A 57,312-nucleotide genomic window follows, 5' to 3' on the forward strand; every position below is an offset into this window, starting at 1 on the left:
GCGCTCAATCCGGCCGCCCTGCGCTGCCGTGCGTACTCGGCGCGTATCAGCGCGAATGGATCGCGCCACAGGCGCCATGCGATCACCAGCACGCTCACGGCCACCACGAGGATGGCCGTGATTAGGAGGAGTTGCCAGCTCATCGCCAGGTATCCACGCCCTCATCCCCGCATGCAGGGATGAGGTGATGACGGAACCCGCAGTTCGTCGGCCGCTCAAGCGAATCGAGCGTGGAAATCCACCGATGTTCGACGCTCGAAAACAAATCGACGCTTTCCATCAACAGGCTCCGGCTTCCCCTGGCCCTCTCCCCCGCAAGCGGAGGAGAGGGAACATTCTGCTCGCGATGATGGTTACTGAGCCGGCGTAGCCGTCGCGGGCGCAGTTGCCGGCTTGGCCTCGTCGATCAGTTTTTGCACGGTCCCCGTGGTGATCGGGTGATAACCGGGCTTGGCCTTGGCGAACACCTGCTTGGCCAGTTCCAGGCCTGCTTCGGTCTTCACCAATTCCTCGTACGTGGGAATGATCAGCTTACGGCGACCGACCCGCTCCAGGAACGCCGCGATCGCGTCATTGGCTTGCGTGTAGCCGCTACGCACCGCCAGCGGATACCAGCGCTGCGCGATCTCGCCGTTCGGCGTGCCGGTGAAGTGATAGGCGCCATCGAGCTGCGTGAGCTGATCGATCCTGAGCGTCTTCGGCATGCCTTCGAGGAAATGCACCCATTCCTGCGTGCTCCAGGCGCCAGTGATCGCCGGCGGCGGCAGCTGGCCGCTGCCGAGCCAGCCCAAGCGCGCGGTCTTGACCACGCCGAAGCGCGCCGCCAACACCTGCGGCGCCGTCGGCGGAATGCCGGGCTCGTACAGCCAGGCGTCGAATTCGGCCTGCGTCACCTTGTTCGGGTACTTGTTGAGCAAGTTGGCCTTGGCGTAGTCGGCGAACTGCTGGCTGTTGATGCTCTGGAAAGCGAAATGATCGAAATAGCCGCGCAGGAACGCATCGAAATCGGCACGCCCGAAACGCTCCTCCAGGAACTGCAGGAACCAGGCCCCCTTGGTGTAGATCGTCGCGGAGGAATTGTCGTCCGGATTCTTTTCCGTGCCGGGTTTCTGCGCCAGCACCTGCGCTTCCGGCTTCACGCTCTTGAACTCTTCCTTGAGCTCGTCGCGCGCGATCACGCTCTCCATGTCGGCCTGTTCCTTGCCGTACAGTGCTTCGACGATGCGGTTCTCGACGTAGCTGGTGAAGCCTTCGTTGAGCCATCCGTCCTTGGCGCTAGCGAAGGTCACCAGATTGCCCGACCAGCTGTGCGCCAGTTCGTGCGCGACCAGTGAGACCAGCGACTTGTCGCCAACGATCACGGTCGGCGTGGCGAAGGTCAGGCGCGGATTCTCCATGCCGCCGTACGGGAACGAGGGCGGCAGCACCAGGATGTCGTAGCGCTCCCAGCGATAGGGGCCGTAGAGCTTCTCGGCCGTCTCGATCATCTTCTCGGTGTCTTCGAATTCCTTGGCGGCCTTTTTCGCCATGGCGGGTTCTGCCCAGACGCCGGCACGCGGCGAGAGCGGCTCGAACACCAGATCGCCGGCCGCGATCGCCATCAGGTACGACGGGATCTTCTGCGGCATCTTGAAGTTGTAGTCGCCGTTGCGCTCCGCCTTCGGATTGTTGTCCGCGCTCATCAGCACCATCACGTCCGGACGCGAGACCACGTGCGCGGTGTAGGTGTAGCGCACGCTCGGCGTGTCCTGCAGCGGCACCCAGCTGCGCGCGTGGATCTGCTGCGACTGGCTGAACATGAAGGGCAGCTTCTTGCCCTCGGTCATCGCCGCATCGAGCCACTGCAGGCCGGAAGCCTCTGGCGAGGTCGTGTAGGTCACGCGCACGTGCTGGTTCTGCGCCGGCGTCTCGATGGTGAACTTGCTGCCGAGGATGTCGTCACGCTTGGCCAGGCCATACTGCAATGGCTGCCATTGACCGGCCGCGTCCTCGCCCTCGACCTTGTCGATGCTCAGATCGCGTGTGTCCAGCACGAGCTGCTTGGCGGCCTTGTCCTTCCAGTCCAGCGTGTAGGTGGCGGTGCCGCTGAGGGTCTTGGTGTCGAAATCGATCTTGAGATCGAGCGCGAGATCGGTGATCGCGACCTTGTCGGCCTCCGCGTAAGAATGCTCGTCGCGTTCGACCGTCATCTTCGCCTCCGCGGGCTTGGCCGGTGTCGATGCCGGCGTTGGGGTGGATTCGCGCGAACAGCCCGCCGCCAGCATGGCCAGGCAGGACAACAACAGGGCGAAACGACGCATGGGCGGTTCCGAAAGCTTAATGAGAGGCGGGGATTCTAGTGCACCCCACGCCCGCAATCGTTAGGCGTTCGTAGTGTGGACGCCGTCCACTGATGTTCAGACGACGGGCTGGCAGACATCCACCCAGGTCGCCCCGGTCAGTTCGGCCAGCCGCTCGGGGGATAGCCGCACGGCGCTGTTGGTCGCGCCCGCGGCCGGCACCACTTCGTCGAACGCGCGCAGCGAGACATCGCAATGCACGGGCAACGGTGTCGCCAAGCCGAACGGGCAGACGCCGCCGACCGGATGGCTGGTCAGCGCCAGCACTTGCGCCGGATCGAGCATTTTGGTCCGGCCGTTGAAGGCGGCTTTCATCTTGGCGTTGTCGATGCGCGCATCGCCGCGCACCACCACGAGGAAAGCGCGCTCGTCGGGACCGCGGAAGGCCAGTGTCTTGGCGATGCGTCCCGGCTCCACGCCGTGCACCTGCGCGGCTTCGAGCACCGTCGCGGTGGAGCCTTCGGATTCGATGACATGCAGATCGGGCGCTTTTTCCGCCAGGAACGCACGCACCGATTCCAGACTCACCCGCGCGACCTCAGACCTTGTATCCGCTATGGATCGCCACGATGCCGGCGGAGAGATTCTTGTACTGGCAACGCGCGAAGCCCGCCTCCTCCATCATCGCCTTGAGTTCTTCCTGCGGCGGATGCTTGCGGATCGACTCGGCCAGATACTGATAGCTGTCGGCATCGTTCGCGAACAGCTTGCCCAGGCGCGGCAACACGTTGAAGGAGTGGAAGTCGTAGATCGGCTTGAACCAGTCCGCCTTCACTTCCGAGAATTCCAGCACCCGCGCCTGCCCGCCGACCTTCAGCACGCGCAGCATCTCGCGCAGCGCCGCCGGCTTATCGGTGACGTTGCGCAGACCGAACGCGATCGTGACCAGATCGAAACTCGCATCCGGGAACGGCAGACGCTCGGCATTGCATTGCACATATTCGAAACCGCGCACGTTGCCGCGATCGGTCATGCGGTCGCGGCCCACGCGCAGCATCTCACCGTTGATGTCGCCGAGCACCAGTTCACCCGTTTCGCCGACGCGATCCTTCAGCAGCGCGGCGATGTCGCCGGTGCCGCCGGCCAGGTCGAGCACGCGGTCGCCGCGCTTCACCTGCGCGGTGGCGACGAAATAGCGCTTCCAAACCCGATGGACGCCCATGCTCATCAGGTCGTTCATCAGGTCGTAGTTGCCCGCGACCGAGGAGAAGACCTGTCCCACCAGCTTCTGCTTCTCGGCGGTGGGCACTTCGCGGAACCCGAAATGGGTGGTATCGGGCTTCTTGTCTGCGGATTCGCTCATGGCGCGATTATCGCATCCCTGCCCGCGCCTGGGTCCGCCGTGCGCTCCCACCGTGCCTGGGGCGGCTCGACGCCATCGCGCGATGGCGGCAGACTGCCCGCAACCTCCCCGCGCACATTCCCCATGATCGCCACACCCGACTACCGCGCCCTGCTCGACACCGCCATTCGCGAGGCCCGTCAGGGGCTGGCCGAAGGCGGCATCCCGATCGGCGCGGCGCTCTACCACAACGACGGTCGCCTGCTCGGCTGCGGCCACAACCGCCGCGTGCAGGAAGGCGACCCGTCCGTGCACGGCGAGACCGACGCCTTCCGCAAGGCCGGCCGCCAACGCCGCTACAAGGACACCATCATGGTCACCACCCTCGCCCCCTGCTGGTACTGCAGCGGCCTGGTGCGCCAGTTCAACATCGGCACCGTGGTGGTGGGCGAATCGGTGAATTTCCCCGGCGGCATCGACTGGCTGCGCGAGAATGGCGTCAACGTGATCGACCTTGCCGACCAGGAGTGCATCGAAATGCTCGGCGGCTGGATCGCCGCCAATCCCGAGGTGTGGAACGAGGACATCGGCGAGGATTGAGCCTGCTGCCGCTTCGTTCGGGCAGACATGACTTTTCACAGTGCTATTCCCGCGGACGCACGAGTAGATTTGGCCCAGGCCATGCACGCGGAGCGGGAGAATGCGCGGACACTGGATCGGCGGAGCGATACTGCAGTTGGCGTTTTGCCTCAGCGCGCATGCACAAGGCGATCCGACCCAATCGCGCACGGTCCTGCGCCCGTCGGCGGCCGCAGTGGAAGTCCGCGCATCTTCGTACACGGCTGCGGACGGCACGACGCTGCCTTTCGACGTCTATTACGACGGCACGCACACGGGCAGGCGTGCAACCTTGATCCTGCTGAGCGGAAACGACGACCCGCGCAGCTGGGGAGGGTACGCCGACCTGGGCCGCCTTGCGGCACAACGCGGGTTTACCGCGATCGTGACGGCCAAACGCTATCCGCGCGGAAATGCCGGCACCGAATCGGCGTACGGCGATGTGTATTCGCTGCTCGAACAGCTCCAGGACCGCGTCGACGTCGCGGACCGGGAGCGGACCTGTCTATGGGGGTTTTCGGCGGGCGGGCGTCTGCTATCGCTGGCCTTCGCGCAACAAGCGCCCGCCTTGCGCTGCGCGATCGGCTTCTATCCGGTGCTCACCGCCGCTGCTGATGCGCCCTCCGACTGGAACCGCCGCTTCATTCCCGCCGATGCGGTGCTGGCGGGCGGCTCAGCGTCTTCGCCACCTATGCTGATCGTCCGTGCAGGCAAGGACACGCCGGAGATCAATCGAGGCATCGAATCCTTCGCATCGAATGCCCTGCGCCGCAACGTACCGGTCACCGTCGTCAACCTGCCCGAAGCGCGGCACACATTCGATTGGCACGACGATACGGCATGGTCGCGACGCGCGATCGAGGATGCGTTCGAGTTTGCCAAGCGCGCTACCGTGCAAGTCCGGGATTGACGGAGGCGTGCGGAAGGACGCCATCCGCACCAGCTAGGATGGCTTGAGCACCATCAGCCAGAAGATCACGATCACGCTGATGAATGCAGGCCAGCCCAGCCAGAACCACCAGCGCATGACGCGATGATAGGCGGCCGGCAACGGCGTTCCGGCCGCCGACGCGGCGGTGGCGAGATCACGCGCTCGCCACTGCAGCCAGAGCACCGGCAGCCAGCAGGCGCCGACCACGAAGAACAACAACAGCGCCGTCCTCAGCCAGAAGGCCGAATATGGATTTCCGAGCGCGTTCGCCAGCCATAGACCACTGATGAATTGCACCACCACTGCAGGCGCCGTGAAGCAGGCATCGGCGATCACCACCGTGCGTGCAGTCTCGGCGATGACCTTGGCATCGCCGCGCCTGTGCGCCAGCCACATGAAGAACGCGATGCCAAGGCCGGTACCGAGCAACAGCGTCGACGAGAGAATGTGAATCCACTTCACCCACAGATACATCGCCTATCTCCTGTCGGCCAACACCCACAACACTCCCAACGCCGGCAAAACCGCCAGATTCTTCGCCAGGCCGCCCAGCGGCTCCAGCCACAGCGCAGGCAGCGCGATGCCGAAAACGAGGGTGTATGCCGCCACCCCGATCGCCATCAAGACGAGCACCAGACGCGGCCGCCATCCAATCAACAAGAGAACGGCCAACACCAGATCGAAGACAGCGGCCATGCGTGCCAGCACCACCGGCTCGATTCCTTGAAGCGGCGATCCCGCCACCAATCGCTCGATGTCGGCAGAAGGCGTGAGCCAGCCTGTTATCGCCGACAACAACCACAAGACCACCATGCAAATCCGCAGCATCGGTGTGAGGAAATAAAGCTGGGCGTGCCAGCGATCCTGCACCTGGCTCGGCCGCGAGGCCAGCGTCTGCACCAATCCGCGCGGCGCGAAGTTGAACGCATCCCGCAGGCGTGCATGCGCGTCTGGAGTGGTCACGTTGCCTCGCCTCAACATGCGCCACATGGTTTCACCGACCGGACCGCTGCCCAAGCGCTCGAAGATGCCGACTTGCAGCGTCACCAGGACTTCTGGAACATGGATTTCACGTTTCCCCGAAATCCGTAGCCAGCGCCGCCATTCGCGCTGGTAATCACGCAATGGCATCGGTTCCGGGCCGCCGACTTCGTAGATGCCCGGCGGCGCCTCCAACGCAAGCGCTGCCAGATCTCCGAGATCTTCCGCCGCTACCGGCTGAATCGGCCAGCGACCATCGCCTGGCAGCACTTGCATGCCGGGAAATCCCGCCAACGCGCGCAACAATGACGTCCCACCATACGACCCGGCCGCGGCATAGACCACCGACGGGCGCAGCACCACGGTTTGCAACGGCAATTGTCGCAACGCCTCGTCGAAACGATGCTTGGAAGCAATGAATTCACCATCCTCCGGCAATCCCAGCGCCGAGATCTGCACGAAGCGATCGATGCCACGATCGATGCAGGCCTGAGCGAGCGCCAGCGGTGCCGCGACATGGATCGTCTCGAAGCGCTGGATGCCAGTCTCGCGCAAGATGCCGGAGGCGTTCACGACCGCATCGACACCGTCAAGCACCTCGCGCCAGTCGTCAGGCTTCGTCATTCGAGTCAGATCGCAGGCGCGCTCATCCTCTCCAATCGGTTTGCCGACCGGCCGGACGCCGCGCAATACTCGATGGCCGCGCCCGCGCAAGGCCGCCACGATGAAGCCACCCAGAAAACCATTGGCGCCCACGACCAGAACGGTCCGTGTCGCCGGGTCGGATGCTTCGTCTGCACGCATGCGCACAAACTAGCAGAATCCCAATCCCCCTTTCGCAGAGGTATCCGCCATGTCCCAGCATCTGGCTTCGATCCATTGGTCCCGCGACGGCAGGCCCTTCGACTACAACGGTTATTCCCGCGACCATGAGTGGCGTTTCGACGGCGGGCAGCGCGTCCGGGCTTCGGCCTCACTCGATTATCTCGGCAGTGCGGAAAGCATCGATCCGGAAGAGGCGCTGGTGGCGGCACTGTCCTCGTGCCACATGCTGACCTTGCTCGCCATCGCCGCGAAGAAGGGCTGGACGATCGACAGCTACGAGGACGATGCGGTCGGCACGATGGGCAAGAACGAGGCCGGGCGCCTTGCCGTGACGCAGGTAGTCCTGCGTCCACGCATCACGTTCGCGGAAGGCAAGGCGCCGGATGCGGCCGGCCTGACCCATCTGCACGAGCAGGCGCACATACATTGCTTCATCGCCAACTCGGTGAAGACGGCGGTGACGGTCGAACCCAGGGACGCCTGAACCTTTGCTTCGTCATCCCGGCAAAAGCCGGGATGACGAGACAAGGCGTTGACGGACGATCACGTCCCGACGTGGTAGTTGTTCTCGCACTCGGCGCAACCGATGTTCTCGAGCGCGATTGACAGCGCCGCGGTGTAGCTCTGTGCGCCATAGCCGTTGACGACAGCGAGCATCGGGCCGACTGGCGGCGCGATCACCGGTTCCTGCTGGCCGACGAAGTCGTCATGGACTTCGATGTAGGGCACTTTCAACCGCGCCAGCGCATCGCGCAACGAAGCCTTCGATTGCGAGTAGGCGCCGGGATCGAGCAGCACGATTTCCGCACGGTCGTCCGCGAGATGGGCGAGACGATCCAAAAGCTCACGCTCGTCGGCGCATTGATAACGACACAAGGTACGGCCAGCGCGCGCGGCACGCGCGTGCAAGGCCTCAAGGATGCCCGGCAGCAGCGACGCGTCGTATTGCGTGGCGGCCTGCGGTTCCGACATCCGGATCATCACGATCGACATGGTCAAACATCACTCCGATGCGCGCTTCGCATCGCCGCCTCGCGGCGATCAGCGTCGCGCATCGAGGACAAGATTAGGAGTGGCGACCATAAAACCACTATGCGCGCGCTGGTTGCGCGGCATAAAACACTCGTAAAACCAGCTGGTAGTCACCTGCCAGTTATCGTCATTCCCGCACCGAGGCGGGAATGACGGGTGAAACCATTCCTTACAGGATGTAGCGCGACAGATCCGGATCCCGCACCAGCTCGCCCAGGTGCGTATCTACATAGGCGCGATCGATCGACACGGTCCCACCCTTGTCCGGCGCGTCGAAACTGAGAGAGTCCAGCAACCGTTCGAGCACGGTATGCAGGCGGCGGGCGCCGATGTTCTCCTGGCGCTCGTTGACCTGCGCGGCGATCTCCGCAAGGCGATCCACGGCATCCGCTGTAAAGCCGAGTTGCACGCCTTCGGTCTTCAGCAACTCGACGTACTGCTTGGTCAAAGCCGCCTTCGGCTCGGTCAGGATGCGGACGAAATCGTCCTTGCTCAGCGCCGACAGTTCGACGCGGATCGGGAAACGGCCCTGCATCTCCGGGATCAGATCCGACGGCTTGGCGAGATGGAACGCGCCGCTGGCGATGAACAGGATGTGGTCGGTCTTCACCGAGCCGTACTTGGTGCTGACCGTGGAACCCTCCACCAGCGGCAGCAGATCGCGCTGCACGCCTTCGCGCGAAACATCCGCGCCCATGCCTTCACTGCGCTTGGCGACCTTGTCGATCTCGTCGATGAAGACGATGCCGTGCTGCTCGCAGGCCTCGATCGCGGCTTCGCGCACCTCGTCCTCGTTGACCAGCTTGGCGGCTTCCTCCTCGATCAGCTGCGGACGCGCGGCCTTGATGGTCAAGGTGCGCTTGTGTGTCTTGCCGCCGCCGAGATTGGAGAACATCTGCCGCAGCTGCTGGCCCATCTCTTCCATGCCCGGCGGCGTCATGATGTCGACGCCAACATTCGCGGAGAGTTCAAGCTCGATCTCGCGGTCGTCGAGCTCGCCGGCGCGCAGCTGCTTGCGGAATTTGGCGCGCGTGTCGTTGTCGGGCGCCTGGTAGTCCTCCGCCGGCTTCTCCGCGCCGAAGCCGAAGCCTCCCGGCATGCGTCGGGGCAGCAATGCGTCGAGGAGGCGATCCTCGGCGCGCTCCTCGGCCTGCGTGCGCACGCGTGTCTTGGCCTGCTCGCGATAGAGCTTGACAGCAGTGTCGGCGAGATCACGGATGATCTGCTCCACGTCCTTGCCGACGTAACCGACTTCGGTGAAGCGCGTGGCCTCCACCTTCACGAACGGCGCGTTGGCGAGCGTGGCCAGGCGCCGCGCGATCTCAGTCTTGCCGACGCCGGTGGGGCCGATCATCAGGATGTTCTTCGGCATCACCTCGTTGCGCAGCTCGTCGGGCAGCTGTGCGCGGCGCCAGCGGTTGCGCAATGCGATCGCCACCGCGCGCTTGGCCGACTGCTGGCCGACGATGTGGCGGTCGAGTTCCTGCACGATCTCGCGCGGGGTCATGGTGGCGGAGTTGGTGTCGAACTTGTTGGGCATGGGATTCTTGAAGATGAAGGAATGGCGGCTCTTCTCATCCGGACACGGGAGAAGATGATCGAACGCGTCGTGACGTTACAGTTCTTCGACCACCACGTTACGGTTGGTGTAGATGCAGATATCGCCCGCGATATTCAGGGCCTCGATCGCGATCTGCTTGGCATCGAGTTCGGTATGCGCGGACAACGCGCGCGCCGCGGACAACGCATAAGGGCCGCCCGAGCCGATCGCGACCAGTCCGTCCTCGGGCTCGATCACATCGCCCGTGCCGCTGATGATCAACGAGGTTTCCTTGTCGGCGACTGCGAGCAGCGCCTCGAGCTTGCCGAAGCGGCGCTCGGTGCGCCAATCCTTCGCCAATTCGACGGCGGCGCGCAGCAGTTGGCCGTGCTTTTCCAGCTTCGATTCGAACAACTCGAACAACGTGAACGCATCGGCCGCGGCACCGGCGAAACCAGCCAGTACCTGACCATCCTTGCCGAGGCGGCGCACCTTGCGCGCATTGGCCTTCATCACGGTATGGCCGAGCGTGACCTGGCCGTCACCGGCGATGGCGACGTGGCCGTTGCGGCGCACCGAAACGATGGTGGTGGCGTGGAAGACGTTGGGGTTCTGGCTGGGGTCCATGCGAATCTCCTGGTTAAGCCCCTTGGTGGGGGCTAATGGAAAGGAGCGCAAGGGGGTGAGCCAAGGCACGCTAGCGCGGCACTGCCGCGCTGCCTTGGCGAACGCCCGGCCACGGATCTAGAGCCGCGCCGTCAGCGCGGCGATAGGCTGGGCGATCCGAAGCCACACTAATGTCGCGCCAAGGATGGCAGCACGACATTACCCACAGAGGCAGCTCGCCTTACTTGACTTCCGCCTTCCGCCTCTTCGCACGCGGATGCGCCGCGTCATACACCTTCGCCAGATGCTGGAAATCCAGATGCGTATAAATCTGCGTGGTGGCGATGTCGGCATGCCCCAGCAATTCCTGCACACCGCGCAGATCACCGGAGGATTCCAGCACATGACTCGCGAAACTGTGCCGCAGCATGTGCGGATGCACATGCTTGAACAATCCTTGCCGCACACCGAGCTGCTTGATGCGAATCTGCACCGCGCGGGGCGAGATCGCCGCGCCGTGGCGTCCCGGGAATACGGGCGCATCATTGGCGGCGCCCGTTTCCGTGCGCCACGCGCGCAACGCCTCGCGCGCATGCGAGCCCACCGGCACGCTGCGCTGCTTGTTGCCTTTGCCGAGCACGGTGACGAGGCCTCCGTCGAGATCCAGATCGCGCCAACGCAGGTTGCACAGCTCGGACAAGCGCAGGCCCGAGGAATAGAACAGCTCCAGCAGCGCGCGATCGCGCAATCCCAGCATCGCATCGGTGGGCAGTTCGACCAGCTTCACGGCCTCGTCGGTATCGAGCACCTGCGGCAGCTTGCGCGGCGCCTTCGGTGCGCGCACCGAAGCGGCGGGATTGGCCTCGACGCGCCCGTGCTTGAGCAGCCATTGGTAGTAGCTGCGGCACGCCGACAGGCGACGCTGCAGGCTGGTCGCGGAAAGACCGCGACGCCGCTCGGCGGCGACGAAGGCGCGGATGTCCGCGTTCTGCAGCGCTTCCGGATTGTCCCTGCCCTGCGTCTGCGCCCACTGCGCGAGCGCGTCCAGATCGCGCTGGTAGGCATCCAGCGTGTGCGCCGAAAGCCGGCGCTCGACTTGCAGGTGCGAGATGAAATCGGCGATCGCCATGTTCTATTCTCGCGGTGTTCGGGCGTCGCGCTACGGCGCCCGGTCGAACCGTCGCAACGACGCCGCGAACGCATCTCCCATCATGCGCAGGAACAGCGTGCCCATGCCGGGGTAAAAGCGATTCGGATCACGGCTGCCGACCGCGACCAGCGCGGTGCCATCCAGCGGCAATAGCGCGCTCGACAGCACTTCCTCGGCACGCATGCCGTACAGCAATGCGTTCTTCTCCGGCTGCAGACGTCCGCACAGCGGCTCGCCGTCGGCCAGGCAATCGCGGAACGGCGACAAACGTGTGTCGCCCTGGGCGATCGTCTGTAACCAGTCGAGGTCATCGAGACCCGCGATCGGCTTGAACAGCACGATCCGCACCAGATCGCCGTTGAAATCCTCGGCCAGCGCCGCGGCCATCGCGCGCACGGTGTCGGCGGCATTGTCCTGCTTGAGCAGCGCCAGCGTGAGCTGATGCGTGCGCACGGCCAGACGCTCGTTCTCCTGCGCGTTGCCGAACAACTCGTGCAGACGGCGCGTGAGCTCGCGATTCTTGTCGCGCAACACTTCGAGTTGGTAGCTGGCCAGCGACGCGGCCGGCCCTTCCTCGCGCGGCACCACCATGCTCAGGGCGAGGTCCGGGAACTGCTGCAGGAATTTCGGATGCCGGCGCAGCCATGCGGCGATTTCGTGCGCGCCCAGCTTCTCAGTGTTGTCGATCATGCGGTCCACTCTCCCTCGAAAACGAATGCGGCCGGCCCGGCCATCGCGACTTGCGCGGCATCATCGGGCCAGCTGATGCGCAAGTCTCCTCCCGGCAGTGCGACGACGACGTCGCGATCGATGCGCCCGCGCCGCATCAGCACCGCCGCGGCGGCGCAGGCGCCGCTGCCGCAGGCCAGCGTCTCGCCGGCACCGCGCTCGTACACGCGCAGGCGGATGCGATCGCGCGCGACCACCTGCGCGAAGCCGACGTTCACCGATTCTGGAAACCAGGGCGAGGCCTGCAGGGCGGGCCCGAGCCGCGCCACCGGCGCATGATCGATATCGTCGACCTCGATCACGGCATGCGGATTGCCCATCGAGACGGCGCCGAAATGCACGCGCTCGCCGTCACTGAGTTCGGCCTCGTAGATATCGCGCGTCTCTCCGAAGCCGCGCATCGGCACGATCTCCGGCGCGAAGCGCGGGATGCCCATGGCGATGCGATAGCGGCCATCGCCGAGCACATCGACATCATGCGTGCCGGCCGGGCTATCGAGCGAGAAGCGTTCACCGCTCGCCGCGCCATCGCGCAGCAGCCAGGCAGCGATGCAGCGCGCGCCGTTGCCGCATTGCTGCGAGGTGGAGCCGTCCGAATTCCAGATGCGGTAGGCCGCTGCCGCCTGCGCGGTTCGCGGCGCTTCGATGGTTAGGATCTGATCGCAGCCGACGCCGGTGTGGCGATCGGCCAGGGCGCGACACAGTTCCGGTGACGGCGCCGTGCGCGCGCGCAGGTCGAGCACGACGAAATCGTTGCCCGCTCCGTGCATCTTGGTGAACCGCAGGGTTGTCGCGCTAGCCATGTCGCGTCGTGGAAGGCATGGGCCTGACGAGCGGGGCTCCCTTTGAAGTGAGCCCGTTTGAAGCGAGCCCGTTCAAGGCTGGGTGGAAGGCGGCGATTCCGCCGGCGTCGTCGACTCCGTCGTGGGAGCCGGAGTCGTGGAAGCCGGGGTCGTCGTGGTGTCGGCGGGCGTTTCCGCGCCGCTGCTGGTTTCGCTCTTCTCGCCTTCCGTCGGCGTCGTACTGTCGGTAGCCGGCGCGGCGGGCGTCACCGGCGTGGGCGCCGGCTTCTCCGGCAGGACCAGCGGCCCTTTGTTGCCGCAGGCGGTCAGGGAGAAGGTGACGGCGAGCAGGAGCGGAATGAGAGATGGCTTCATGGGGAGGAGTTTAGCCGCTCATGTCCACAGAAAGACAACCCGGTGCGGGCGATCCGTGGCAATGCGATTCAGGCCACGCGATAGGCCGCAGGCTTCGGACAATGCGCTGCGGAGAATGCGCTCCAGGCGGAGCGCTCAGCGCCGCGGTTCCGGCCGCAACCACAGCCAGGTCGCCACCGCCGCCATGCAGGCGATGGCGAACGCGGCGATCCAGGGGCGCGAGAACCACAGCAGGATCGCCGCGCAGAGGGTCATCGTGATGCTCGCCATCCATTTCGCGCGCCGGCTCACCGCGCCCTGCGCCTGCCAGTCGCGGATCGCCGGGCCGAAGCGCGGATGCGACAGCAGCCAACTGTGCAAGCGTTCGGAACCACGCGCCGCGGCCCAGGCGGAAATCAGCACGAACACGGTGGTCGGCAACCCCGGCACGAAGATGCCGACGATGCCGATACCGAGGCTGACATAGGCGAGCAGCCACCAGGCCCAACGGGGCATGTTCAGGACACCATGTTCAATAGCGCTGGGGCGCACGCGTTCATCCGTGCATTATGCGCGCGGACGAACGCGGGAAAGGCCTGATCGGAGCGTTATTGCTTGCCGACGTTCAACTGATCGAGCAGGAACGCGTACATCTCCGACAGTTCGCGATACTTGCGGAAGCGACCCGACTTGCCGCCGTGACCGGCGTCCATGTTGGTGCGGAACAGGATCGGCTGCTTACCTGTGTCGAGATCGCGCAGACGCGCCACATACTTGGCCGGCTCCCAGTACTGCACCTGCGAATCCCACAGGCCGGTGCCGACGAACATCGCCGGGTAGGCCTGCTTCTTGAGATTGTCGTAGGGCGAGTAGGACAGCATGTACTCGTAGTAATCCTTCTTCTCGGGATTGCCCCATTCGTCGTATTCGTTGGTGGTGAGCGGGATGCTCGGATCGAGCATCGTGGTCACCACGTCGACGAACGGCACCTGCGAGAGGATCACGTGATACTTCTCCGGCGCCATGTTGGCGACCGCGCCCATCAGCAGGCCACCGGCGCTGCCGCCGTAAGCGGCGACGCGATCCTTGGCCGCGTAGCCTTCCTTCACCAGATAATCGGTGACGTCGATGAAGTCGGTGAAGGTGTTCTTCTTCTTGAACAGCTTGCCCTCGTCGTACCACTTGCGGCCCATCTCCTGCCCGCCGCGGATGTGCGCGATGGCATAGACCATGCCGCGGTCGAGCAGACTCACCGTGGTGAGGCTGAAGCTCGGGTCCATCGACGCACCGTAGCTGCCGTAGGCGTACTGCAGCAGCGCGGCCTTGCCGTTCTTCTCGAAGCCCTTCTTGTAGACGATCGAGACCGGAATCTTGGTGCCGTCGCGCGCCGTGGCCCACAGCCGCTCGGTCACATATTGCGACGGGTCGTAGCCGAGTACCGGCTGCTGTTTCAGCTGGCGACGCTCGCCGGTCTGCGTGTTGAGTTCGTAGGTAGTGGCCGGCGTGGTCATCGAGGTGTAGCTGTAGCGCAGCCAGGGCGTATCGTACTCCGGGTTGATGTCCAGGCTCATCGAATAGGCCGGCTCGTCGGCAGCGACGTGGCTTTCCTTGCCGTCGGCGGCGATCAGGCGGATACGCTCCAATGCATCAGAGCGCTCGGCGATCGCGGTGAAACCGTCGAACAGGTCGAAGCCTTCGATGAAGACGTCGTCGCGATGCGCGATCCAGTCCTTCCAGTCCTTGCGCGAGGTGCTGCCGTCGGGCGCCGTCACCAGCTTGAAGTTCTTGGCACCGTCGGCATTGGTGCGGATCACCCAGCGACCGCCCAGATGCTCGGCGTCGTACTCAACGTCGCGTTCGCGCGGCGCCAGCACCGTGAATTTGTCGGGATCGGCGGCCGGCGCGCAACGCAGTTCGCTCGACACCGTGCTGCTGACGCCAATGCAGATGTACTTGTCGTCGCGCGTGCGCGAGATGCCCATGTAGAAGCTGTCGTCCTTTTCCTCGTAGACCAGCTTGTCCTCGCTCGCCGGGGTGCCGAGGACGTGTTTTTTCACGCGCACGGTGAGCAGGGTTTCGGGATCGTTCTCGACGTAGAACAGCGTCTTGTTGTCATCGGCCCAGACCAGGTTGGGCGAGATGCCCTTGATCTCGTCCGGATACAGCTCGCCGGTCTCCAGATTCTTGAACCGGATGTTGTACTGACGGCGGCCGACGGCATCCTCGGCCCAGGCGAGCAGCTTGTTGTCCTGGCTGACTTCGTAGTCGCCGACGCTGAAGTAATCCTTGCCCTTCGCCATCGCATTGACGTCGAGCAGTACCTGCTCGCCGGTCTTGTCGGTCTGCTGGGTCGCGGCGAGCACGCTCAGCGGCGTGGTGCCGTCGGCATCCTTGCGGCGAGCGTGGATCGGATAGTCCTGGCCGGTCTCGAAACGCGTGTAGTACCAGTAGCCGCGCTCGCGGAACGGCACGGAACTGTCGTCCTGCTTGATGCGCGCCACGATCTCGTTGTAGAGCTTGTCCTGCAACGGCTTGAGCGGCGCCATCACCTGATCGACGTAGGCGTTCTCCGCCTTCAGATACCCCAGCATGGCTTCGTTCTTGCGCGCGTCGTCGCGCAGCCAGTAGTACTCGTCCTGCCGTTCGGCACCGAACGGCGCCTTGACCGTGTGCGGCTTCTTCTCGACATCGGGCGGTGCGGGCAGTTCGGCGGCGGACAGATTCGTGGTCATCATGGAGACGGCGGCAAGAAGAAGGAGTGTCGGTTTCATAGGTAGGGCTCGCGAGTGTGCGATGCAATGGTGTGTGGCCCCTCCCCCTGCTTGTAGGGGGCGGCTGGGAGGGTGCTGTGAGGGCGAAACGCCGAATTTGCCGCGCGAAAAGCCCCACCCCAGCCCTCCCTTCCATTCGGAAGGGAGAGAGCGGATTCCTTACTTGGTCAGTTCCTTCCAGAGGAATGTGTACGCCAGCGCGTTCATGTGTGCCTGCTGCGCGTTGTTCGCCGCGCCGCCATGCCCGCCTTCGATGTTCTCGTAATAGCGCACGTCCTTACTGGCGGCCTGCATCTTCGCCATCATCTTGCGCGCATGGCCGGGATGGACGCGGTCGTCCTTGGTGGAGGTCATGAAGATCGTCGGCGGGTAGGTCTTGGCCGGGTCGAACAGGTGATACGGCGAGAAGGTCTTGATGAAATTCCAGTCCGCCGTGTCCGGATCGCCGTACTCGGCCATCCACGAGGCGCCGGCCAGCAGATGGCTGTAGCGCTTCATGTCCAGCAGCGGCACCTGCACCACCACCGCGCCGAACAGCTCGGGATACTGCGTGAGCATGTTGCCCATCAGCAGGCCGCCGTTGCTGCCGCCCTGGATGCCCAGGTGCTTGGGTGAGGTGATCTTGCGTGCGACCAGATCCTGCGCGACCGCGGCGAAGTCCTCGTAGGCCTTGTGGCGCTTGGCCTTGAGCGCGGCCTGGTGCCAGCGCGGCCCGTATTCGCCGCCGCCGCGGATGTTGGCGAGCACGTAGACGCCGCCCTTCTCGAGCCAGCCCTTGCCGATGCCGCCGGAATAGGTCGGGGTCAGCGAGATCTCGAAACCGCCGTAGCCGTACAGCAGCGTGGGATTCGCGCCGTCGAGCTTCATGTCCTTGGGATGAATGATGAAGTACGGCACCTTGGTGCCGTCTTTCGACGTGGCGAAATGCTGTTCGATCGCATCCTTCGAGGCGTCGAAGAAGACCGGCATCGACTTCAGCTTCTCGATCCCGTTCGCCACGCCCGGATTGACCAGCATGAGCGTGGTCGGAGTGAGGAAGTCGGTGACGGTCATCCACACTTCATCGCTTTCGTCACTATCCACCGCACCGACGCCGACGGTGCCGTATTCGAGCGAGCCGACTTCGAGCGGCTCGGATTTCCAGCCACCTTCGCCGTGCTTGAGCAAGAACAGCTTGTTCTTGACGTTGTCCAGGACGTTGAGCACCACCTGCGTCTTGGTCCAGGTGTAGCCGGCCAGCGACGTGGTATCGGTAGGCTCGAACAGCACATCGAAGTCGCGCTTGCCGGCCATGAAACCGTCGAGCTTGGTCGCCAGCAGCGAACCCGCCTTGTAGGTCTTGCCGCCCACGGCCCAAGGTTCGCGCAGCTCCAGCATCAGCCAGTCCTTGCGCACGCCCTTGTTGACCGAGTTCGGTACATCGATCTTGGTCAGCTTGCCGTCCTTGCCACGGAGATAGAGCTCGTCGTTGTAGAAGGCGATGGTGCGGCTGACGTAATCGCGCTCGTAGCCTGGCGTGTTGTCGTGAAAGGCCGCGATGTACATGTCTTCCGGCTTGCCTTCGTACACTACCTTGGCCGATTCGATCGGCGTGCCGCGCTTCCACTCCTTGACGATGCGCGGATAGCCGGAGCTGGTCATCGAGCCGGGGCCGAAATCGGTAAAGACGTACACCGTGTCCTGGTCGATCCAGCCCAGCCCGCCCTTGGCCTCCTTGCGCTGGAAGCCGTCCTTCACCCACTCCTTGGTGGTGAGGTCGAATTCGCGGGTGACGTCGGCGTCGGAGCCGCCCGGCGAGAGCGCGATCAGGCAGCGCTTGTATTCGGGTTTGAAACAGTCGGCCCCATGCCAGACCCACTTGGCGTTCTCGGCCTTGTTGAGCGCGTCGAGGTCGATCACCGTCTCCCACTGCGGGTTCGGCTTGCGGTATTCCTCGAGCGTCGTGCGGCGCCACAGGCCGCGTTCGTGCTGCTTGTCTTTCCAGAAGTTGTAGTAGTAGTCGCCGATCTTCTCCACGCCGGGAATCTTGGCGTCGGAATCGAGGATGGCGCGGATGTCGCCCTCGAGCTTCTTGAACTCGGGCGTTGTCGTCAGTTCGGCCTCGGTCTTAGCGTTTTCGGCCTTGACCCACTCCAGCGCCTTGGCGTCCTCGACGCCTTCCAGCCACTGGTAAGCGTCGGCCTGTTGAGACTCAGCCTGTTGAGCGTCGGCAGCGCCGGCGTTTTGCATCGCATCCTCCTTCGTTTCGTTCCCGGAGGCTTGCGCAAAGGCGGGTGTGCCGGCAACACCGGCGGCCAGGCTCGCGGCCAGGCAGAGTGACGACAACTTCGGCATGGGCTCTCCAATCAGGATCGGGGTCTATTCGAGACCCGCGAACCTAACACAGGGCAGGCACCGCCCCGTTGTGCCGAAAGTGTGGTCGAGACCCGCTGTGACCCAGATTGCTCAGGCGGCCTGCGGCCACCGCTGCTGCGGCGCCGGCATCCTGCGGCGACGGGCCTGGACATGCGTGCGCGGACGCCGCCGTGCGCCGGATGCTGCCCCCGCAGCATGCGCCCGCGCGCGCGAACCGGCGGCCCGAACGAGCAGCAGGGTCGCCAGGCTGACGAGAGGCATGCCCACCAGCCACAAGGGCATCCAGCCCAAGGCCGCGCTGTCGCCGCGGGCGGCCGGCAACGACAGCATGGCGATCACGCCGAGGAACACGGCGCCGAGCAGCCAGGACACGATCTGCGGGTCGACACGGGACGCCGCGACGTCGGCGATGTCCGGCGAATACGGGGAGGCTTCCGGGGAAACGAAGTGGCTGCGGCGGTTGGCGAGCATGACGGCGCTCCTTGGATCGGGAGTGCAGGCTCGCCGGTCGTCATCTCACAGGCTGCGATCCTTGCGCCGCCACCGAATTTCGTCGCGCGCCTTCAGTAACCGGCCGCATCCAGCGCCTTGCGCGTCTCGGCACGCCCGACCTCGATCGCCTCCTTGGCGCGCCAGAATTCGTAGAAATGACAGGTGTCGCGCGGAATCTCGATCACCAGCTCGGGCGGATCGAGCGCCAGCTGCACGCGCGCGAGCTGGCCCTGCATGGTGTCCAGCGACAGCCCCATGGTGTCGATCAAGCTTTTCTCGCCGGACGGATTGCCCATCCGTCCATCCAGCCAGCGCGTGAAACGCCGGCCGCGCGCCTGGGCGGGCGCGTCAGGCGCCTCGGCGAGCGTGCCGGGCGGCCGCTTCGGCCAACCGTTCATGTTCACCGCGATCAGCCGGTGCGCATCGGCCATGCGCGTGGCCGCGATCGGCAGCGGCGCGAGCAGGCCGCCGTCGACCAGCTCTCGGCCGTGCACCAGATGTGGCGTGAACAAGCCCGGGATGGCGAACGAGGCTCGCAGCGCGTCCCACAACGGACCGGTGCGCAGCCAGACCTCGCGCTGGCGCTCCAGATCCACCGCGACCGCGGTGAAGGACACCGGCAGCGATTCGATATCGGGATTGCCGACCACCTCTCGCATCGCATCCACCAGGCGGTGGCCGTTGATCAGGCCGGGACGGCCGAGCACCGGATCGAGCAGGCGCAACACGTCCGCGCGCGTCTTCGCCTCCATGCCTTCGCGGAATTCGCGCAGACGGCCGGCCGCGAACACGCCACCGACCAGCGCGCCACTGGACGCGCCGGCGATCGCGACGATCTCGAAACCGCGCGCCTCCAGCTCCTCGATCACGCCGATCTGCGCGAGGCCGCGCGCGCCGCCCGCGCCGAGTGCGAGCGCGACCGGTTCGCGCTTGGCGATCTTCGGCGGATCGGCGGCCGCCACGTCAGTTATCGTAGTTGCTCAGCGCCAGCGCCAGCAGCGAACGCGCCTGTTCGCGCAATGCCTTCGGCTCGATGATCTCGGCGTCGCTGCCGTAGTGCAGCACGTCCATCAACAGTTCGCGCGCGGCGCTATAGGGAATCTTCAGTTCGTAGCGGCCATCGGGCAGGAAGCGCCCCTGCTGCTGCGAATGCCAGTGTTCGTCGGCCACCCAGCGCGCGGCCTTGGCGCTGAAGAGGATCGTGGCCACGCCCTTCGGCGGTCCAGAGAAGATGCCGTAGCTGCCAGCCAGATGACGATCGAGTTCGGCCTCGTCGATGTCGCGGGCGGGCGCGTCGAGCTGGCGCGCGCCGGCGATGCGATCGACCGAGAAGCTGCGCAGCGCCTCGCGATCATGATCCCAGGCGTCGAGATACCAGTTGTCGCGATAATGAGTGATGCGCTGCGGCGAGACCGTGCGCCGCGACTTCTCGTCGGTGGAGCGCGCGCGGTATTCGAAACTGAGCTGCTTGCGCGAGAGCACCGCCGAGCACACGGTGCGGAAGGCGTGCTCGTCCATGCGCCGGGTGCGGTGCGGAATCACGCGCACGCGCTCCATCGGCCAGGCCTTGCCGGCGGCGTGCTCGGACAGCAGCTTCTCGATGCGTCCCTGCAACGGCGCCAATGCCGAGGACAGCACGCCGCCGCCGCTGCGCGACAGCAATTGCTGCGCGGCGAGCAGTGCGTGCAGTTCGTCCGAGTTCAACCACAGGCCGGGCAATTCGAAACGGCCGCCTTCGTCGGCGTCGTAACGGAAGCCGGCTTCGCCGTCGCCGACCACCGGCGCCATCAGGCCATCGCGCAGGAAGGCCAGATCGCGGTAGACAGTGGCGCGCGAGCATTCGAGTTCGTCCTGAAGCCGCACTACCGTCACCGGGTAGCGCGAAGTCTTCAGGATGCGGTGCAACGATAAGATGCGTTCGTAACGGTCCATTGTGAGTGCCGTAACCGGGTGGCGTCCGCCGATCCGCCTAGCATCGCATCGGCACGATCGACACCGCCAGTCCCATTATTGTGACAGGCGGCCTTCTGCCGTCTTCTCCGCGAGATATTGGGCTGCCGCTCGTCCGACGAAGCTGCGGCCGGGGTTGTCGCTAGCGATCCAATCCTGCGGCGGAAATAGCGCGAACAGTCCAACTTTGACCAAGGTGGGCACTGCCAGCCGCAGTTCGTCCTCGATCTGGCCGCGCTCGCCGCGGTTGTAACGCTCGACGTTGTGCAGCATGGCGGCGACCGTGCCGGTCTGCACCGCGCTGCCGTCCTGCAGCCGCACCACCGGCAGCGATTCGCCATCGGCGACGATCTTGTGGTTGATCGCGCCCAGGCGATCGGTGTTCTCGGGGGAGGATGCCGACACGACGGTTTTCCGGCCAGGCGCGGATTGCGCACCTCGAAGAGATGACGCTCCACAGCGGCTTTTCAAGGACGCGATGGCGCCGCGCACGGATGCGCCCATGACGGCGCCCTCGCCCGCAGGCACAATATCGCGATGCAATCGCCAGCTCCGAACCGAGAATTCGGCCGCCAGCCCGACGCAGCCTGCACGGAGCCGGGCCGCGCATGAAGCAGCCGGCCATCAACCTGTCGCCCTCGCCGGGTGATGAGGTCAAGACGACCACCTGCTACATGTGCGCCTGCCGTTGCGGGATCAAGGTTTGGCTCAAGGACGGGAAGATTCGCTACATCCAGGGCAATCCCGCGCATCCGGTGAACCGCGGCGTGCTGTGCGCGAAGGGCGCCTCCGGCATCATGCAGCACTACTCGCCGGCGCGGCTCGACAAGCCGCTGCTGCGCACGGGCGAGCGCGGCAGCGGCGAGTTCAAGGAAATCGAGTGGGAGGACGCGCTGCAGATCGCCACCGAGTGGCTGCGGCCGATCCGCGAGCGCAATCCCGACGAACTGGCCTTCTTCACCGGCCGCGATCAGTCGCAGGCGCTGACCGGTTGGTGGGCGCAGCAGTTCGGCACGGTCAACTATGCCGCGCACGGCGGCTTCTGCTCGGTGAACATGGCGGCCGGCGGGCTGTACACGCTCGGCGGCTCGTTTTGGGAGTTCGGCGAACCGGACTGGGATCACGCGCGCTACCTGATGCTGTGGGGCGTGGCCGAGGATCACGACTCCAACCCGATCAAGCTCGGCCTCGGCAAGTTGAAGGCACACGGCGCCAAGATCGTGGCGGTGAATCCGGTGCGCAGCGGCTACGGCGCGATCGCCGACGAATGGATCGGTATCCGTCCTGGCACCGATGGGCTGTTCGCGTTCGCGCTGATCCACGAATTGCTGCGCATGGACCGGATCGATCTCGACTACCTGGTGCGCTACGCCAACGCGCACTGGCTGGTGATCCGCAATCCCGGCGGCGCCGATGACGGACTGTTCGCACGCGATGCCGAAGGCAGGCCGCTGTGCTGGGATCGCAACACAAATGCCACGACCGACGCGAACGCCATCGACATCGCGCCCGCCGTCGTCGGCGAATACGACCTGCCTGACGGCCGCAAGACCGTCCCGGTCTTCCAGCTGATCGCCGAACGCTACCTCGATCCGCAATACGCGCCGGACAACGTCAGCGAACGCTGCGGCATCCCCGCCGACACCATCCGCCGCATCGCGCGCGAACTGGCCGAAGCCGCCTTCGACAGCAATCTGACGCTGCCGACCGCCTGGACCGACGCCTGGGGCCGCGAACATACCGAAATGGTCGGCCGTCCCGTCGCCATGCACGCGATGCGCGGCATCAGCGCGCACAGCAACGGCTTCCACACCTGCCGCGCGCTGCATCTGCTGCAAGTGTTGCTCGGCGCGGTGGACGCTCCCGGCTCGTTCCGCTACCAGCCGCCGTATCCCAAACCGATTCCGCCGCCGAACCGCCCCGGCAAGGCACGCAAGGACAACGGCGCGCTCGACGCCCCGCCGCTCGGCTTCGTGCATTCGCCCGCCGATCTGCTGGTCGACGCCGAAGGCCAGCCGCGCCGCATCGACCACGCCTTCTCCTGGGCCTATCCGCTCTCTGCGCACGGCATGCTGCACACCGTGATCCGCAACGCCCATGCCGGTGATCCGTACCGCATCGATACGCTGCTGATGTTCATGGCCAACATGAGCTGGAACTCGGCGATGAACACCACCGAGACGATGCGCTGGCTCACCGACAAGGACGAGGACGGCGGCTACCGCATCCCGCGCATCATCTATTCCGATGCCTACGCCAGCGAAATGGTCGCCTACGCCGACCTGGTGCTGCCGGACACGACCTACCTCGAACGTTTCGACGCGATCAGCCTGCTCGACCGCCCCATCTCCGACGCCGACGGCGCCAGCGACGCGATCCGCCATCCCGTGCTCGACTCGGCGAAGCAACGCGAAGGGCGTGACGTGCGCGGCTTCCAGTCGGTGTTGCTCGAACTCGGCGCGCGCCTCGGCCTGCCCGGCATGACGCGTGAGGACGGCACGCCGATGTATCGCGACTACGCCGACTACATCGTCCGCCACGAACGCGCGCCCGGCGTCGGACTGCTCGCCGGCTGGCGCGGCGATGGCACGCATCACGGCAAGGGCGCACCGAATCCGCAGCAGTTGCAGCGCTACATCGACAACGGCGGCTTCTGGCGCGAGGAGATTCCCGAACACGCGCGCTACTTCAAGATGGCCAACCGCGGTTATCTGGAATGGGCGCAGAAACTCGGCTTCGTCGGCTCGACCGAACCGATCGTGCTGCAGCTGTATTCGGAAATCCTGCAGACCTTCCGCCTCGCCGCGCAGGGCCACGGCGAGCGCCAGCCGCCGAAGGAACACCGCGAACGCATCGCCACCTACTTCGATCCGCTGCCGATCTGGTATGAACCGTTCGAACACGACCAGACCAGCCGCGAGGCCTTCCCGCTCAACGCGGTAACGCAGCGGCCGATGTTCATGTACCACGCCTGGGGATCGCAGAACGCCTGGCTGCGCCAGATCACCGCGCGCAATTACTTGTACCTGCATCCCGACACCGGCGCGCACCACGGCATCGGCGACGAGGACTGGATCGAAATCACTTCGCACCACGGCAGCATCACCGTGCAGGCGAAATTCGCCGGCAACGTGCAGCCGGACACGGTGTGGACCTGGAACGCGATCGGCAAGCGCAAGGGCGCATGGCGCCTGGCGAAGGATGCGCCGGAAAGCAATCAGGGCTTCCTGTTGAATCACCTGATCTCCGACAAGCTGCCGCAGACCGACTACGCCAACGCCGATCCGGTCACCGGACAGGCGGCGTGGTTCGACCTGCGCGTGCGGATTCAAAAAAGCGAGCCTCGCAAGGTGGATGCCGTGCAGCAGTCCCAGCCGCAATTCCCATCGCTTCCGTTTGCCGCCGCCGACACGGCCCCCTTGCGTTACGGCGCCGATTTCAGAAAGCGGCCTAACCGATAACTTGGCTGATGACCTCCCTGCCGCCCCCCTCGAAGAAGAAGCTCGGCCTGGTGATCGACCTCGACACCTGCGTCGGCTGCCACGCCTGCGCCACCAGCTGCAAGGAATGGAATGCCGGCGGCATCGCCGGGCCGCTGACGGACGAACAACCCTACGGCAAGGACCCGAGCGGCGTCTGGTTCAACCGGGTGCATAGCTACGAGCTTCCAGCGCAGGCCGCGGAGCCGAGCAAACCGGCGCAGCCGGCGATGACGCTGCACTTCCCGCGCTCCTGCCTGCATTGCGAACAGCCCGCCTGCGTCACCGCCTGCCCCACCGGCGCCAGCTACAAGCGCGCCGAGGACGGCATCGTGCTGGTCGACGAGGACAAGTGCATCGGCTGCAAGCTGTGCAGCTGGGCCTGCCCGTATGGGGCGCGCGAGTATTCGCCCGTCGAAGGCGTGATGAAGAAATGCACGCTGTGCGTGGACCGCATCTACAACGAGAACCTCGACGAATCCGAACGCCAGCCCGCTTGCGTGCAGGCCTGCCCGACGCGCGCGCGGCACTTCGGTGATCTGGCCGACCCGGAATCGAAGGTGTCCAAACTCGTGGCCGAGCGCGGCGGTGTCGATCTGATGCCGCAGCTGGGATATCAGCCCACGAACAAATATCTGCCGCCGCGGCCACGTCGCGATGGCAGCGACGCTACCGCAGTGACCGACGAGTCGCTGGATGCCAAGGCATTGCCGACTGCCTTGCGCTGGCTCGATCGGATGCTGTCTCGATGAGCCGCGACGCCCTTCCCCGTCATTCCTGCGAAAGCAGGAATCCAGTGACTTTCGTCCAGCCGCTCATTGCCGTGCCGATGAGCAAAGACACTGGATTCCTGCTTTCGCAGGAATGACGAGCAAAAAGCCGAGACTTCCGGATGCATCCCGCCTTTTCCGTCATCGTCTTCACCACGCTCTCCGGCGCCGGCTATGGCCTGATGGTATGGCTCGGCCTGCTGCAACTGTCCGGACGGTTTCCCGCCGACGCCACGCCGTCATGGCTCTGGGCGGCGCTATTGCTGAAGGCATTGGTGCTGGTGAGCATCGGCCTGCTCAGCTCGACGTTGCATCTGGGAAAACCTGGTCGCGCATGGCGGGCGTTCTCGCAATGGCGCACTTCATGGCTCTCGCGCGAAGGCGTGATGGCCGTGCTGACCTATTTGCCCGCGATCGCCCTGCTGGCGCCGATCGCCGCCGAAATATGGACGCCCTATCGCATCGTCTTCACCGCGACGACCATCTCGGTGCTGGTCATCGCACTCGTCGTCTGCGCGCTGCTGACGGTGGTCTGCACAGCGATGATCTACGCCTCGCTGAAGCCGATCCCCGCATGGCGCCATCCGCTGGTCGTGCCCGGCTATCTCGCCTTCGCGCTGCTCAGCGGCGCGGTGTTGCTGGCGGCGGCGCAAGCGGTTGTCGATCGCGTGTCGCCGGAAGCCTGCATCGCGATCGCAGTGCTGGCCTTGCTCACCGGCGCTCTGAAGCTGTCGTACTGGCGCGGCATCGATCGCCAGGCGCTGCCCGCCACGCGAGGCGATGCGATCGGCCTGCCCGGCCGGGAGCCGAGCGTGTTCGAGCGTCCGCACACCGAAGGCAATTACCTCACCCGCGAAATGGGCTTCGTGCTCGCGCGCAAGCATGCGCGCAAGCTGCGTGTGATCGCGCTGGTGCTGTTCGCCGTGCTGCCGCTGCTACTGATGGCGCTCGCGCTGCTGCTCCCCGCGACGGGGATCGGCGCGATGCCAGCCACGGCATTGGCGGTGCTGGCGGGTGCATTCGTCGAGCGCTGGCTGTTCTTCGCCCAGGCGCGGCACCTGGTGATGCTCTATTACTGAGCGCCAGCGGGCCGACGGATGGCGGAAACTGGGCTTCCGGACACAACGCGCTCTGAATACGGATGCTCAAAATGTTAAATCCGTCTTGGAGCCGTCATCCCGGACTGACATAATCCCGGTTCTGTAACCGTTTTCAACAGGTGCGCACGTGTCCGCGGTTTGGTGGCTGGCGCTCGCCGGCCTACCCGTTTTCCAGCATCCCTTGCCCGAATCTCCGGGCGAGCCGGCGGCGATCGCCCTGGCGGCGGGACGGATTTCGTTGCGGACTCCCTGTTACGAGCTGGTCTGTCCAGATGCCGAATGGAGCGCCGACACTCCGTGGCTGGCCGTACAGCCGCGCAAGGATGGCCAACTGCCGTCCCCCCTGGCTTCACCGTTCTCCAAACGCTATGCCGCGTTGAATGCGCCCGTCTCGCGTCGCGTCTGGGTCGAGTCCCAGCTCGACAAGTCCAAGGTCGGGGCGAGCTATCGTTTTCAGGCGTTGTCCAAGCCGGGAAGCGATCTGCAGGTGCAGCTCGGCACCGGCTACCGATTGCTGAGCTATGACGACAACGCCTGGGTCGATGCGCCAGTCGCGCGCGGCAGCGTGGTCTATTCGCGGCAAATCAGCCCGGAGATCCGTTTCCAGCAGCAGGCGCAGATCGAAGCCATCCCGAACAACACCAATATCCGCCAGACGTTCGGCTTCAACATCGCACTGGCGCCGAAATGGGCGTTGAACTCGGCGGTGGAATTCAGTCGTGACACCGGCTTCAACAGCACGCTGGTCCGGCGAACGCTGGGACTGAGCATGCCGCTGGTCTCGCAATGGACGCTGGATTCGGAATTGCGCCGTTACTCCACGACGACGAACAACGGCGACCAGGCCTACACCGAAGGCTCGATGAATTTCCGCTACGCGTTCTGATCCGGCACGCCGTCAGTGCGGCGGCAGGAAACGCGCGGCGCCGGCATCGAGCAGGCGTTGCGCGACCGCTTTTCCAAGCGCATCGGCCTCGGCCACCGTCGCCTGCGCCTGCGCGCGCACGACCTCGCCCGTGGTGGCATCGCCCACCAATCCCTGCAGCGACAAGGCCTCGCCTTCCAGAAAGGCCAGCGCCGCCACCGGCACGTGACAGCTGCCGTGCAGCGCGCGATTCATGGCGCGCTCGGCTTCGACGCGAAGCCGCGTCGGCGTGTCATCAAGCACGGCGCACAACGCGCGGATGCGGGCATCGTCGTCACGGCACTCGATGGCGATGGCACCCTGCGCCGGCGCCGGCAGCCAGTCCGGCGCTTCCAGTCGCACGCGGATGCGATCGGCGAATCCGAGCCGGTCCAGGCCCGCGCAGGCCAGCACGATGGCGTCGTATTCGCCGGCATCGAGCTTGCCCAGGCGCGTGTTGACGTTGCCGCGCAGATCGACGAGTTGCAGATCGGCGCGACGCGCGCGCAGCTGTGCCTGACGCCGCAACGACGACGTGCCCACACGGGCGCCGCGCGGCAAGGCATCGAGATTTTCGAAGCGGGCGCTGACGAAGGCATCGGCATGATCGGCACGCTCGAGGATCGCCGGCAGCGCGAACGGCGCATCCAGTTCCATCGGCACATCCTTGAGCGAATGCACCGCGCAATCGGCCTCGCCGCGCAGCATCGCCAGCTCCAGCTCCTTCAGGAACAGGCCCTTGCCGCCGATCGCCGCCAGCGAACGGTCCAGCACCTCGTCGCCGCGCGTGGACATCGGTACCAGTACCACCTCCAGATCGGGATGGGCGGCGCGCAGGCGCGCGGCGACGTGCTCGCTCTGCCAGAGCGCGAGCGGGCTTTTTCGGGTGGCGATACGGAGCAGGCTCATCCCGGCATTATCCGTGATCAGCCGCACACACGGTGTAGAGAGCGAGCCCGCCTCCGCTTGCGGGGGCGGGCTTCAAGGCACGCAAGCTCAGAGATGCCGGATGGTCTCGCGCAGATTCGCCACGCAGCGCCGGCTGACCTCCAGCGGCTGCTTGCCGTGGCGCAAGATCGCGTGCACGTGGCCCTCGGCGTCGCGCTTGAGCTCGACGAACTCGTGCCGCGCGACCAGGCAGTTGCGATGGATGCGCACGAAGCGGTCGGAGAATTCCTCCTCCAGCGACTTCAGCGATTCCTCGACCAGATCCTCGCCGCGCGCGTGGTGTACCACCACGTACTTCTCTTCCGCCTGCAGGTAGTGCACGTCCTCGATCGGAATCAGGCGCAGGCTGCCGCGCAGGCGCGCACACAGATGGCTGCGCGACTTGCCGGCGCGAGCGCCGTGCCCGTCGGTACCGCGGGCACGGCCGGCGATGAAGGTGCGGGCGCGGTCGAGCGCGGCCTGCAGACGTTCCGGACGCACCGGCTTGACCAGATAGTCCACCGCCGCGGCCTCGAACGCCGACAACGCATGCGCATCGTAGGCGGTGCAGAACACCACCGCCGGGCGCGGTTCGAAAGCGGCGAGATGACGCGCCGCCTCGAGGCCGTCGATACCGGGCATGGCGATGTCGAGCAGCACCAGATCGGCATCGAACTCGGCGCAGGCCTGCAAGGCTTCGCGGCCGTCGCCAGCCTCGGCCACCAACTGCACGCCCGGCTGCGCGGCCAGCATCTGGCGCAGGCGATCGCGTGCCAGCGGCTCGTCGTCGGCGATGACTACCTTCACCCAAACACCCTCATGTCGAGGCCCCGTTGCAGACGATAGTAGCCATCCGGCCGCGCGCAAGCCATCCGCGCGGCGCGCAATGCGTCAAGCTTCCGTCAGGCGCTGTGACAACCAGCCGCCAAGGTCCTGAATTTCCTCGGCACACACCGAATGCGGCATGCGGTAAGGATGCCAGTCGACCTGGAAACCGAGTTTGCGCAGCAACGCGGCGCTCTGCTCGCCGGCCCCGAACGGCACCACCGGGTCCTGCGTGCCGTGGGCCATGAACACCGGCTGCGTCCGCGCGCCATCGTTCAGCGCCGCTGCCGCGTTAGCGGCACCGGGCAGATAGGTCGACAGCCCGATCAGGCCGGCCAGCGGCGTGCCGCGACGCAAACCGGCGCTCAGCGCGATCGCGCCGCCTTGCGAGAAGCCGGCGAGGAAGATGCGCTCGGCCGGAATACCGCGCTCGATCTCGTTGTCGATCAGCGTTTCGACCTGCGCCACCGATGCGTCGACGCCTTCTTGATCGGCGCGATTGGCCAGATCGAGATCGAGCCAGTCGAGAGCACGGATGTCGTACCAGGCCCGCATGCGCACGCCGTTGTTGATCGTCACCGCGCGCACGGGCGCGTGCGGGAACACGAAGCGGATCGCCGGCCAGTCGCCGCGCACCAGTTCCGGCACGATCGGCGCGAAATCGTGGCCGTCGGCACCGAGGCCGTGCAGCCAGATCACGCTGTAGCGCGGCGCGGGGCCGGTTTCTTGTTCGATGGTGTCGAGGAGCATGCGGGACGAAAGCAATGGTGGGCGGGAAAGCGTAACCGCTTTTGCCTACTGTTTTGTCCGTTCCTCGGCGCGCAACGCACTGGCACGCACCAGCACCTCCGGCGGATTCAACTCTTCCGGCGTGCAGAAGATGCGATGCCGGCGCAGCCACTGCCCCGGCGCGAACGCCGAGGTCAGGATCACGATCGGGATCGACAACACCAGCCCGAGGATCACCGGCGCCATCCACGCCGCCAATCCCGGTGAGACCAGATAAGTGGCGACGCCGGCCACCGCGCCGAACAGCGTCAGTCCGCCATAGCTGCGCAGCAGGCTCGACAGCGGCAAGCTGCCATCGTCGCGGCGCTGCGATTCCCAGCCCGAATCACGACCCGCCAGCACCTCGGCCACGCCGCGCGACTGTACGTACATCGTCACCGGCGCCATCAGCGCGGCCAGCACGGTTTCCAGCAGCATCGCGATGAAGGCGCGCACGAAGCCACCGCAGCCACGGCGCATGTCGCGATCGAACATCGTGGCGATGAACCCCATCAACTTCGGCGACAGCAGCATCGTCATGGTGATTATGAACACCCAGATGAAGCGCTGCGGGTCCTGCTCGCGCCAGTATGCCGTGGGCGAAAATGCGGGGATCACGAAATTGCCCCACGCGAAACCCGCGTGCACCAGCGGAATCGCAAGACCGACCAGCATCAGCATCGCCCACATCGGCGCGGTGAAGTAATGGCCGATGCCGATCAGCAGATGCCAGCGATTGACCCAGTGCAGCCCACGCGCCGGCAACACCGCGCCATGCTGCAGATTGCCCTGGCACCAGCGGCGATCGCGGACCAGCATGTCGGTGAGCGAGGGCGGGCCTTCCTCGTAACTGCCCTGCAGACCGGGAATCATGTGCAGCGCCCAGCCACCGCGACGCAGCAGCGCGGCCTCGACGAAGTCGTGGCTGAGCACGGTGCCACGGAACGGCTTCACGCCGCGCAGCTCCGGCAAGCCCGCGCACTCGGCGAAGGCGCGCGTGCGGATCAGCGCGTTGTGGCCCCAGTAGTTGCTCTCGGCGCCATGCCACCAGGCCACGCCGTAGGCGATTACCGGTCCGTACACGCGTCCCGCGAACTGCTGCATGCGCGCGAACAGCGTGCCGCCGTTGACGATCACCGGCAATGTCTGGATCAGCGCGACGTCTTCGTGCCGCTCCATCGCACCGGCGAGCCGGACGATGGTCTCGCCGGTCATCAGGCTGTCGGCATCGAGAATGAGAAAATGCGGATACGCCGCGCCCCAGCGCCGCACCCAGTCGGCGATGTTGCCGGCCTTGCGCTCGTGGTTGTTCTCGCGCAGGCGGTAGTAGACGCGCGCATCCGCGCCGAGCCGGGCACGCAGCACATCGAAGGCGGCCGCCTCGGCCGCCTGGATCTCCGGCTTGCGCGTGTCGCTGAGCACGAAGAAATCGAAATGCGCGAGCCGGCCCGTGGCCGCCACCGATTCGTAGATCGCCTGCAGGCCCGCGAGCAGGCGCTCGGGGTCTTCGTTGTAGGTCGGCATCAGCAGCGCGGTGCGCGTGCCCAGCGTCGGCAACGGTTCCTTCGCGGACAGGCCCAGGCGCGCGCGCCTGCGCGAGAGCACCAGCACGAAGCCCGCGAGCGCGCCGACGAAGGACTGCACGATCCAGGCGAACAGCAGGATGAACAGCGCCAACAACGAACCTTCCAGCACATCGATGCCGTCGCCGCGCAACAGCCACCAGATCTGATAGGCCGCGATCAACGTCAGCAACACCGCGCTGCCGATCACCGCGAAGCGGCGCCAGAACATGCCGTTCGGCGTGGTTGGCAACACACGGTTGCGCAAGCGGCCGGCGCTCAGCGTCTGCACCGGCATCGCCATCGGCGCTTCCGGCGGCAAGGTCGGTGGCGGCATGCCTTGCCGCGGCGGCAGCGGCGTACTCATCGTCACGCTCATGCCAGCCACCGGTACAGCCAGGTTTCCGTCAGAGGCCCTTGCTTGTCGAGCAAGCGCGCGCGCAGTTCGATCGCACGTGCTTCGCCCGGCTGCAATTCGAAGCTGAGCCGCCATCCGCGCTGATGGCGATACGCGACCGCGTTGCGCACGGTGCCGTGCGATGCCGTCGCCTCGATTTGCGGCTCCGCGTCTTCCGGCAGATTCATCAGACGCCCGCCGGCCAGGTCGATCACGATCAGGCGCGCACCCGCCTTCGCGGCGCGACCGATGCGGGTACCGGCCACGCGCGCCAGCTGCGGCTGCCAGGCATGATCCCGGCACCAGTGCAGGCGATAGCGCCAGCGATGCTCGCGACCCGCGGCGAGCGGTTCGCGCGGACGCCAGAAGGCGACGATGTTGTCGCTGTATTCGTTCGGCGTCGGTATTTCCACCAAATGCACTTCGCCTTCACCCCAGTCGCCCACCGGCTCGACCCAGAGACCGGGCCGGTTCTGATAATTGGCCTCGGCATCCATGTAGTCGGCGTAATCGCGTTTGCGCTGCATCAGTCCGAAGCCGCGCGGATCGCGATCCTGGAAGCCGCTGTGCTGCAACGCCCTCGGGTTCTGCAGCTGGCGCCAAGCCTGCTCGCCGTTGCCGTTGCCGTTGAGCAGGGCGAGACCATCGGAATCATGCACTGCCGGGCGGTAATCGTCGATGCCGAGGCGATCGCTCGCATCGAAATCGAACATGCTGGTGAGCGGCGCGATGCCCGCTTTCGCGAGGGGAACGCGTGGATACAGCCGTAGATCGACATCGAATACCGTTTCCACGCCAGGCGTAATGCGGAAGCGCATCGCCGCCGCCGTGCTCGGGCTGTCGAGCAGCGCGTGCACCACGATCGCATCGGCGCCCGCGGCCGGCTGTTCCAGCCAGAACGCCTTGAAAACGGGGAATTCCTCCGGCCCCGGCTGCTCGCCCGTGCCCAGCGCCAATCCGCGCGCGGAGAGGCCGTAGCTCAAGCCTTTCGCCACCGCGCGGAAATAGCTGGCGCCGAGGAAAGCACAGATTTCGTCGAAATAGTCTGGGCGATTGAGCGGCGCATGCAGACGGAATCCGGCGAAGCCGAGATCGCCGACATCCGCATCACGCAACGCGGGCCGCGGCGCGTAGTCGAACAGGTCAGTCGAGAACGCGAACGGCGTCACTTTGCCACCGTTCACCACGTAGATATCGACGCGCTCCTTGAACAGGAACCCGCGATGAAAGAACTGCGCCTGGAACGGCGGGCTCTTGAGCGGCGAGCCCTGCTCGCGCCACAACGCGCGCGCCGGGCGATAGCGGAAATCGCGATAGGCGTCGTAGCCGAGCTTCTCCAGGGCTTCCGGCAGGCGCCGATCCGGCGGCCGATAAGCACTCGCGGCCAATGCCTTCGCCTGCGCGGCGACGGTGTCGTCGTTGAAGCCGTTGCTGCTCGCCGACGCTGCTGAAACCGTTTTCAGATCACCGGCCAGCGCGGTCAAGGGCAACGACAATCCCGCCAACACCACTTCGCGACGACGCACGCGGACTCCTTCTCGATAGCGATCGCGCACTATACGGAGCCGATCCGCAGCAAAACGTAAATCCGGGGCCGCGCGGCCGTTGCGGTACAGGTCTCAGTTCGTTCGCACGCGCCGGCAACGCAGGCATCGCGAAATCGATGAAGGCACGAACGCGCGGCACGTATCGCATGCCGTGCATCTGGAAATGGTTCGCTCCGCTGATCCGCCGAAAGCGGCGAGCGGCGTGGATCGACTCAGTCGATGCGGAACACGCGCGGCTTCGGCATGTCCTCGTCCACCTGCAGGAACCAGCGCCCGGCGATGCCCGGCACGACCACCACGTCCGGCGCCTGCAGCGGCTTGCGCAGCTTCATCTCGCCCTTGAGCACCTGCCAGCGCTGGCCATTCTCGAGTTCGAACACGGTGCCTGGGCCCCATTCGCTCACGCTGCCCTTCAGGCGGCTCTTGATGGGACCGTCCTCCAGGCCGATCAGCGAGGATGCGCCCATCCCCTGCCGCTGGCGGATTTCTTCCGCGACGGGCTTGCGCGCGCTCGCGTCTTTCTGGGCGGCTTCGCGCAACATGCTGTTGAGCAGCGTGAGCTGCTCCGGGGTGAGGTTGACCTCGCGCAGTTGTTCCGGCGTCAGCCGCTTCTCGATCTCGACGTAGGACTGCTGCGCCATCGCAGCAAAAGAAGCAAACAGCATCGCCACCACAAGACCGCTTTTCTTCAACATCGCTCGTCTCCTCATTCCCGCCGGACGCATCGCCCGGCATCGCCATCGACCGAAACTGATCAATTCTGCCCGGCTTTCATGTCGGATTTGCGTCACCGGGCCGTGGCGCCCGTTCGCGGCACCGTCCCGCCTTGTTTTGAAGGCCGGTCGCGGTGAAGCCGGGCGATCCGGTCGGCCGTCGCCGCCAGTCGCGCGCGCAAGGCCGGCGGCCCGAGCACCACGACTTCCTCGCCCAGCCGCATCAGTTCGCGAACCCCGAAACCGAAGGATTCCAGCGGCAGCCGACAGCGTACCCATCCTTTGCGATCCGGCTTGCCCGCGGTCTCCGCCGCCATGCGCATCACATAGGGGCCGAGCAGTTCGAGCATGTAGACGCCCTGCGGCGACAACCGCACGTCGGCGAGTTCGTGATAGACGCCGGCTTCATACTCGCGCACCGCCTTTTCCCAATGTACGACCAGATCGAAGTTCGGCGGACGCGCGAAAGTCTCGTCGCAGATCTCGGCATCGTGGATGTTGGTGGCGCGATAACTGCGCACGGATTTTCCGCTGCGCGCCACGAGATACCAGATGCCGCCCTTGAGCACGAGTCCGAGCGGCGCCAGCTTGCGCGGATGCGCCTCGGTTTCGCCGGAGCGGCGATAGCGCACCCTGAGCATGCGCTCGTTCCACACCGCATTCGCGATGACCGGTAGCGACGGCAGCTGATCGGTGCTGTGGAACCACGACTGCGCGTCGAGATGGAAACGCGCGGCGATGCGTTCGGCCTTCAGCTGCATCTCCGGCGGTAGTGCCGCCAGCAGTTTCAGCCGTGCCGTGGACAAGGCATCCGCCAGTCCCAGCTGCGCGGCCGGACCGGGCAGACCGGCGAGGAAGAGTGTCTCCGCCTCGGACTGGTTGAGCCCGGTGAGCAGCGTGCGATAGCCATCACGCAAGCGGAAGCCGCCGCTGCGCCCGCGTTCGGCATAGACGGGAATGCCGGCTGCGCTGAGCTGATCGATATCGCGATGGATCGTGCGCACGGCCACTTCGAATTCCGCCGCCAGCTCGCGCGCGCTCATGCGGCCGCGCGTCTGCAGCAACATCAGGATCGACAGGAGGCGGCTCGCCAGCAAATTTCGCCCTCGCCCTAAAACATGACATCGGATGGCATCTTTAGGTGGCCATCCTACGCGCATCATTCGAAAAGGGCATGGCATGAAGAAGATTCCTTTCACACTGCTCGCCTGCCTGCTGGTCGCCGCCGGCTCGGCATGTCCGACGTGGGCCTCGCAGGACACGCCGAAACCGTCGACGGAGGCCGGAGATCTGTCCGGGCTGCATGATTTCGACTTCCTCGTCGGCGACTGGAAGGTGCATCACCGCAAATTGAAGCAACGCCTGACCGGAAGTAACGAGTGGATTGAGTTCGACGGCACGCTCAGCATGCGCAAATTGATGGATGGCCGGGCGAACGTCGGCGACAACCTGTTCAACGTGCCGGGCGGCGCTTATCGCGGCATCGGTTTCCGCGCCTACGACCAGAAGACCGGGCAATGGGCCAGCTGGTGGCTCGATGGACGCAATCCGTTCGGCAATCTCGATCCCGCGATCAAAGGGCGTTTCAAGGATGGGATCGGCACCTTCCATGCGAACGACACGCTGAAGGGAAAACCGATCCGCATGCGCGTCATCTGGTCGCGCGTCACGGCCAACTCGGCGCGGTGGGAACAGGCATTCTCCGACGATGGCGGCAAGACGTGGGAGACGAACTGGATTTCCGACTTCCAGCGAGTTCCGTGAGCGAACTGCCTGCGTCACGGCACATCACGCCATCCGCTCTTGATGACAACTCCAATCCAATCGAGAAATACCCGATGACCTTTCCCGTTTCGACCTCACGCCGAAAGCTCTTGATCGATGCCATCGCAGGCGCGAGCGCCGCCAGCCTGCTGCCGATCGCAGGCATCGCAACCGCCTCCGGCAAGCAAGCATCGACACAGGACAATACCGCTTCGAATCTCGTGATCCCAACCGGCGGCGTCCACGACTTCGATTTCTTCGTTGGTCACTGGCACGGCACCAACCGGCGCTTGAAGCAGCGCTGGGTCGGCAGCGACGACTGGGACGTGTTTCCCGGCGATCTTCGTTGCGAAAGCCGCATGGGCGGCGGCGTCAACATCGACGAGGTCAATTTCGCCACCAAGGGTTGGTCGGGCATGACCGTGCGCATCTTCAACCCGAAGAAACGGCAATGGTCGCTGTACTGGATCAACAGCATCACCGGCGAACTGTTCCCGCCCGTGGTGGGCGGCTTCGACGGCGATCACGGCGAGTTTTACGGCGATGACACCGACGAAGGCAAACCGGTCAAGGTCCGTTTCCGATGGAAACGCCTTGGCCCCGATGATGCGCATTGGGAACAGGCGTTTTCCATCGACGGCAAGGCCTGGGAAACCAACTGGACCTGCGAGTTCGCGCGCGTGAAGACCTGAGATCCGCATCAGGTGACATTCTGCGGCGCCCAGGCATTCCACAGCAGCCGCGCTTCTTCGGCGATCACATCCGGACGCTCTTCCGGCCAGAACAGCTTGCTGCCCTCGAGCCGCCTGACGCCGCGTGAGTTGCCAAGCACGCGATCGAGATAATCCGGGCTTTTCGGCGAAAAGATCGTATCGCCCATGCCCCAGACGACGCGGGTCGGCACGGTGCTGCGCCTGAGCGCGGCCTCGAGGCCAAGCAGTGCATTGCGTTCGAGGCCGGTCGCGTACGCATGCGCGAACGACTTGCTGCGCGCGCTGGCCAGCAGCGGCGTGAAGTAAGTGTCGATCGCTTCGTCCGTCGGTTGCGACGGATCGGCGTAGCACATTCCGCCGATGCCTTGCGCGGAGCGCGCAAGCGCCTTATCCGCGCGCCATGGCGCCAGCCATTGGTCCACGAACTTGCCCTGCTTGGCCAGTTCGATCACCGGCAGCAATGCCGGCGGCGGGCTGTCGGTTTCGACGTCGCAGTTGGTCAACAGCAAGGTGCGCACGCGCTGCGGATGTCGGACCAGGAACAGCTGCGCCACCGCGCCACCGCTGTCGTTCGCGACCAGATCGACACTCGTGATTCCCAACGTATCCAGCAACGAGACGAGCATCGCGACCTGCGCATCGGGACCGACATCCTGCCCTTCGGCAACTTCCGTGTACCCCATCCCCATGAAATCCGGAGCGACGCAGCGGCGATAGGGGGACAATCGTTCGAGCGCACCGCGCCACTGGAATCCGTTGAGCGGAAATCCGTGCAGAAACAATGCCGCCGGGCCGGCACCGCGCTCGACGTAGGCGATGTTGCCGAAGGACGTTTTCACGAAGCGTCGCGCGGCGTGGAAGGCGGCCGCATCCAGGGTTTCGCTTCCCGCGACGGCAGCCGCGTTCAAGCCGCCACGACTCAAGCATCCCGCCATCGTGCCCACCGCGAGCGTGCCGACCGCCATCTTGATGAAATGTCTACGATTCATGTTTTCTTCCAATGTTGGGATGCGTGATTCACCGCGCGCACCTATCCGGCACCGGATGCGTTTGATCCGTTGTTCTGAGATCCGGGTGTGATCGCGATCGACGGCTGCCGCGCCGTTTCTTGCGGCAACCGTGGCATTCCGCGGCTGCGTGTATCGGGTTACGAGCTCGCGTGCCAGTGCGCGCGCAACGCCTGGTTGAATTCCGGCCAGCGCTCTTCGGGGAAGAAGATCCTGGCGCCTTCGAATTCCACGCGCTCCCGTGTGCCGGGAATGGTGTCAGCCAGCCAGCGCGACCACTCGACATCGAAATAGATGTCGTCGGTGCCCCACGCAATCAGTGTCGGCGCCTGCAACGCTTTCAACTTCTCTTCGACGGCAACCGTGTGGCTGTTGTCGAAGGCGCCGAGGAACCGCTGGAAGTCGCGCGTGCGCTGCTCGGTCCGGACCAGCGGCCGCAGATACGTCTCGATGCTGGCGTCGCTCAGCTGTTCCGGCCGTTCGTATGCCGGTCCCAACGCCTGCGGCGAACGATAGCCGGATTTATCGGCCAGCATGCCTTCGAGCGCACCACGCAGACCACCCGCCGCCGCCATCACCAGGAATGGCTTGAATGCTTCCGGCGGCCAGTTGTCGTGCGTATCGCAGTTGGTCAGGGTGAAGCTGCGTATCCGATTCGGATGCAACGCGGCGAAGATCTGTGCGATGCCGCCGCCGCTGTCGTTGCCGACCAGATCCACCTGCTCGATGTTCAAGGCGTCGAGGAACTCCTTGAGCATGTTCGCGTTCGCCGTCACCGACACGTCCTGATCCGGCGTGATTTCCGTATCGCCGTGGGCCAACAGGTCCACGGCGATGCAGCGCCGGATATCCGACAGGTGCGCGAGCTGATGGCGCCAGAGATGGCTGTTCAACAGCACGCCATGGACGAACAACGCGACCGGTCCGGCGCCCTGTTCGAGATAGCTGATCCGGCCCGACGGCGTCTCGACGCTGCGGCGGACGGCCGAGGAAGTCGTCCCGTCCATGATCAGTTCTTCCTCGGCGCCGTCGCGGCGTCGTAGGCTTCCTTCAATTTCTGCGCGCATTCCTCGCAGCACACTTCCACGGTCTTGCCGCCGATCTTCACCTGGATGGCAGTCTCGTCCAGGGGGTAATCGCATGCGGCGCAAGTCTTTTCCGCCATGACACTCTCCGATGAGCGCCCGAAGTCCGGGCGTGATCAGTAGGCCACGGGGGTGCGGACCCCGCTGTCAGAATCTTTAGTGACTTGCCGCCCGCCTCAGCGGTGCAGCGCGGACTGGCGAAATTCGGAGGGCGAGCGGCCGTAGGTCTGCTGGAAGGCGGCGCTGAAATGGCTGTGACTGGAGAAGCCGAGTTCGTGGCTGAGCGCGCTCAGGTCATCGTATTGGCCAAGCAGATCGAGCGAGCGGGCGAGCCGCAGACGCAGCTGATAGCGGTACAGCGGCAGGCCTTCCACCTGCTGGAACACCTGGGTGAGATAGACCGGCGACACGCCGACCTCAGTGGCGATGTCGGCCAGGGTCCAGCGCCGCGACAGATCGCTGGCGAGCACGAGCTTGGCGCGATCCACGAGGCGCTGCCGGCCGACGCTGGCGCCAGCGGCATGCGTGGTGCGTGGCCCCAGCGAGCGCTGCACGAGGGTCAGCGCCAGGCTTTCGGCTTCCAGCCGTTCGGCGACGTTCTGCCGCAGGCTGTGCCGCAGCATCGCCACGAGCGCCTGCGCGCGGGGATCGATGCGCAGGCGTTGATGTCGGAACGCCAGGTCCTCGCCGCCGTGCAACAACTCTTTCGGCGCGAGCTCGCGCAGGAGGCCTTCATCGATGGAGACCGAGAGGCAGGCATCGCCGCCTTGGACGGGATGACTGACCTGGTAACCCTCGCCGCCATTGAAAAACAACACCTGGCTGGCTTCGGCCACCACTTCCGCGCTCCCCACATGGCGCACGTAGACGCCGCGATAGGGAAACACCAGATAGGTCGAACTCGCGCACTCTTCCGCGCTCTTGTGCCGGCATTCGCCACGGCAACACACATCCATCACCCCGACGGTGGGCGTCTTCAGCAACGGATGGACTGTGAATTCGGACATGTCTGCGTCGAGCGCCAGAACCCGCGGCCGGAACCTACGATCGGCCTACTCTAACGCTTCACGGCGTCGGAATCAGTCCTTGCGCCTGCCAAACGCGAGATAGGCCAGCAACAACGTCAGCAGGATCAGGCCGACGACGATCACCAGGAACCCGTGACCGTTCTCCGACAGCGGAATCCCGCCCACGTTCATGCCGAACAGACCAGCGATCAGATTGATCGGCAGCGCCAGCACCGTGACGACCGTCAGCACGAACAGCGTGCGGCCGGTCTGTTCGTTGACGAGCGCGGCGAGTTCTTCCTGGATCAGCTTGACGCGTTCCACCAGCGCCGCCGAATCACCGATCGCGGTGGAGAATTCCTCGGCGGCCTGCTGCAGATCCTGGACGTCGTCGCGGCTGATCCATTCCGGCGGCCGGCTGAGCAACCGGAACAATGCCGTCGGCTCCGGCGCCAGCAGGCGTTGCAGCCTTACCAGCGAGCGTCGCAGGGCACTGAGTTCCTTGCGATCGGTGGAGATGCGGTTGGCCAGCAGCCTATCTTCGATGCTGTCGACCCGGCGCGTGGACTTGCGCAGGATGTCGCCGAGCACGTCGGCCTGATCGCGCAACAGATGCGCCAGTAGTTCCACCGGCGAGCGGAACACATGGCCGGCACGCACGGAAGCACGCAACTGATCGACCGAACGCAGCGGCCGCAGGCGCGCGCTCACCAGCAGGCGCGGCTGGATGCAGAGGCTGGTGGTGCCGACTTCCGAGGCATCGAAGGTGGAATCGAAGAGCACGTCGTGGATCACGGCCACCAGCGATCCCGCGTCCAGTTCCAGTCGGGTGGAACCGACTTCGCTGCGCAGGGATTCGAAGAACGCGTCCGGCAGCGACAGCGCGCGGTGCATGTAACGTTCCGACGCCTGGTTCGAGAGCGAGAAATGCAGCCAGAGGAATTCGCCGTGGGTCTCCTCGCCTTGCGCCGCCAGGAATTCCGGCACGGCATCGGTGCTGATCGGCTGCGCCGGCTGTCCGGGCGCGAAGCGGTAGCCCCAGATCAGGCCGTGCTCGTTCGAACCGTAGGTGTTGTCGATGATCCGCACGTCGCCGGCCGTTGTCGTTTCGCGGCTAGGCTAGCGGAAAGCCGGGCGTTTGTGCCGGCCGTGGGCAAGAAGCAGAAAAGCCGGCGATTTGTCGCCGGCTTGTCATCAAAGCCGCCAGCAGCGCCGCTTCCGTACGGCGCCCGGCGATGCGAGTTGACCAGGGGAATGGGGTATCGCATGTCGTTGCTGGCAGGAATAGATTGCCTAACCCGCCGGCCCCTGCCCATCGGTGATCGCCGCTTCGGCGTGTCGGGTTTTTCCTACAGAGGGTGGGAGCCGTTTTTCCTCTGGTGCTTACGGGCAATGCCCAAAAAAGCGGCCACGGCTGAGGAAAGCCATGGCCGCGAGGTCCGTCACGCCTTGATGAAGTCCAGAAGATCGTTGTTCAAGCGATCCTTGTGGGTATCGGTGATGCCGTGCGGCGCACCCGGATAGACGATGAGCTTGGCGTCCTTCACCAGCTTCGCCGACGCCTTCCCCGCGGCGTCGATCGGCACGACCTGGTCGTCATCACCGTGGATGACCAGGGTCGGCACGTCGAAGCGCTTCAGATCCTCGGTGAAGTCGGTGGCGGAGAACGCCGCGATCGAGTCGTAGGTGTTCTTGTGCCCGCCCATCATACCCTGCATCCAGAACGAGTTGATCAGGCCTTGCGAAGGCTTGGCACCCGGACGGTTGAAGCCGAAGAACGGGCCGGCCGCGAGGTCCAGGTACAGCTGCGAACGGTTGTCGATCGAACCCTTGCGCAGGCCATCGAATACTTCGATCGGCAAGCCGCCCGGGTTCGCCGGCGTTTTCAGCATCAGCGGCGGCACCGAGCTGACCAGCACGGCCTTGCTGACGCGTTTCGTGCCGTGGCGACCGATGTAGCGCGTCACTTCACCACCGCCGGTCGAGAAACCCACCAGGACGGCATCCTTCAAGTCCAGGGCTTCGATCACCGCGGCCAGATCGTCGGCGTAGTGATCCATGTCGTTGCCGTCCCACGGCTGGCTGGAGCGGCCATGTCCGCGACGATCGTGGGCGATGACGCGATAGCCCTGCGAGGCGAGGAACAGCATCTGCGCTTCCCAGCTGTCCGAACTGAGCGGCCAGCCGTGGCTGAAGACGACGGGGCGTCCGCTGCCCCAGTCCTTGTAATAGAGCTGCACGCCGTCTTTCGTGGTGATGTAGTTCGACGTCTTGGTGACGGGACGAGTGGATTCGTTCATGGCGGTTTCTCTCCAGAAATTCGTGAGTGGGGAAGAAGTCAGTCGGCGACGACCAGCGACACATCGATGTTTCCGCGAGTAGCGTTGGAGTACGGGCAGACCTGGTGTGCCTGTTCGACCAGCGCCTGCACCTGCTCGCGCGGCAGGCCCGGCGCGGAGATGCGCAGTTCGGCCTGAAGACCGAACCCGTGCTGGATCGGGCCGATGCCCACGCTGCCGGTGATGCTGGTCGAATCCGGCAGGGCCACCTTGGCCTGACGGGCCACGAGCTTCAGGGCGCTGAGGAAGCAGGCCGAATAGCCGGCGGCGAACAACTGCTCCGGATTGGTGCCGGGGCCGCCCGCGCCGCCCAGTTCGCGCGGCGTGGAGAGCTGGACCTCCAGGGCGCCGTCTGAGCTGACGGCACGGCCGTCACGGCCGCCGGTGACGTTGGCCTGGGCGGTGTAGAGGATCTTTTCGAGGGACATGGCGAATTCCTTTGAGGAGGGAGGGGACGGCGCCGTGTTGGGCCGACGAGGTGTACTTTGCACCTTTCATTGAAACTAAAAGCAACATAAAATCTCAAAAACTTGATCTGGAGTATCGACCATGGTCGACCGGCTCGAAACCCTGCTGGACCGCTTTTCCGTCAGCGCCCGGGTTTTCCACACGGGCGTGCTCTGCGGGATCAATACGCTCAATCCCACGGACGACAGCGGCCAGTTGCACCTGATCCGCAGTGGAACGGCCGATGTCCGCCACCATGGCGCCGCCGACCTGCACATCGAAACCCCCAGCCTGCTGCTCTACCCGAGGCCGCTGCCGCACAGCTTCATCACCGACGCGACGCATGGCGCCGACTTCGCCTGCGCGTATCTGCGTTTCGAAGGCGGCGCCGCGAATCCGATCACGGCCGCCCTGCCCGATGTCATCTGCCTGCCGCTGCAGGAAATCGAGGGCGCGGAGAACGTGCTGGCACTGCTGTTCGAGGAAGCATCCCTGCATCGTTGCGGACGGCAGGCCTTGCTCAATCGCCTGTTCGAGATCGTCCTCATCCAGATCCTGCGGCAATTGATGGAAAGCGGACGCACCCAGGTCGGCATGCTCGCCGGACTCGCGCATCCACGGCTGCGCCACGCGCTGGTGGCGATGCACGAGCAGCCCGCCGAGGACTGGTCACTGCACACGCTCGCCGATCGCGCCGGCATGTCGCGCAGCGTGTTCGCCAATACGTTCCGGGAAACGGTGGGCTGCACACCGGGCAGCTATCTGCAGAAATGGCGCATCGGGCTGGCCCAGCAGGCCTTGCGGGGCGGACGCCCGCTCAAGCTTGTCGCGGACGAAGTCGGCTACGGCAGCGAAGCCGCCTTGTCGCGTGCGTTCAAGGCGCAGATCGGGCATTCACCGAGGGAATGGAAGCAGGCGGAGAACGCCTGAGCCTCGCAACATGCATTGGAGTCTCGACCTTGGTCCATGACTCCAGGGCGCCAATCCGCGGCGATTGTTCACTGGGGATATACCTGGCACTCCATTCGGTGCGCTAGGCTTATGTCCATGTCCTTCCCGGCATTCCTGCTGCGAATCGCGCTGATCTCGGTCCTCGTTCTGAACGGGGTCACGTCGGCGTTCGCGTCGGTGCATATGCACCTCTCGGAATCGATGCCGGCACGGACAGCATCCGTTGCACAGAGCACGGAACCAAGCACTGCCGCGCCAAAGGCTTCGCACTGCGCCGGTCACGGCGAGCACATGGCCGCGACCGAACAAAAGATTGATGTGCCGGTGGCGGCGACATCATCGAACAATAGCGACGATCCTTCCGTCCCGGATTGCTGCAAGAAGCGTTGCGATTGCGCATGCGTGCATGCGTACGCCACGGCCGTTCCCGTTGCCGCGCAGACATCGTTCGCCATCCCGCACGATCTGAGCACCCGATTCATGGCCCTCGGGCATCCGTCGCCCGCGTTGCCGCATCTGATCCGACCTCCCATCGGCTAAGCGTCCCGACGGCGCCTCGCGCGCCCGTTCGTCGTGCCCTGACGCCTCGTATCAAGAGATGTCGGCGGCGTGGCGTGAACGCCCGTTCCCACGGGCCATCTTTCGACGCATGTGGAGTTTCCATGTCATCTGATTCTTTCGGCATCGGTGGCCCGCGCCATTTGTCGCGGCGCCGTTTCGTGCAAGGCCTGGCCGCCGGCGGCGCCATCGCCAGCCTTGGCCTGTGGCCCAGATCGAGCTGGGCCCTGAAAGGGCCCGGCAATGCCAACGTACTTTCCGGCACCGAGTTCGACCTCAGCATCGGCGAAACACCGATGAATTTCACCGGCCGCACGCGACCGGCCATCACCGTCAACGGCTCGATTCCCGCGCCGCTGCTGCGCTGGCGCGAAGGCACGACGGTCAACCTGCGTGTATCCAACGCGCTGCCCGCGGGTTCGATCCACGGCAGCGACACCTCGATCCATTGGCACGGCATCGTGCTGCCGGCCAATATGGACGGCGTGCCCGGACTGAGTTTCGACGGGATTCGTCGCGGCGAAACCTTCCACTATCGTTTCGCGGTGCGCCAGGGCGGCACCTACTGGTATCACAGTCATTCCGCGTTCCAGGAGCAGGCCGGCCTGTACGGCCCGCTGGTGATCGATCCGATCGAACCCGAACCGTTCACCTACGACCGCGACTACGTGGTGATGCTGTCCGACTGGACCGATCTGGATCCGGCTTCGCTGTTCTCGCGGCTGAAGAAGATGCCGGGCCACGACAACTACTACAAGCGCACGGTCGGTGATTTCTTCCGCGACGTGAAGAAGGACGGCTTCGGCGCCACGATCGAAGACCGCAAGATGTGGGGACAAATGCGGATGACGCCGACCGATCTGTCCGACGTCAACGCGAATACCTACACCTATCTCATGAACGGCACCACGGCGCTGGGCAACTGGACCGCCCTGTTCCGTTCCGGCGAGAAGCTGCGCCTGCGTTTCATCAACGGCTCGGCGATGACCTATTTCGACGTGCGTATTCCCGGCCTGAAGATGACGGTCGTCGCTGCCGACGGACTGTACGTGCATCCGGTGACGGTGGACGAATTCCGCATCGCTGTAGCCGAGACGTTTGATGTCATCGTCGAGCCGAGCGGCCAGGATGCTTTCACGATCTTCGCGCAGGATTCCGGCCGCACCGGGTATGTCAGCGGCACGCTGGCGGTGCGCGAAGGATTGCGTGCGCCGGTGCCGGCGCTGGATCCGCGCCCGATCCTCACCATGACCGACATGGGCATGGACCACACCGGCATGGGCGGCATGGATATGTCCGGTGACAAGGGCATGGAAGGCGGTTGCGGCGCCAACATGGGCATGGCGGGGATGCAACACGAGCAGAAGCAACCCGCTTCCGATCCGTATGCGGGCCACGACATGAACGCCATGCAAGGAAGCTCGATGGCCGGCATGAATCACGGCAACGGCATGCAATCGCATCCGGCGAGCGAGACGCGCAATCCACTGGTCGACAACCAGGCGATGACGACGAGTTCGCGTCTAGACGATCCCGGCAATGGCCTGCGCGACAACGGCCGCACCACGCTCACCTACGCCATGCTCAAGAGCACCTTCGACGATCCCGACGGACGTGATCCTGGCCGCGAGATCGAACTGCATCTCACCGGCCACATGGAAAAATTCTCCTGGGGCTTCAACGGCCAGAAATTCTCGCAAGTGGCACCGCTGCGCCTCAACTACGGCGAACGCGTTCGCATCGTGCTGGTCAACGACACGATGATGACGCATCCGATCCACCTGCACGGAATGTGGAGCGACGTCGAGGACGACAAGGGCAACTTCCTGGTGCGCAAGCACACCGTCGACATGCCGCCGGGCAGCAAACGCAGCTATCGCGTGCGCGCCGACGCCTTGGGCAGCTGGGCCTACCACTGCCATCTGCTCTACCACATGGAAGCGGGAATGATGCGCGCCGTTCGCGTCGAGGAGGCCGGTGCATGAACGCCCCCACATCGCTTCGTGCGAGCCTGTTGAGTCTCGCACTGCTCCCGATGCTGCCTGTCACGGCGGCGGCGCAGGAAATGGATCACTCCAAGATGCAGATGCCGGAACAGCCGGCTTCGACTCGGCAACCTGAAAAACAAACCCCGCAAAAGAAGAGGACCAAGCCGACCACGGATGAAAGTCACGCTGGCCATGAAACGAAGAAGCCGGCCGCATCCCCCGCGCAAGAGATGGACCACTCGAAGATGGGCCACGACATGGGCACGATGCCCGAGGACGAGCCATCGATGCCCGCGATGAATCATGCCGGCATGCAGCATGAGATGCCGCCGACGCCAGCCGCAACGATCCAACCCCGCACGCCGATCCCACCCGTCACCGACGCGGATCGTGCCGCCGCGATCGCGCCGTCGCATGTGCATGACATGTTCGACAATGCGATCCAGAGCTATGTGCTGATCAATCGCCTCGAAGTCTCCGATGCCGATCCTGGCACCGCGTTCGCATGGGAAGGCCAGGGTTGGATCGGCACGGACCTCGATCGCCTCTGGCTGCGCAGTGAGGGCGAATGCAGCGACGGCCACACCGAAGCGGCGGATCTGGAACTGCTCTATGGCCGCAGCATCTCGACCTGGTGGGATCTGGTCGCTGGCGTCCGCCAGGATTTCAAGCCCGGCGATTCGCAAACCTTCGCCGCCATCGGCGTGCAGGGATTGGCGCCGCAGAAGTTCGAGATCGAAGCCACCGGCTACATTGGCGAGCACGGACAGACTTCAGCCCGCTTCGAGGCCGAGTACGAACTGCTCCTCACCAACCGCCTGATCCTGCAACCGCTGGTCGAAGTCAATCTGTTCGGCAAAAACGACTCCGCGCGCGGCATCGGCTCGGGCTTGAGCACGGCCGAGGCGGGCCTGCGCCTGCGTTACGAATTCACGCGCAAGTTCGCACCGTACATCGGCGTGGTCTACGAGCGCGCGTTCGGAAACACGGCCGACCTGCGCCGCGAAGAACTCGAGGACGTCGACGACACCCGTGTCGTCATCGGTCTTCGCACCTGGTTCTGAGGAGGCCTCATGAAAACCATCACCATCGCCGCTCTCACGATCGGCGCACTCGCCGTTGTGGCCGCTGCCGGCGGCGCCGCTGTCATGTATTCCGGCGCCTACAACGTCGCCGCGGATGAACCGCACACGCGGCCGGTCTACGCGCTCCTGGACCTTGCGCGCGAACGCTCGATCGCCACGCGTGCGAACGAGTTGCAAGTCCCCGCGGACATCGGCAATCCAGCTCGCGTTCGCCAGGGAGCCGGAAACTACGCCGCCATGTGCGCGGGCTGCCATCTTTCTCCCGGCGCTGAGGAGACCGAACTGAGCAAGGGGCTGTATCCGGCCCCACCCGATCTCTCGCAACACGCCGTTGCGCCCGCCAAGGCCTTCTGGGCCATCAAGCACGGCATCAAGGCCAGCGGCATGCCGGCCTGGGGCAAGAGCATGGGCGACGACTACATCTGGAACATGGCCGCGTTCCTGCAGCAGCTTCCCAAGCTAGACAAGGCGCAATACGACGCACTGGTCGCCAGCAGCGGCGGGCATTCCCATGGTGGCAGCGAAACCGGCGGCCATTCGCATGCCGACAAAGACGAGCGCCATCCTGAGCATAGTGGCAATGCCGGGCCTGAGACAGGTCACGATGAAATGTCTGACATGCCAAATCAAACCGCGCCAGCCACGGGCGAAACGCATGCGCATGCCGACGGCAAGCAGCACATGCATGCACCGAGCAAGCCAACCACTCCTGTCACGAAGGACAAGGCGACCGTCGGTGATCCGCACGTGGGCATGAAGATGCAGGAAACGAAGCCTGCCGAGCCGGCGGAGGATCAACACGAGCATCAACATTGATCCGCCCTTCCGATACCAACGCGATAAGCCGGATCATCGAATCCGGCCTATCGTTACAGTGCTGGAGAGGGCGTGCTGTGCTTACACCCACCGGCTTGACCTAATGGCGGGAAACACCACGCGCGGGTTCGGCGCGACGAACTTCCGGCGATGCATCAGCCGACGAGGATCGTGCCAAGCGCAGTGCATTGCTCACCACCGACACCGAACTCAGACTCATCGCCAGCGCCGCGATCATCGGACTCAGCAGCCATCCGAACACGGGATACAGGATGCCGGCGGCGATCGGCACGCCAAGCGCGTTGTAAAGGAAGGCGAATCCCAGGTTCTGCTTCATGTTCGCAACCGTGCCTCGGGAAATCTCCATCGCCTGCACGATCCGGCGCAGATCGCCCTTGACCAGCGTCACCTGCGCGCTCGACATGGCGACATCGGTGCCGGTGCCCATCGCGATGCCGACATCGGCCGCGGCCAGCGCCGGCGCATCGTTGATGCCGTCGCCCGCCATCGCCACGCGACGGCCTTCGCTCTTCAGCCGTTGCACCAACACCGCCTTATCCTGCGGACGCACTTCGCCATGCACCTCCTCGATGCCCAGCGCCTGTCCGACAGCCGCGGCCGTGGCCTGCGCGTCGCCGGAGGCCATCACCAGGTGCAATCCGGCGGCGCGCAGTTCGTTCAACGCCGGCAGCGTCGTGGCCTTGATCGGATCGGCGACGGCGATCGCGCCGGCAAGACGGCCGTCGGCCGCGAGATACATCACGCTGGCGCCTTCCTTGCGCAAACGTTCGACATCACTGCGCATCGGCGCGACATCGGCGCCCACTTCCGTCATCAAGGCTTGATTGCCGAGAGCCAGCGCGCGATTGAAAACACGTCCGCGCACGCCCATGCCGGTGACCGATTCGAAATCTTCCGTGCGCTCCAATGCCAGGCCGCGGCGCTTGGCCTCGCCCAGGATCGCTTCGGCGAGCGGGTGCTCACTGCCCTGCTCCAGACTGGCGGCCCACTGCAGCACCTGGTCCGCGGTGAAGCCTTCGGCCACGATCGCGTCACGGTACGCGGGCCGGCCCTCGGTCAAGGTGCCGGTCTTGTCGACGATCAGCGTATCGATCGTGCGCAGCCGCTCGATCGCCTCGGCATCTCGGAACAGCACGCCGGCCTTCGCGGCGCGGCCGGTCGCGACCATGATCGACATCGGCGTGGCCAATCCGAGAGCACACGGACAGGCGATGATCAGCACGGAAACGGCGTTGAGCACGGCATACGTCCACGAGGGCTCCGGCCCGAACAATCCCCAGCCCAGCAATGTGAGCAACGCAACGGTGAGCACGGCCAGCACGAACCAGAACGCGACCTTGTCGGCCATGCGCTGCATGGGCGCGCGCGAACGCTGCGCCTGCGCGACCAGCTGCACGATCTGCGACAGCACCGTCTCCGATCCGACCTTCTCGGCGCGAATCACCAGGCTTCCGGTGCCGTTGAGCGTGGCGCCGATCACCTTGGCGCCCGCGGTCTTCTCCACCGGGATCGGTTCACCGGTCAGCATCGACTCATCGACGCTGGAACGGCCTTCGAGCACTTCGCCATCCACCGGCACCTTCTCACCCGGGCGCACGCGCAGCCGGTTGCCCACGTGCACGTGTTCGAGCGGAATGTCTTCCTCGCTACCATCGTCGTTGACGCGCCGTGCCGTCTTGGGCGCCAGGCCGAGCAGGGATTTGATCGCCGCGGATGTCTTCGAGCGCGCCCGCAGCTCCAGCAGCTGGCCCAGCAAGGTGAGCGAGACGATGACGGCGGCGGCCTCGAAATACACACCGACCCTGCCGTGTTCGCGGAACGAATCCGGGAACAGATCCGGCGCGACGGTGGCGATGACGCTGTAACCGAACGCAGACGCCACACCGATGCCGATCAGCGTCCACATGTTGGGGCTGCGATTGCGGATCGACTGCGCGCAACGCACGAAGAACGGCCAGCCCGCCCACAGCACCACGGGCGTGCTCAGGATCAATTCGATCCAGGTGCGCGCTTCCGTCGAGAGAAAGGTGATGCGATGGCCGAGCATCGCCAACGCCAGCACGGCGAGCGACAGCGGCAGCGTCCACCAGAAGCGATGCGAGAAATCGCGTAGCTCCGGGTTGTCGTCCTCCTCCAGGCTCGGCATCTCCGGTTCGAGCGCCATGCCGCAAATCGGGCAGGTGCCCGGCCCTTCCTGGCGAATCTGCGGGTGCATCGGGCAGGTGTAGATCGTGCCTGCGGGCGCGGGGGTCGCCGCCACCGGCGATGCGTGATGCCCATGCGCAGCATGGTCGTGCGCATGCGCGCCTGGCGAAGCCGCGTGTTCGGACGACACATACCTAGCCGGATCGGCCACGAATTTCTCGCGGCACCGCGCCGAGCAGAAGTGGTATTCCACGCCGGCATGCATGGCGTGATGCGCCGTGGTCGCGGGATCGACCTGCATACCGCAAACGGGATCGCGTACCGATGACTGCGGCGCGGCGACGGATGTCTTGTGCGTCGAACAGCAACTGTGGCCGTGACCGGCCCCGGATTGATCACCATGCCGCGAAGGCTGATGCGTGCTCACGTCCGCTCCTCCACCAATGCATTGAGGATCGGACAACGATCGAGCGCGCCATGACCGGGGCAGGCGTCCACCAAGGCCTTGAGCCCGTCGCGGATGCGGCCGAGTTCGGCGATCTTCACCTCGATCTCGGCCAGCTTTTCCGCGGCCGTCGCCTTGAGGCCGGCCATGTCGTCTTCGCGATGGTCGGAGAGCGACAACAGATCGCGGATCTCGCCGAGCGTGAAGCCGAGCGCCTTGGCCCGCCGCACGAAGCGCAGGCGTGCCACGTCCGACGCTTCGAACGAACGGTAGCCGGAATCCCGGCGCGCCGGCAGCGGCAGCAATCCCTGCCGTTCGTAGTAGCGCACCGTGTCGATGCCGACGCCGACTCGCTGCGCGAGTTCACCAATTTTCACCGTGCACTCCGGTTTCTGGACTGTCGATGCGACAAGTCTGCACCCTGGACCAGGGTCCAGAGTCAAGCCCTTGTTACGAACCGGTGTGGCGGTGGCGTCCTGGGAGCAGCGGCGCCGGCCTGGCTACCTCAGGCGATCCTCAATAGCTCGCATCGAACGCGAAAATCGGCTTGCGCGACCGCCACAGCCCCTTGGTGAAATCCGGGAACTCCAGCGTCCTGAACCCTTCGGCGATGGATTGTTCCGACAGCGGCGTGATCGCGCTCCAGGCCACCGCGTCGTAGATGTCGATGGGCATCGGCGCCTCCGCCTTCACCGCCTCGACGAAGGCATGGATGACGAAATAATCCATGCCGCCATGACCGGCGCCGGCGGCGCTGTCGGCGTACTTGCGCCAGAGCGGATGATCGTACTGATCCTGGTAGGCCTGGAACAGCTCCCACTTGTGCGGCGGGCTGCGGCCTTCGATGTGGATCGACTGGTTCAAGTCCATCCATAGGCCATGAGTGCCCTGCACGCGGAAACCGAGCGAATAAGGCCGCGGCAGCGAGGTATCGTGCTGCAGCAGGATGGTCTCGCCGTTCTCGCAGGCCAGGGTCGTGGTGACGATATCTCCCAGCTTGAACTTCACCTGCGTGCTGGGATGCGTGGTGCCGCCGCTCTTGGCCACCGTGTAGTCGTGCAGGCCACGCGCTTTGGTGGCGAAGCTGTTGATGTGGGTGAAGCGATTGCCGCGATTGATGCCTGTGTACATCGCGCACGGCCCGATGCCGTGGCTGGGATACAGCTCGCCGTTGCGACGCACCGAATGCTCGGTGCGCCAGCGCGCTTCCGACCAGGCCTTGGGACCGAACTCGACGCCGCTGTCGTATGGCTGATCAGGATTTCCGGAATTGAATTTCACTCCGCGCAGATCGTGCTGATAACCGGCTTGCAGATGCACGAGCTCGCCGAACAGGCCCGCACGCACCATCTGCAACGCCGCCATGACATCGCGCCGGTAGCAGACGTTCTCCAGCAGCATGTACGGCGTGCCGGTGCGCTGCTGCGTTTCCAGTACGTTCCAGTGATCTTGCAGGGTGACGCCGGTCACCACTTCGCAACCAACCGGAATCCTGGCCTCCATCGCATCGATCGACATCGGCGCGTGCCATTCCCATGGGGTGGCGATGATCACCGCGTCCAGGCCGCGCTGCTGCAGCAGACGGCGATAGGCGTGCACATCCTGATCTTCACCGTATGTCTTGGGCGCGGGCTTCCCGGCCTTGTCCGCCATCTCCAGCGCACGCTTGAGCATGATCGGCTCGATATCGCACAGCGCGGCGACCTCAACGTCGTCGCGACGCAGCAACTCGCGCAGCAACACCTGCCCGCGCATGCCGGTGCCGATCATGCCCAGACGCAAACGGCGGCGTGCCGCGTGGGCGGGCAAGGATGGCAGCAGGCTGGTCGCGCCCAATGCTGCGGCGGCGAAGATGAAGTCTCTACGATGCATTGCGATCTCTCTCCATACATCATTGCGAATCTTTGGGATCGGCTCGATCTCGGGCCGGACAACAAGCCGTCAACGAGCTTCAGGTTAACGCCAACCGTGCGCTCGGAATCAGGGCAATGTATTCAAATCGATGGCCGGCGGCGTCCCGTTCGTCGTTCGCACGAAGCTCTGCCCGGGAGCGACGGGCGGCGAGAAGAAACCACCCATGTGCAGATAGAACAGATTGCCGTTCACGCCGCCCGCGTAATCCAGCCGTTGCTGGTTGCTTCCGGTCGCGTCCACGGTGAAGCGGGCAGTCGCGAGTTCGGTCCAGGCACCGCCCGCGGGCTTGGCCCACTGATTGCCGTAGCGAGCGCTGCGGCCGAGGTAGCCGTTTTCCGGAAGAAACGATTCCAGGAACGAATACAGCGAGCGCAGAGACGTGGGACCACCAGGACGCTTCCAGGTGGCGATCAGCTGCCAGTCCGTGCACTTGCTCTTGCTGGCCGAACTCGCCGCCTCGGCGAACCAGGAGGTGAACAGCGTGCCGCCATTGCCATCCGGCCGGGCGCGCGTGAGGAAGCGATAGGTATGTCCGGCCTGCCATGGATACACGAGATAGCTCTGACCGCCGGTGCCTTCGCCGCCGAAGTCGTTGGTGACCACGTTCCGCCCTTTGGCAACCAGCGTCGTCTTTCCGCCGTCCGGCGCATCCCAGATCGAGAACAGCACTCTGCGTTCAGTAAGCGAGTTGACCTGGATGCCGAAATAACCGCCGTCGAATCCATTGGCCATGTAGTAGGAACCGACTGCATCCTGCCCCACCGGCACCGTCACTTCGCTGTAGACGTATTCGGTATCGGTAGGGGCCTGATAGCCCAGATGGACCGAAGGGCCGCGGCGCGACCAATAGAAGTTCTCCGGATCATTGGCGAACACGGCACCAACGGCGGCACTGCCCGCGATGCGCACGTCGCTGACATCTCCGTAGTACCGACCGTCGGTGGACACGCCCTGCAGGTCCAGCTTCACATAGCCCGGGCGATCGATGGTGAAGCTTCCGACCGGGAACACCGCGCTCTCCGTGCCGAAAAGATTCACCGGCAGCGATTGATTGCCCACGGTGACCTTGACCGTGCTGCGGTTCGCGCCCGCGAGCGCTCCCACCAACGCCACCTGCAGCTCTCCCGCCTGCTGCACGCTGAAGTAGACGCTGGCGACAGCTCGGTTCGAATCCCAGTTGTGCAAACCGGTCTCGGTGATGACTTCATGGGCGGCCGGTGCCGGTTTGGTGATGAAAGCATTGCCGCCCAACGGCACGGTGACCGTGGTTTCCTGCGCAGCGGCGATGCCAGGCAATACGAACCACAGCAATACGAGACTTGCACGAACGAGCGATCTCATGAGTGTTCTCCGTGATGAGGAGGTACTGGCGTGATAGTTCGGGTTGGAAGATCGCCACGACCGGAAGTCGGCCGGCCGTGGCGGGGGTCTATGTGATTCGTGACTAGAACTTGTAGTTCAGCGAGATGCTGTAGATGCGGCCATACAAGTTGGTGTAGTCGCTGGCATCGCCGAGGAAGCTGTTCGGGTCGTAGAACGGCAGTCGATCGAACAGGTTCTTCACCGTGACGCCAACCTTCACGTTTTCCAGCGGCCGCCAGGTCACGCCGAGGTTCGCCGTCCACCAGGCCGGAACGCCGTTGCACTGCCCGGGCGAGGGTTTGTTGTAGTACGCCATGCACTTGCCCGGCAGCGAATCGACATCGGTCTTGTCATAGGCCCACTTGGTGCCGCCGACATAGTTGATGAACAGACTTGTGGTCCAGTTGCCGTAATTCCAGTCGGCGTTCAACGTGGCACGCAGCCTCGGGTTGCCGTAGTAGCCGACCGTATTGCCGTAGGCCCAGCCGGTGCTGCTGTCGAGAAGGACCGTGTCGTTGCGACGCGCGATCGTTGCGGCCAGTCCGACGTTCAGCCCGCCCCAGTCGCCCAGCGAGAAACGGCCTCGGGCATCGATGTCGAAACCATCGACCAGGGTGCGACCCTGATTCTTGTACTGACCGACGACGCTGGACACATTGCCCACGCTGTAGGTCGGCAGCGTGCCGGGACAGGTCACGCCGCTGGCGGGATCGGCGCACATGGCGGCAAGCGTCGCCAGATTGGCGCGATCGGCGTCGGTGATCGGGAAGCGCGTCGAGGACACGATGTCCGCCGCCTTGCTGAAGTCCGGCGCGGCGATCTGGTCGCGACGGTAGATGAACCAATAATCGGCCGACAGCGACAGCCATTTCGTCGGTTCGTACACGAAGCCCAGCGTGGCGATCTTGGCCTTCTCCGGCTCCAGGTCCTGGTTGGGTTGCGTCATGCGCGCCACGGTGCGGCTGCAATCCGCGTTCAACAGCGACGTGCCGAGATCCTTGTCGCCCTGGCGATTCGACTGCAGCAGCAGATTGGCGATCGCATTCGTCTCGTTGCAACGGGTCTCGTCCCGATAGCCGCCGAGCTGGGCGAAGACACCACCGGTGCCGGACTCGGCCAGGCTCGGCGCGCGGAAGCCTTCCGAATAAGTGCCGCGCAACAACAGTTCCGGCAGCATCTGGTACTTGATGCCGATCTTCGGCGCGACGTTGGCGCTGAAATTCGGATACTTGTCCACGCGCACCGCCGCGTCGATTTCCAGCTTCTCGGTGATGGGCGCGACGGCTTCGGCGAACACCGCGCTCGTCGTGCGCTCTCCGTCGAACCATGAACCGCCTTGCTGCGTGATCAGGCCGTTGGCCGCATCCGGATTGCCGGGCGTGAAGAACGACTCGCGCATCACACTGAAACCGAATGCCGCGCGCACTTCGCCGGCCGGCAGCGTATAGATCGGGCCTTCGATCTTGCCGTCCAGTGTGTGGAGGCGCGTCCAGGAATGGATGTCGAACGTGGGATAGGCCTCGCGGATCAATTTCGCGTTCGCCTCGTTGATGACGCCGAACTGGTAGGCCGGGTTGTCGGCCATCAACGTGCGACCGGTGACCGGATCGATCGTGAACGGACCGAACGCCTTCGCGAACCCTTCCAGATTGACGTTGACGGTCTGGTACGTGACCGAGTGCGTCCCGGCGGTGGCGAGCGCGGTCTCCCAGTTCCAGTCGCCGATGTTGCCGCGCAGGCCGGCGAGCGCCCGATAGCTCTTGTCGGTGTTGCGCTGGCCGAAGTAGTCGTCACCCACGTCCTGCAACAGGTATTGCAGCCCGACCACGCCACCCATCAACGCCTTCAGCTCGGGACTGGCGTTGTTATACACGTTGTTCGGGCCCATGAACGGGTAGCTGAAGGTATTGACGTTCACACCCGTGTTGCGCGCGAACCAGCTCGTCGGATTGCCGCTCGTACTGTTGAAGGCACGCGGCGTGCCGCCGTTGGCCGTCAGTTCGATATCCGTGTAGGTCGCCTCACCGAAGGCTTCCATCGAATCGCCGATCAGGAAATCCCCGTGCAAGTAAATCGTGGTGCGCTTCGACTTGGCGCCCGCATCGATCTCGTTGTTCAACCACGTCTGCCAGATACATCGCGGACCGGCCGCTTCGGTGGTCAGCACGTTGGCGCAACCCGGCGCGGGCTGTTGCACGCGGGCACCGGTGTTCGGATCGAACGCGAAATAGCTGCCGGGATTGAACACGCCCGGGGCGCTGCCATTGTTGAGGCGGAAATTGTTGATGTAGTTCGGATTGTTGACGTAGTACTGGCGCGGCTTCTTGTCGTACCAGTCGCTGAGCGGAATCGGATCGCGCCGATACAGATTGACCGAAGCGTAGAGGTTGTAGCGATCCTTCTCGAGATCGCCGATGCCGGCGGTGATGCTGGCCTGATGCTCGCCGTAGGAATCGATGCGCGACGACGTGTCGCTGCTCAAGCTGAGCTCGACACCATCGAACGACTTCTTCGTGATCACGTTGATCACGCCGGCCACCGCATCGGTGCCGTAGACCGCCGAGGCGCCGTCGGTCAGCACTTCCATGCGCTCGATCGCGGCGGCGGGAATCGCGTCGATGTTGACGAACTGGGTCTGGAACCCCGCCGGCGCGCCGTAGTACGACAGGCGGCGGCCGTTCAACAATACCAGCGTGCCCTGGGCGCCGAGGCCGCGCAGGTTGGCTTGCGAGGCACCGTCGGAACCGGTGAACAGCGACTTGAAGTCCTGCTGCGCTGGCCGCGCGGCAGGCAGGTTGTCGAGCACCTGGAGCAAGGTGCGCGCGCCCATGTTCTCGATGTCCTGCTTGCTGACGATCTGCAGCGGCGAGGCGGTCTCGACATCGGTGCGCTTGATGTTGGAGCCGGTGACTTCGATCCGGGCCAGATCGGTGGCCTTGCTATCGCCACCGGCTTTTTCCGCTTCCGTTTGCGGAGTGCCGGGATCGGCTGTCTGCGCGGAAGCCGGACCCGCCGCGGCGAGCGCCATGCTCAACGCAACGGACAAGGTGGTGGCGGGGATGCGGCGATGGCGATGGCGTACTGGCAACATCTTTGTCTCCTTGTTCGGTCCGCAGGCGGGGGGACTGCGCGAGTGAATGGGTTTGCGTCAGGCAACAGCGGGCCCGTGCCACGGCTGGCGAGCCGCAGTTGGAAAGCACTGAATGTGGGTACAACTCGACTAAGGTGGCGCGATCGTGGCGGTGTCGCCCTCCTGTCCAATCAGGACCGCATTGGCCCAGTTGCCGCAGACCCGCGCCGGCTGCGCGCCTTGCGCGCCAAGCGTGCGCAGGCTCAGACGGTGCAGACCACGGAGATCGAGTTCGGGTTTGACGACGCCGGGCGCGCGCACCAATCCACTGTCGTAGAGCAGGCGGTCGTCGCCCCACACCTGGAATTGCATGCCGCCGGCATCGCGGCAGCTGTCGTCGATGCCGAGATCGGCGCGCAACAGGCGCCAGTCGCCTTGTAGTTGCACATCGATGCGGCTGTCGGTGCCGACACCCAGGCCGCGGCGGAAGTGCAGGCCGTTCATGCGCATCTCCGATGCGCCGCCATGCGCGCGATCACGGGCCACTTCGGCCGAGAACGCGGGCGGCAGCGCCAGTTCGGAGAGATAGCGTTGTTGCATCGGGCGTTCGCTCGATGCGTGTTCGAGCACATGAAACGTGGACAGTGCGATCGGCCCGACATCGCGCGGCTGCAACGCATCGAAGGCACGCGCGCCACCACCCTGCGCGGCCGTCACCATCGGATCGCTGCCGCTGGCGGCATCGCCTTCCGGGTTCTGCGTGCTCAGCACGCGGAAACGCAACAGTCGGCCAGCATGCGCGGGGAAATCGATGCGCTGCATGCCCTGCTGCAACGTCAGGCGTCCGCGCTTGACCGGTGCGCCCC

General features: G+C 64.9%; 54 protein-coding genes (2 of these 54 running past the window's edge). 14 read left to right on the plus strand and 40 right to left on the minus strand.

The window, feature by feature from the left end:
* The 4 genes from LG367_RS11685 to ubiE form a co-directional block, all read right to left on the minus strand.
* A protein-coding gene (locus LG367_RS11685) for an alpha/beta fold hydrolase (RefSeq protein WP_226469429.1) crosses the window boundary here: on the minus strand, window positions 1-143 show its 5' portion. 817 nt of this gene lie to the left of the window's left edge; the window shows 143 of its 960 coding nt (coding positions 1-143); its start codon is at window positions 141-143; its stop codon lies off the left edge, out of view.
* 210 nt (window positions 144-353) lie between these two features.
* Window positions 354-2,300, minus strand: a complete 1,947-nt coding sequence (locus LG367_RS11690) for a M1 family metallopeptidase (RefSeq protein ID WP_226469430.1) — start codon at window positions 2,298-2,300, stop codon at window positions 354-356.
* 96 nt (window positions 2,301-2,396) lie between these two features.
* Window positions 2,397-2,867, minus strand: coding sequence for a YbaK/EbsC family protein (locus LG367_RS11695; protein ID WP_226469431.1), 471 nt, complete (start codon window positions 2,865-2,867; stop codon window positions 2,397-2,399).
* A 10-nt stretch (window positions 2,868-2,877) separates the two neighbouring features.
* Window positions 2,878-3,642 carry a bifunctional demethylmenaquinone methyltransferase/2-methoxy-6-polyprenyl-1,4-benzoquinol methylase UbiE gene (ubiE, locus tag LG367_RS11700; RefSeq protein WP_226469432.1) on the minus strand — a complete coding sequence of 255 codons (765 nt, stop codon included), beginning with the start codon at window positions 3,640-3,642 and terminating at the stop codon, window positions 2,878-2,880.
* 123 nt (window positions 3,643-3,765) lie between these two features.
* Between ubiE and LG367_RS11705 the strand changes: the two genes are divergently transcribed.
* Both LG367_RS11705 and LG367_RS11710 read left to right on the plus strand, forming a co-directional pair.
* Window positions 3,766-4,221 carry a nucleoside deaminase gene (locus LG367_RS11705; protein WP_226469433.1) on the plus strand — a complete coding sequence of 152 codons (456 nt, stop codon included), beginning with the start codon at window positions 3,766-3,768 and terminating at the stop codon, window positions 4,219-4,221.
* Window positions 4,222-4,321: 100 nt separating this feature from the next.
* The gene (locus LG367_RS11710) at window positions 4,322-5,149 is read left to right on the plus strand and encodes an alpha/beta hydrolase (protein ID WP_226469434.1); all 828 of its coding nucleotides are present in this window, start codon (window positions 4,322-4,324) and stop codon (window positions 5,147-5,149) included.
* Window positions 5,150-5,182: 33 nt separating this feature from the next.
* Here LG367_RS11710 and LG367_RS11715 read toward each other — a convergent pair whose 3' ends face one another.
* On the minus strand, window positions 5,183-5,644 hold the full coding sequence (locus LG367_RS11715; RefSeq protein WP_226469435.1) for a DUF2269 family protein: 462 nt from the start codon (window positions 5,642-5,644) through the stop codon (window positions 5,183-5,185).
* A gap of 3 nt (window positions 5,645-5,647) precedes the next feature.
* Entirely contained in the window at window positions 5,648-6,955 is a 1,308-nt protein-coding gene (locus LG367_RS11720) for an SDR family oxidoreductase (RefSeq protein WP_226469436.1), read from the minus strand.
* A gap of 49 nt (window positions 6,956-7,004) precedes the next feature.
* Here LG367_RS11720 and LG367_RS11725 point away from each other — a divergent pair, with 49 nt between their 5' ends.
* Window positions 7,005-7,460 (plus strand): OsmC family protein, encoded by a 456-nt coding sequence (locus LG367_RS11725; RefSeq protein ID WP_226469437.1) that lies wholly within the window; start codon window positions 7,005-7,007, stop codon window positions 7,458-7,460.
* Between the two features lie 59 nt (window positions 7,461-7,519).
* On the opposite strand, the gene LG367_RS11730 is transcribed toward LG367_RS11725, so the two are convergent.
* The 14 genes from LG367_RS11730 to LG367_RS11795 all read right to left on the minus strand — a co-directional run bounded on the left by LG367_RS11730 (window position 7,520) and on the right by LG367_RS11795 (window position 21,142).
* Window positions 7,520-7,969, minus strand: coding sequence for a type II 3-dehydroquinate dehydratase (locus tag LG367_RS11730; RefSeq protein ID WP_226469590.1), 450 nt, complete (start codon window positions 7,967-7,969; stop codon window positions 7,520-7,522).
* Between the two features lie 208 nt (window positions 7,970-8,177).
* A complete protein-coding gene (gene hslU / locus LG367_RS11735; RefSeq protein WP_484497306.1) occupies window positions 8,178-9,548 on the minus strand; it encodes an ATP-dependent protease ATPase subunit HslU in 1,371 nt (456 codons plus the stop codon).
* Window positions 9,549-9,623: 75 nt separating this feature from the next.
* Window positions 9,624-10,175 (minus strand): ATP-dependent protease subunit HslV, encoded by a 552-nt coding sequence (gene hslV / locus LG367_RS11740; RefSeq protein WP_226469438.1) that lies wholly within the window; start codon window positions 10,173-10,175, stop codon window positions 9,624-9,626.
* A gap of 220 nt (window positions 10,176-10,395) precedes the next feature.
* Window positions 10,396-11,283, minus strand: a complete 888-nt coding sequence (gene xerC / locus LG367_RS11745) for a tyrosine recombinase XerC (RefSeq protein WP_226469439.1) — start codon at window positions 11,281-11,283, stop codon at window positions 10,396-10,398.
* Between the two features lie 30 nt (window positions 11,284-11,313).
* Window positions 11,314-11,994, minus strand: coding sequence for a DUF484 family protein (locus tag LG367_RS11750; protein ID WP_226469440.1), 681 nt, complete (start codon window positions 11,992-11,994; stop codon window positions 11,314-11,316).
* On the minus strand, window positions 11,991-12,836 hold the full coding sequence (dapF, locus tag LG367_RS11755) for a diaminopimelate epimerase (protein WP_226469441.1): 846 nt from the start codon (window positions 12,834-12,836) through the stop codon (window positions 11,991-11,993). The genes LG367_RS11750 and dapF overlap by 4 nt, the downstream gene beginning before the upstream one ends.
* 72 nt (window positions 12,837-12,908) lie before the next feature.
* Window positions 12,909-13,190 carry an LPS translocon maturation chaperone LptM gene (lptM, locus tag LG367_RS18545; protein ID WP_264179890.1) on the minus strand — a complete coding sequence of 94 codons (282 nt, stop codon included), beginning with the start codon at window positions 13,188-13,190 and terminating at the stop codon, window positions 12,909-12,911.
* Between the two features lie 135 nt (window positions 13,191-13,325).
* Complete coding sequence (locus tag LG367_RS11765) at window positions 13,326-13,685, minus strand: YbaN family protein (protein WP_226469442.1); 360 nt, start codon at window positions 13,683-13,685, stop codon at window positions 13,326-13,328.
* A gap of 92 nt (window positions 13,686-13,777) precedes the next feature.
* Window positions 13,778-15,940, minus strand: coding sequence for a S9 family peptidase (locus tag LG367_RS11770; RefSeq protein WP_226469443.1), 2,163 nt, complete (start codon window positions 15,938-15,940; stop codon window positions 13,778-13,780).
* A 159-nt stretch (window positions 15,941-16,099) separates the two neighbouring features.
* Window positions 16,100-18,274 (minus strand): prolyl oligopeptidase family serine peptidase, encoded by a 2,175-nt coding sequence (locus tag LG367_RS11775; protein WP_425490955.1) that lies wholly within the window; start codon window positions 18,272-18,274, stop codon window positions 16,100-16,102.
* Window positions 18,275-18,385: 111 nt separating this feature from the next.
* Window positions 18,386-18,766, minus strand: coding sequence for a hypothetical protein (locus LG367_RS11780; RefSeq protein WP_226469444.1), 381 nt, complete (start codon window positions 18,764-18,766; stop codon window positions 18,386-18,388).
* A 92-nt stretch (window positions 18,767-18,858) separates the two neighbouring features.
* Entirely contained in the window at window positions 18,859-19,749 is an 891-nt protein-coding gene (locus LG367_RS11785) for a patatin-like phospholipase family protein (protein ID WP_226469445.1), read from the minus strand.
* Window position 19,750: 1 nt separating this feature from the next.
* On the minus strand, window positions 19,751-20,719 hold the full coding sequence (locus tag LG367_RS11790) for a helix-turn-helix transcriptional regulator (RefSeq protein ID WP_226469446.1): 969 nt from the start codon (window positions 20,717-20,719) through the stop codon (window positions 19,751-19,753).
* A gap of 75 nt (window positions 20,720-20,794) precedes the next feature.
* Window positions 20,795-21,142, minus strand: coding sequence for a DUF7709 family protein (locus LG367_RS11795; protein ID WP_226469447.1), 348 nt, complete (start codon window positions 21,140-21,142; stop codon window positions 20,795-20,797).
* 203 nt (window positions 21,143-21,345) lie between these two features.
* Between LG367_RS11795 and LG367_RS11800 the strand changes: the two genes are divergently transcribed.
* From LG367_RS11800 to LG367_RS11815, 4 genes are all read left to right on the plus strand, one after another.
* Window positions 21,346-24,198 (plus strand): molybdopterin oxidoreductase family protein, encoded by a 2,853-nt coding sequence (locus LG367_RS11800; protein ID WP_226469448.1) that lies wholly within the window; start codon window positions 21,346-21,348, stop codon window positions 24,196-24,198.
* A gap of 8 nt (window positions 24,199-24,206) precedes the next feature.
* Window positions 24,207-24,968: a 4Fe-4S dicluster domain-containing protein gene (locus tag LG367_RS11805; RefSeq protein WP_319004023.1), complete on the plus strand. Its 762-nt coding sequence runs from the start codon at window positions 24,207-24,209 to the stop codon at window positions 24,966-24,968.
* Window positions 24,969-25,108: 140 nt separating this feature from the next.
* Window positions 25,109-26,065 carry a dimethyl sulfoxide reductase anchor subunit family protein gene (locus tag LG367_RS11810; protein ID WP_226469449.1) on the plus strand — a complete coding sequence of 319 codons (957 nt, stop codon included), beginning with the start codon at window positions 25,109-25,111 and terminating at the stop codon, window positions 26,063-26,065.
* Window positions 26,066-26,213: 148 nt separating this feature from the next.
* A complete protein-coding gene (locus tag LG367_RS11815; RefSeq protein ID WP_226469450.1) occupies window positions 26,214-26,972 on the plus strand; it encodes a DUF481 domain-containing protein in 759 nt (252 codons plus the stop codon).
* 12 nt (window positions 26,973-26,984) lie between these two features.
* On the opposite strand, the gene hemC is transcribed toward LG367_RS11815, so the two are convergent.
* The 7 genes from hemC to LG367_RS11850 all read right to left on the minus strand — a co-directional run bounded on the left by hemC (window position 26,985) and on the right by LG367_RS11850 (window position 34,826).
* The gene (gene hemC, locus LG367_RS11820) at window positions 26,985-27,899 is read right to left on the minus strand and encodes a hydroxymethylbilane synthase (protein ID WP_226469451.1); all 915 of its coding nucleotides are present in this window, start codon (window positions 27,897-27,899) and stop codon (window positions 26,985-26,987) included.
* Window positions 27,900-27,986: 87 nt separating this feature from the next.
* The gene (locus LG367_RS11825; RefSeq protein WP_226469452.1) at window positions 27,987-28,724 is read right to left on the minus strand and encodes a LytR/AlgR family response regulator transcription factor; all 738 of its coding nucleotides are present in this window, start codon (window positions 28,722-28,724) and stop codon (window positions 27,987-27,989) included.
* An 84-nt stretch (window positions 28,725-28,808) separates the two neighbouring features.
* Window positions 28,809-29,492, minus strand: coding sequence for an alpha/beta hydrolase (locus tag LG367_RS11830; RefSeq protein WP_226469453.1), 684 nt, complete (start codon window positions 29,490-29,492; stop codon window positions 28,809-28,811).
* Between the two features lie 45 nt (window positions 29,493-29,537).
* Window positions 29,538-31,439, minus strand: coding sequence for a glucans biosynthesis glucosyltransferase MdoH (mdoH, locus tag LG367_RS11835; RefSeq protein ID WP_226469454.1), 1,902 nt, complete (start codon window positions 31,437-31,439; stop codon window positions 29,538-29,540).
* 8 nt (window positions 31,440-31,447) lie between these two features.
* Window positions 31,448-32,995: an OpgD/OpgG family glucan biosynthesis protein gene (locus LG367_RS11840; protein ID WP_226469455.1), complete on the minus strand. Its 1,548-nt coding sequence runs from the start codon at window positions 32,993-32,995 to the stop codon at window positions 31,448-31,450.
* Window positions 32,996-33,228: 233 nt separating this feature from the next.
* Entirely contained in the window at window positions 33,229-33,711 is a 483-nt protein-coding gene (locus LG367_RS11845) for a hypothetical protein (protein ID WP_226469456.1), read from the minus strand.
* A 92-nt stretch (window positions 33,712-33,803) separates the two neighbouring features.
* Window positions 33,804-34,826, minus strand: coding sequence for a helix-turn-helix transcriptional regulator (locus LG367_RS11850; RefSeq protein WP_226469457.1), 1,023 nt, complete (start codon window positions 34,824-34,826; stop codon window positions 33,804-33,806).
* A gap of 82 nt (window positions 34,827-34,908) precedes the next feature.
* Here LG367_RS11850 and LG367_RS11855 point away from each other — a divergent pair, with 82 nt between their 5' ends.
* On the plus strand, window positions 34,909-35,493 hold the full coding sequence (locus LG367_RS11855) for a cupredoxin domain-containing protein (protein ID WP_226469458.1): 585 nt from the start codon (window positions 34,909-34,911) through the stop codon (window positions 35,491-35,493).
* Between the two features lie 74 nt (window positions 35,494-35,567).
* Entirely contained in the window at window positions 35,568-36,185 is a 618-nt protein-coding gene (locus tag LG367_RS11860) for a hypothetical protein (RefSeq protein ID WP_226469459.1), read from the plus strand.
* A gap of 8 nt (window positions 36,186-36,193) precedes the next feature.
* On the opposite strand, the gene LG367_RS11865 is transcribed toward LG367_RS11860, so the two are convergent.
* From LG367_RS11865 to LG367_RS11895, 7 genes are all read right to left on the minus strand, one after another.
* On the minus strand, window positions 36,194-37,195 hold the full coding sequence (locus tag LG367_RS11865; RefSeq protein WP_226469460.1) for an alpha/beta fold hydrolase: 1,002 nt from the start codon (window positions 37,193-37,195) through the stop codon (window positions 36,194-36,196).
* 158 nt (window positions 37,196-37,353) lie between these two features.
* Window positions 37,354-38,220 (minus strand): alpha/beta fold hydrolase, encoded by an 867-nt coding sequence (locus LG367_RS11870; protein ID WP_226469461.1) that lies wholly within the window; start codon window positions 38,218-38,220, stop codon window positions 37,354-37,356.
* Window positions 38,221-38,222: 2 nt separating this feature from the next.
* On the minus strand, window positions 38,223-38,378 hold the full coding sequence (locus LG367_RS11875; protein ID WP_226469462.1) for a hypothetical protein: 156 nt from the start codon (window positions 38,376-38,378) through the stop codon (window positions 38,223-38,225).
* A 96-nt stretch (window positions 38,379-38,474) separates the two neighbouring features.
* The gene (locus LG367_RS11880; RefSeq protein ID WP_226469463.1) at window positions 38,475-39,305 is read right to left on the minus strand and encodes a helix-turn-helix transcriptional regulator; all 831 of its coding nucleotides are present in this window, start codon (window positions 39,303-39,305) and stop codon (window positions 38,475-38,477) included.
* 72 nt (window positions 39,306-39,377) lie between these two features.
* On the minus strand, window positions 39,378-40,394 hold the full coding sequence (locus LG367_RS11885; RefSeq protein WP_226469464.1) for a transporter: 1,017 nt from the start codon (window positions 40,392-40,394) through the stop codon (window positions 39,378-39,380).
* 353 nt (window positions 40,395-40,747) lie between these two features.
* Window positions 40,748-41,605: an alpha/beta fold hydrolase gene (locus LG367_RS11890; protein WP_226469465.1), complete on the minus strand. Its 858-nt coding sequence runs from the start codon at window positions 41,603-41,605 to the stop codon at window positions 40,748-40,750.
* A gap of 38 nt (window positions 41,606-41,643) precedes the next feature.
* The gene (locus LG367_RS11895; RefSeq protein WP_226469466.1) at window positions 41,644-42,072 is read right to left on the minus strand and encodes an organic hydroperoxide resistance protein; all 429 of its coding nucleotides are present in this window, start codon (window positions 42,070-42,072) and stop codon (window positions 41,644-41,646) included.
* Between the two features lie 121 nt (window positions 42,073-42,193).
* Between LG367_RS11895 and LG367_RS11900 the strand changes: the two genes are divergently transcribed.
* The 5 genes from LG367_RS11900 (at window position 42,194) to LG367_RS11920 (ending at window position 47,489) form a co-directional block, all read left to right on the plus strand.
* On the plus strand, window positions 42,194-43,021 hold the full coding sequence (locus LG367_RS11900) for an AraC family transcriptional regulator (protein WP_226469467.1): 828 nt from the start codon (window positions 42,194-42,196) through the stop codon (window positions 43,019-43,021).
* Between the two features lie 117 nt (window positions 43,022-43,138).
* Window positions 43,139-43,582, plus strand: coding sequence for a CopL family metal-binding regulatory protein (locus tag LG367_RS11905; protein ID WP_226469468.1), 444 nt, complete (start codon window positions 43,139-43,141; stop codon window positions 43,580-43,582).
* Between the two features lie 122 nt (window positions 43,583-43,704).
* Entirely contained in the window at window positions 43,705-45,585 is a 1,881-nt protein-coding gene (locus LG367_RS11910) for a copper resistance system multicopper oxidase (RefSeq protein ID WP_226469469.1), read from the plus strand.
* Window positions 45,582-46,652, plus strand: a complete 1,071-nt coding sequence (locus LG367_RS11915; protein WP_226469470.1) for a copper resistance protein B — start codon at window positions 45,582-45,584, stop codon at window positions 46,650-46,652. The genes LG367_RS11910 and LG367_RS11915 overlap by 4 nt, the downstream gene beginning before the upstream one ends.
* Window positions 46,653-46,661: 9 nt before the next feature.
* Complete coding sequence (locus tag LG367_RS11920; RefSeq protein ID WP_226469471.1) at window positions 46,662-47,489, plus strand: c-type cytochrome; 828 nt, start codon at window positions 46,662-46,664, stop codon at window positions 47,487-47,489.
* A 100-nt stretch (window positions 47,490-47,589) separates the two neighbouring features.
* Here LG367_RS11920 and LG367_RS11925 read toward each other — a convergent pair whose 3' ends face one another.
* The 6 genes from LG367_RS11925 to LG367_RS11950 form a co-directional block, all read right to left on the minus strand.
* Window positions 47,590-49,956, minus strand: a complete 2,367-nt coding sequence (locus tag LG367_RS11925; RefSeq protein WP_425490959.1) for a heavy metal translocating P-type ATPase — start codon at window positions 49,954-49,956, stop codon at window positions 47,590-47,592.
* Window positions 49,957-50,078: 122 nt separating this feature from the next.
* Entirely contained in the window at window positions 50,079-50,477 is a 399-nt protein-coding gene (locus tag LG367_RS11930) for a heavy metal-responsive transcriptional regulator (protein WP_226469473.1), read from the minus strand.
* Between the two features lie 139 nt (window positions 50,478-50,616).
* The gene (locus tag LG367_RS11935) at window positions 50,617-51,972 is read right to left on the minus strand and encodes a Gfo/Idh/MocA family protein (RefSeq protein WP_226469474.1); all 1,356 of its coding nucleotides are present in this window, start codon (window positions 51,970-51,972) and stop codon (window positions 50,617-50,619) included.
* Between the two features lie 108 nt (window positions 51,973-52,080).
* Window positions 52,081-53,355, minus strand: coding sequence for a DUF3472 domain-containing protein (locus LG367_RS11940; protein ID WP_226469475.1), 1,275 nt, complete (start codon window positions 53,353-53,355; stop codon window positions 52,081-52,083).
* 103 nt (window positions 53,356-53,458) lie between these two features.
* Entirely contained in the window at window positions 53,459-56,467 is a 3,009-nt protein-coding gene (locus tag LG367_RS11945; RefSeq protein ID WP_226469476.1) for a TonB-dependent receptor domain-containing protein, read from the minus strand.
* Window positions 56,468-56,596: 129 nt separating this feature from the next.
* On the minus strand, window positions 56,597-57,312 hold the 3' portion of the coding sequence (locus tag LG367_RS11950) for a TIM-barrel domain-containing protein (RefSeq protein ID WP_226469477.1). Its footprint extends 2,605 nt past the window's final position; only the last 716 of its 3,321 coding nucleotides appear in the window; the start codon falls outside the window, past its right edge; its stop codon occupies window positions 56,597-56,599.

It is taken from the genome of Luteimonas panaciterrae, assembly GCF_020511115.1.
GTDB classification, from domain to species: Bacteria; Pseudomonadota; Gammaproteobacteria; order Xanthomonadales; family Xanthomonadaceae; genus Luteimonas; species Luteimonas panaciterrae.

Excerpts from the sequence above, each read along its gene's own strand:
- LG367_RS11810 (WP_226469449.1), top strand. The coding sequence starts at position 25,109 with ATGCATCCCGCCTTTTCCGTCATCGTCTTCACCACGCTCTCCGGCGCC.
- LG367_RS11870 (WP_226469461.1), bottom strand. The coding sequence starts at position 38,220 with ATGGACGGGACGACTTCCTCGGCCGTCCGCCGCAGCGTCGAGACGCCG.
- LG367_RS11690 (WP_226469430.1), bottom strand. The coding sequence starts at position 2,300 with ATGCGTCGTTTCGCCCTGTTGTTGTCCTGCCTGGCCATGCTGGCGGCG.
- LG367_RS11875 (WP_226469462.1), bottom strand. The coding sequence starts at position 38,378 with ATGGCGGAAAAGACTTGCGCCGCATGCGATTACCCCCTGGACGAGACT.
- hemC (WP_226469451.1), bottom strand. The coding sequence starts at position 27,899 with ATGAGCCTGCTCCGTATCGCCACCCGAAAAAGCCCGCTCGCGCTCTGG.
- LG367_RS11945 (WP_226469476.1), bottom strand. The coding sequence starts at position 56,467 with ATGTTGCCAGTACGCCATCGCCATCGCCGCATCCCCGCCACCACCTTG.
- hslV (WP_226469438.1), bottom strand. The coding sequence starts at position 10,175 with ATGGACCCCAGCCAGAACCCCAACGTCTTCCACGCCACCACCATCGTT.
- LG367_RS11925 (WP_425490959.1), bottom strand. The coding sequence starts at position 49,956 with ATGCAGGTCGATCCCGCGACCACGGCGCATCACGCCATGCATGCCGGC.
- LG367_RS11880 (WP_226469463.1), bottom strand. The coding sequence starts at position 39,305 with ATGTCCGAATTCACAGTCCATCCGTTGCTGAAGACGCCCACCGTCGGG.
- LG367_RS11710 (WP_226469434.1), top strand. The coding sequence starts at position 4,322 with ATGCGCGGACACTGGATCGGCGGAGCGATACTGCAGTTGGCGTTTTGC.
- LG367_RS11765 (WP_226469442.1), bottom strand. The coding sequence starts at position 13,685 with ATGCCCCGTTGGGCCTGGTGGCTGCTCGCCTATGTCAGCCTCGGTATC.
- ubiE (WP_226469432.1), bottom strand. The coding sequence starts at position 3,642 with ATGAGCGAATCCGCAGACAAGAAGCCCGATACCACCCATTTCGGGTTC.
- LG367_RS11895 (WP_226469466.1), bottom strand. The coding sequence starts at position 42,072 with ATGTCCCTCGAAAAGATCCTCTACACCGCCCAGGCCAACGTCACCGGC.
- LG367_RS11715 (WP_226469435.1), bottom strand. The coding sequence starts at position 5,644 with ATGTATCTGTGGGTGAAGTGGATTCACATTCTCTCGTCGACGCTGTTG.
- LG367_RS11725 (WP_226469437.1), top strand. The coding sequence starts at position 7,005 with ATGTCCCAGCATCTGGCTTCGATCCATTGGTCCCGCGACGGCAGGCCC.
- LG367_RS11940 (WP_226469475.1), bottom strand. The coding sequence starts at position 53,355 with ATGAGATCGCTCGTTCGTGCAAGTCTCGTATTGCTGTGGTTCGTATTG.
- LG367_RS11890 (WP_226469465.1), bottom strand. The coding sequence starts at position 41,605 with ATGAACGAATCCACTCGTCCCGTCACCAAGACGTCGAACTACATCACC.
- LG367_RS11865 (WP_226469460.1), bottom strand. The coding sequence starts at position 37,195 with ATGAATCGTAGACATTTCATCAAGATGGCGGTCGGCACGCTCGCGGTG.
- LG367_RS11780 (WP_226469444.1), bottom strand. The coding sequence starts at position 18,766 with ATGCTCGCCAACCGCCGCAGCCACTTCGTTTCCCCGGAAGCCTCCCCG.
- LG367_RS11770 (WP_226469443.1), bottom strand. The coding sequence starts at position 15,940 with ATGAAACCGACACTCCTTCTTCTTGCCGCCGTCTCCATGATGACCACG.
- LG367_RS11855 (WP_226469458.1), top strand. The coding sequence starts at position 34,909 with ATGAAGAAGATTCCTTTCACACTGCTCGCCTGCCTGCTGGTCGCCGCC.
- mdoH (WP_226469454.1), bottom strand. The coding sequence starts at position 31,439 with ATGAGTACGCCGCTGCCGCCGCGGCAAGGCATGCCGCCACCGACCTTG.
- LG367_RS11845 (WP_226469456.1), bottom strand. The coding sequence starts at position 33,711 with ATGTTGAAGAAAAGCGGTCTTGTGGTGGCGATGCTGTTTGCTTCTTTT.
- LG367_RS11800 (WP_226469448.1), top strand. The coding sequence starts at position 21,346 with ATGAAGCAGCCGGCCATCAACCTGTCGCCCTCGCCGGGTGATGAGGTC.
- LG367_RS11805 (WP_319004023.1), top strand. The coding sequence starts at position 24,207 with ATGACCTCCCTGCCGCCCCCCTCGAAGAAGAAGCTCGGCCTGGTGATC.
- LG367_RS11920 (WP_226469471.1), top strand. The coding sequence starts at position 46,662 with ATGAAAACCATCACCATCGCCGCTCTCACGATCGGCGCACTCGCCGTT.
- LG367_RS11900 (WP_226469467.1), top strand. The coding sequence starts at position 42,194 with ATGGTCGACCGGCTCGAAACCCTGCTGGACCGCTTTTCCGTCAGCGCC.
- LG367_RS11860 (WP_226469459.1), top strand. The coding sequence starts at position 35,568 with ATGACCTTTCCCGTTTCGACCTCACGCCGAAAGCTCTTGATCGATGCC.
- lptM (WP_264179890.1), bottom strand. The coding sequence starts at position 13,190 with ATGAAGCCATCTCTCATTCCGCTCCTGCTCGCCGTCACCTTCTCCCTG.
- LG367_RS11905 (WP_226469468.1), top strand. The coding sequence starts at position 43,139 with ATGTCCTTCCCGGCATTCCTGCTGCGAATCGCGCTGATCTCGGTCCTC.
- LG367_RS11730 (WP_226469590.1), bottom strand. The coding sequence starts at position 7,969 with ATGTCGATCGTGATGATCCGGATGTCGGAACCGCAGGCCGCCACGCAA.
- LG367_RS11915 (WP_226469470.1), top strand. The coding sequence starts at position 45,582 with ATGAACGCCCCCACATCGCTTCGTGCGAGCCTGTTGAGTCTCGCACTG.
- dapF (WP_226469441.1), bottom strand. The coding sequence starts at position 12,836 with ATGGCTAGCGCGACAACCCTGCGGTTCACCAAGATGCACGGAGCGGGC.
- LG367_RS11790 (WP_226469446.1), bottom strand. The coding sequence starts at position 20,719 with ATGGACCGTTACGAACGCATCTTATCGTTGCACCGCATCCTGAAGACT.
- xerC (WP_226469439.1), bottom strand. The coding sequence starts at position 11,283 with ATGGCGATCGCCGATTTCATCTCGCACCTGCAAGTCGAGCGCCGGCTT.
- LG367_RS11935 (WP_226469474.1), bottom strand. The coding sequence starts at position 51,972 with ATGCATCGTAGAGACTTCATCTTCGCCGCCGCAGCATTGGGCGCGACC.
- LG367_RS11910 (WP_226469469.1), top strand. The coding sequence starts at position 43,705 with ATGTCATCTGATTCTTTCGGCATCGGTGGCCCGCGCCATTTGTCGCGG.
- LG367_RS11750 (WP_226469440.1), bottom strand. The coding sequence starts at position 11,994 with ATGATCGACAACACTGAGAAGCTGGGCGCGCACGAAATCGCCGCATGG.
- LG367_RS11775 (WP_425490955.1), bottom strand. The coding sequence starts at position 18,274 with ATGCCGAAGTTGTCGTCACTCTGCCTGGCCGCGAGCCTGGCCGCCGGT.
- LG367_RS11830 (WP_226469453.1), bottom strand. The coding sequence starts at position 29,492 with ATGCTCCTCGACACCATCGAACAAGAAACCGGCCCCGCGCCGCGCTAC.
- LG367_RS11705 (WP_226469433.1), top strand. The coding sequence starts at position 3,766 with ATGATCGCCACACCCGACTACCGCGCCCTGCTCGACACCGCCATTCGC.
- LG367_RS11720 (WP_226469436.1), bottom strand. The coding sequence starts at position 6,955 with ATGCGTGCAGACGAAGCATCCGACCCGGCGACACGGACCGTTCTGGTC.
- hslU (WP_484497306.1), bottom strand. The coding sequence starts at position 9,548 with ATGCCCAACAAGTTCGACACCAACTCCGCCACCATGACCCCGCGCGAG.